Origin of the sequence: Microbacterium aurantiacum, from assembly GCF_031625015.1 — a bacterium.
Classification (GTDB): Bacteria; Actinomycetota; Actinomycetes; order Actinomycetales; family Microbacteriaceae; genus Microbacterium; species Microbacterium aurantiacum.
In genome coordinates this window covers 54629-111381 of the sequence record NZ_JAHWXH010000003.1, presented here as the reverse complement: position 1 = coordinate 111381, position 56753 = coordinate 54629, and the positions used below count along the sequence as shown (strand labels likewise).

56 protein-coding genes (2 of these 56 running past the window's edge) are annotated in these 56753 nt (G+C 71.1%); 25 read left to right on the top strand and 31 right to left on the bottom strand.

The genetic code is table 11. The annotated features are described in order from the left end of the window. Positions 1 to 1016, top strand: partial view of an ATP-dependent RNA helicase HrpA gene (hrpA, locus tag KZC50_RS13325; RefSeq protein WP_310892001.1) — the 3' end only. The gene continues 2932 nt to the left of window position 1, outside the view; the window shows 1016 of its 3948 coding nt (coding positions 2933-3948); its start codon lies beyond the left edge, outside the window; it ends in the stop codon at positions 1014 to 1016. Between the two features lie 6 nt (positions 1017 to 1022). Here the strand turns inward: hrpA and KZC50_RS13320 are convergent, their stop codons facing one another. The 5 genes from KZC50_RS13320 to KZC50_RS13300 form a co-directional block, all read right to left on the bottom strand. Then, positions 1023 to 1877, bottom strand: a complete 855-nt coding sequence (locus KZC50_RS13320; RefSeq protein WP_301133625.1) for a sulfurtransferase — start codon at positions 1875 to 1877, stop codon at positions 1023 to 1025. A 70-nt stretch (positions 1878 to 1947) separates the two neighbouring features. Next, complete coding sequence (locus tag KZC50_RS13315) at positions 1948 to 2607, bottom strand: methionine ABC transporter permease (RefSeq protein WP_053548755.1); 660 nt, start codon at positions 2605 to 2607, stop codon at positions 1948 to 1950. Further along, on the bottom strand, positions 2600 to 3643 hold the full coding sequence (locus KZC50_RS13310; protein WP_310892000.1) for a methionine ABC transporter ATP-binding protein: 1044 nt from the start codon (positions 3641 to 3643) through the stop codon (positions 2600 to 2602). The genes KZC50_RS13315 and KZC50_RS13310 overlap by 8 nt, the downstream gene beginning before the upstream one ends. Then, entirely contained in the window at positions 3640 to 4536 is an 897-nt protein-coding gene (locus KZC50_RS13305; protein WP_310891999.1) for a MetQ/NlpA family ABC transporter substrate-binding protein, read from the bottom strand. The genes KZC50_RS13310 and KZC50_RS13305 overlap by 4 nt, the downstream gene beginning before the upstream one ends. A 189-nt stretch (positions 4537 to 4725) precedes the next feature. Further along, positions 4726 to 6054, bottom strand: a complete 1329-nt coding sequence (locus KZC50_RS13300) for a M20/M25/M40 family metallo-hydrolase (protein WP_310891998.1) — start codon at positions 6052 to 6054, stop codon at positions 4726 to 4728. A gap of 45 nt (positions 6055 to 6099) precedes the next feature. Between KZC50_RS13300 and KZC50_RS13295 the strand changes: the two genes are divergently transcribed. From KZC50_RS13295 to KZC50_RS13255, 9 genes are all read left to right on the top strand, one after another. Beyond that, a complete protein-coding gene (locus KZC50_RS13295; RefSeq protein WP_236968856.1) occupies positions 6100 to 7104 on the top strand; it encodes a Gfo/Idh/MocA family protein in 1005 nt (334 codons plus the stop codon). Continuing rightward, positions 7104 to 7967 (top strand): NYN domain-containing protein, encoded by an 864-nt coding sequence (locus KZC50_RS13290; RefSeq protein WP_053548760.1) that lies wholly within the window; start codon positions 7104 to 7106, stop codon positions 7965 to 7967. Before KZC50_RS13295 ends, KZC50_RS13290 begins: the two co-directional genes overlap by 1 nt. Positions 7968 to 7999: 32 nt before the next feature. After that, positions 8000 to 9187, top strand: coding sequence for an ROK family transcriptional regulator (locus tag KZC50_RS13285; RefSeq protein ID WP_082334778.1), 1188 nt, complete (start codon positions 8000 to 8002; stop codon positions 9185 to 9187). 3 nt (positions 9188 to 9190) lie between these two features. After that, entirely contained in the window at positions 9191 to 10246 is a 1056-nt protein-coding gene (locus KZC50_RS13280; RefSeq protein WP_310891997.1) for a sugar ABC transporter substrate-binding protein, read from the top strand. A gap of 16 nt (positions 10247 to 10262) precedes the next feature. Then, positions 10263 to 11144 (top strand): ATP-binding cassette domain-containing protein, encoded by an 882-nt coding sequence (locus tag KZC50_RS13275; RefSeq protein ID WP_053548803.1) that lies wholly within the window; start codon positions 10263 to 10265, stop codon positions 11142 to 11144. Then, positions 11141 to 12373 (top strand): sugar ABC transporter permease, encoded by a 1233-nt coding sequence (locus KZC50_RS13270; RefSeq protein ID WP_310891996.1) that lies wholly within the window; start codon positions 11141 to 11143, stop codon positions 12371 to 12373. Before KZC50_RS13275 ends, KZC50_RS13270 begins: the two co-directional genes overlap by 4 nt. A 163-nt stretch (positions 12374 to 12536) precedes the next feature. Further along, positions 12537 to 13619: a sugar ABC transporter substrate-binding protein gene (locus KZC50_RS13265; RefSeq protein ID WP_310891995.1), complete on the top strand. Its 1083-nt coding sequence runs from the start codon at positions 12537 to 12539 to the stop codon at positions 13617 to 13619. Positions 13620 to 13713: 94 nt separating this feature from the next. After that, the gene (locus tag KZC50_RS13260) at positions 13714 to 14520 is read left to right on the top strand and encodes an ATP-binding cassette domain-containing protein (protein ID WP_301135073.1); all 807 of its coding nucleotides are present in this window, start codon (positions 13714 to 13716) and stop codon (positions 14518 to 14520) included. Continuing rightward, positions 14520 to 15794: a sugar ABC transporter permease gene (locus KZC50_RS13255; RefSeq protein WP_301135074.1), complete on the top strand. Its 1275-nt coding sequence runs from the start codon at positions 14520 to 14522 to the stop codon at positions 15792 to 15794. The genes KZC50_RS13260 and KZC50_RS13255 overlap by 1 nt, the downstream gene beginning before the upstream one ends. Before the next feature lie 54 nt (positions 15795 to 15848). Here the strand turns inward: KZC50_RS13255 and KZC50_RS13250 are convergent, their stop codons facing one another. The 8 genes from KZC50_RS13250 to KZC50_RS13215 form a co-directional block, all read right to left on the bottom strand. Further along, entirely contained in the window at positions 15849 to 17375 is a 1527-nt protein-coding gene (locus tag KZC50_RS13250; RefSeq protein ID WP_310891994.1) for an ATP-dependent DNA ligase, read from the bottom strand. 72 nt (positions 17376 to 17447) lie between these two features. Then, the gene (locus tag KZC50_RS13245; protein WP_301135079.1) at positions 17448 to 18212 is read right to left on the bottom strand and encodes an ATP-binding cassette domain-containing protein; all 765 of its coding nucleotides are present in this window, start codon (positions 18210 to 18212) and stop codon (positions 17448 to 17450) included. Next, positions 18209 to 19054, bottom strand: coding sequence for an ABC transporter ATP-binding protein (locus KZC50_RS13240; RefSeq protein ID WP_310891993.1), 846 nt, complete (start codon positions 19052 to 19054; stop codon positions 18209 to 18211). The genes KZC50_RS13245 and KZC50_RS13240 overlap by 4 nt, the downstream gene beginning before the upstream one ends. Continuing rightward, the gene (locus KZC50_RS13235) at positions 19051 to 19920 is read right to left on the bottom strand and encodes an ABC transporter permease (protein WP_310891992.1); all 870 of its coding nucleotides are present in this window, start codon (positions 19918 to 19920) and stop codon (positions 19051 to 19053) included. The genes KZC50_RS13240 and KZC50_RS13235 overlap by 4 nt, the downstream gene beginning before the upstream one ends. After that, complete coding sequence (locus KZC50_RS13230) at positions 19917 to 20861, bottom strand: ABC transporter permease (protein ID WP_231718044.1); 945 nt, start codon at positions 20859 to 20861, stop codon at positions 19917 to 19919. Before KZC50_RS13230 ends, KZC50_RS13235 begins: the two co-directional genes overlap by 4 nt. A 29-nt stretch (positions 20862 to 20890) precedes the next feature. Continuing rightward, positions 20891 to 22420: an ABC transporter substrate-binding protein gene (locus KZC50_RS13225; protein ID WP_310891991.1), complete on the bottom strand. Its 1530-nt coding sequence runs from the start codon at positions 22418 to 22420 to the stop codon at positions 20891 to 20893. 54 nt (positions 22421 to 22474) lie between these two features. Continuing rightward, a complete protein-coding gene (locus KZC50_RS13220; protein ID WP_375294607.1) occupies positions 22475 to 23218 on the bottom strand; it encodes a DUF1684 domain-containing protein in 744 nt (247 codons plus the stop codon). A gap of 82 nt (positions 23219 to 23300) precedes the next feature. After that, positions 23301 to 23765, bottom strand: a complete 465-nt coding sequence (locus KZC50_RS13215; RefSeq protein WP_301135088.1) for a DUF3817 domain-containing protein — start codon at positions 23763 to 23765, stop codon at positions 23301 to 23303. A gap of 77 nt (positions 23766 to 23842) precedes the next feature. Here KZC50_RS13215 and KZC50_RS13210 point away from each other — a divergent pair, with 77 nt between their 5' ends. Then, a complete protein-coding gene (locus KZC50_RS13210; protein WP_310891989.1) occupies positions 23843 to 24952 on the top strand; it encodes a class I SAM-dependent methyltransferase in 1110 nt (369 codons plus the stop codon). 49 nt (positions 24953 to 25001) lie between these two features. Here the strand turns inward: KZC50_RS13210 and KZC50_RS13205 are convergent, their stop codons facing one another. The 3 genes from KZC50_RS13205 to KZC50_RS13195 form a co-directional block, all read right to left on the bottom strand. Continuing rightward, positions 25002 to 26381: an HNH endonuclease signature motif containing protein gene (locus KZC50_RS13205; RefSeq protein ID WP_310891988.1), complete on the bottom strand. Its 1380-nt coding sequence runs from the start codon at positions 26379 to 26381 to the stop codon at positions 25002 to 25004. A gap of 110 nt (positions 26382 to 26491) precedes the next feature. Continuing rightward, a complete protein-coding gene (locus tag KZC50_RS13200; protein ID WP_310892082.1) occupies positions 26492 to 26866 on the bottom strand; it encodes a DoxX family protein in 375 nt (124 codons plus the stop codon). After that, positions 26866 to 27114: a DUF4287 domain-containing protein gene (locus KZC50_RS13195; RefSeq protein ID WP_310891987.1), complete on the bottom strand. Its 249-nt coding sequence runs from the start codon at positions 27112 to 27114 to the stop codon at positions 26866 to 26868. Before KZC50_RS13195 ends, KZC50_RS13200 begins: the two co-directional genes overlap by 1 nt. Before the next feature lie 52 nt (positions 27115 to 27166). Here KZC50_RS13195 and KZC50_RS13190 point away from each other — a divergent pair, with 52 nt between their 5' ends. Then, complete coding sequence (locus KZC50_RS13190; protein ID WP_310891986.1) at positions 27167 to 28129, top strand: NAD-dependent epimerase/dehydratase family protein; 963 nt, start codon at positions 27167 to 27169, stop codon at positions 28127 to 28129. A gap of 266 nt (positions 28130 to 28395) precedes the next feature. Here KZC50_RS13190 and KZC50_RS13185 read toward each other — a convergent pair whose 3' ends face one another. Then, positions 28396 to 29721, bottom strand: coding sequence for an MFS transporter (locus KZC50_RS13185; protein ID WP_310891985.1), 1326 nt, complete (start codon positions 29719 to 29721; stop codon positions 28396 to 28398). A gap of 59 nt (positions 29722 to 29780) precedes the next feature. On the opposite strand from KZC50_RS13185, the gene KZC50_RS13180 reads away from it, so the two are divergent. Together KZC50_RS13180 and KZC50_RS13175 are read left to right on the top strand one after the other, a co-directional pair. Continuing rightward, entirely contained in the window at positions 29781 to 30317 is a 537-nt protein-coding gene (locus tag KZC50_RS13180) for a helix-turn-helix domain-containing protein (RefSeq protein ID WP_310891984.1), read from the top strand. Continuing rightward, positions 30314 to 30823: a DUF1990 domain-containing protein gene (locus KZC50_RS13175; RefSeq protein WP_301135096.1), complete on the top strand. Its 510-nt coding sequence runs from the start codon at positions 30314 to 30316 to the stop codon at positions 30821 to 30823. Before KZC50_RS13180 ends, KZC50_RS13175 begins: the two co-directional genes overlap by 4 nt. 10 nt (positions 30824 to 30833) lie before the next feature. Here KZC50_RS13175 and nrdF read toward each other — a convergent pair whose 3' ends face one another. From nrdF to nrdH, 4 genes are read right to left on the bottom strand one after another with little or no spacing between them, the layout of a single operon-like run. Beyond that, positions 30834 to 31808, bottom strand: a complete 975-nt coding sequence (gene nrdF, locus KZC50_RS13170) for a class 1b ribonucleoside-diphosphate reductase subunit beta (RefSeq protein WP_053548779.1) — start codon at positions 31806 to 31808, stop codon at positions 30834 to 30836. Positions 31809 to 31844: 36 nt separating this feature from the next. Continuing rightward, on the bottom strand, positions 31845 to 34004 hold the full coding sequence (nrdE, locus tag KZC50_RS13165) for a class 1b ribonucleoside-diphosphate reductase subunit alpha (protein WP_053548780.1): 2160 nt from the start codon (positions 34002 to 34004) through the stop codon (positions 31845 to 31847). Then, a complete protein-coding gene (gene nrdI / locus KZC50_RS13160) occupies positions 33986 to 34462 on the bottom strand; it encodes a class Ib ribonucleoside-diphosphate reductase assembly flavoprotein NrdI (RefSeq protein WP_310891983.1) in 477 nt (158 codons plus the stop codon). The genes nrdE and nrdI overlap by 19 nt, the downstream gene beginning before the upstream one ends. A 4-nt stretch (positions 34463 to 34466) precedes the next feature. After that, positions 34467 to 34700, bottom strand: coding sequence for a glutaredoxin-like protein NrdH (nrdH, locus tag KZC50_RS13155; RefSeq protein WP_053548782.1), 234 nt, complete (start codon positions 34698 to 34700; stop codon positions 34467 to 34469). A gap of 353 nt (positions 34701 to 35053) precedes the next feature. Here nrdH and KZC50_RS13150 point away from each other — a divergent pair, with 353 nt between their 5' ends. Continuing rightward, a complete protein-coding gene (locus tag KZC50_RS13150; protein ID WP_292683462.1) occupies positions 35054 to 36259 on the top strand; it encodes an MFS transporter in 1206 nt (401 codons plus the stop codon). A 17-nt stretch (positions 36260 to 36276) separates the two neighbouring features. Here the strand turns inward: KZC50_RS13150 and KZC50_RS13145 are convergent, their stop codons facing one another. Further along, on the bottom strand, positions 36277 to 36681 hold the full coding sequence (locus tag KZC50_RS13145; protein ID WP_236968944.1) for a pilus assembly protein CpaE: 405 nt from the start codon (positions 36679 to 36681) through the stop codon (positions 36277 to 36279). Positions 36682 to 36735: 54 nt separating this feature from the next. Between KZC50_RS13145 and KZC50_RS13140 the strand changes: the two genes are divergently transcribed. The 6 genes from KZC50_RS13140 to KZC50_RS13115 all read left to right on the top strand — a co-directional run bounded on the left by KZC50_RS13140 (position 36736) and on the right by KZC50_RS13115 (position 41837). Further along, complete coding sequence (locus KZC50_RS13140) at positions 36736 to 37500, top strand: alpha/beta fold hydrolase (RefSeq protein ID WP_310891982.1); 765 nt, start codon at positions 36736 to 36738, stop codon at positions 37498 to 37500. Further along, positions 37497 to 38693, top strand: coding sequence for an acyl-CoA dehydrogenase family protein (locus KZC50_RS13135; protein ID WP_292683470.1), 1197 nt, complete (start codon positions 37497 to 37499; stop codon positions 38691 to 38693). The genes KZC50_RS13140 and KZC50_RS13135 overlap by 4 nt, the downstream gene beginning before the upstream one ends. A 56-nt stretch (positions 38694 to 38749) precedes the next feature. Beyond that, positions 38750 to 39958, top strand: coding sequence for a DUF445 domain-containing protein (locus KZC50_RS13130; protein WP_310892081.1), 1209 nt, complete (start codon positions 38750 to 38752; stop codon positions 39956 to 39958). A gap of 86 nt (positions 39959 to 40044) precedes the next feature. Then, on the top strand, positions 40045 to 40386 hold the full coding sequence (locus KZC50_RS13125) for a gamma-glutamylcyclotransferase family protein (RefSeq protein ID WP_053548808.1): 342 nt from the start codon (positions 40045 to 40047) through the stop codon (positions 40384 to 40386). 33 nt (positions 40387 to 40419) lie between these two features. Further along, on the top strand, positions 40420 to 41355 hold the full coding sequence (locus tag KZC50_RS13120; RefSeq protein ID WP_310891981.1) for an arginase family protein: 936 nt from the start codon (positions 40420 to 40422) through the stop codon (positions 41353 to 41355). Continuing rightward, a complete protein-coding gene (locus tag KZC50_RS13115; protein ID WP_310891980.1) occupies positions 41352 to 41837 on the top strand; it encodes a SixA phosphatase family protein in 486 nt (161 codons plus the stop codon). Before KZC50_RS13120 ends, KZC50_RS13115 begins: the two co-directional genes overlap by 4 nt. On the opposite strand, the gene hutI is transcribed toward KZC50_RS13115, so the two are convergent. From hutI to KZC50_RS13085, 6 genes are all read right to left on the bottom strand, one after another. Next, the gene (gene hutI, locus KZC50_RS13110; protein WP_310891979.1) at positions 41815 to 43053 is read right to left on the bottom strand and encodes an imidazolonepropionase; all 1239 of its coding nucleotides are present in this window, start codon (positions 43051 to 43053) and stop codon (positions 41815 to 41817) included. The genes KZC50_RS13115 and hutI overlap by 23 nt on opposite strands. Next, on the bottom strand, positions 43050 to 44735 hold the full coding sequence (hutU, locus tag KZC50_RS13105) for a urocanate hydratase (protein WP_310891978.1): 1686 nt from the start codon (positions 44733 to 44735) through the stop codon (positions 43050 to 43052). Before hutU ends, hutI begins: the two co-directional genes overlap by 4 nt. Position 44736: 1 nt before the next feature. Next, positions 44737 to 46305: a histidine ammonia-lyase gene (hutH, locus tag KZC50_RS13100; protein WP_310891977.1), complete on the bottom strand. Its 1569-nt coding sequence runs from the start codon at positions 46303 to 46305 to the stop codon at positions 44737 to 44739. Positions 46306 to 46392: 87 nt separating this feature from the next. Next, positions 46393 to 48408 (bottom strand): ATP-binding protein, encoded by a 2016-nt coding sequence (locus KZC50_RS13095; RefSeq protein ID WP_310891976.1) that lies wholly within the window; start codon positions 48406 to 48408, stop codon positions 46393 to 46395. Beyond that, complete coding sequence (locus tag KZC50_RS13090; RefSeq protein WP_236968954.1) at positions 48405 to 48968, bottom strand: response regulator; 564 nt, start codon at positions 48966 to 48968, stop codon at positions 48405 to 48407. Before KZC50_RS13090 ends, KZC50_RS13095 begins: the two co-directional genes overlap by 4 nt. 34 nt (positions 48969 to 49002) lie before the next feature. Next, on the bottom strand, positions 49003 to 49329 hold the full coding sequence (locus tag KZC50_RS13085; protein ID WP_310891975.1) for an STAS domain-containing protein: 327 nt from the start codon (positions 49327 to 49329) through the stop codon (positions 49003 to 49005). Between the two features lie 83 nt (positions 49330 to 49412). On the opposite strand from KZC50_RS13085, the gene KZC50_RS13080 reads away from it, so the two are divergent. Further along, a complete protein-coding gene (locus KZC50_RS13080) occupies positions 49413 to 50222 on the top strand; it encodes an IclR family transcriptional regulator (protein ID WP_301135114.1) in 810 nt (269 codons plus the stop codon). Between the two features lie 426 nt (positions 50223 to 50648). Beyond that, a complete protein-coding gene (locus KZC50_RS13075; RefSeq protein WP_310891974.1) occupies positions 50649 to 51776 on the top strand; it encodes a baeRF11 domain-containing protein in 1128 nt (375 codons plus the stop codon). Between the two features lie 10 nt (positions 51777 to 51786). Here the strand turns inward: KZC50_RS13075 and KZC50_RS13070 are convergent, their stop codons facing one another. Both KZC50_RS13070 and KZC50_RS13065 read right to left on the bottom strand, forming a co-directional pair. Then, positions 51787 to 52263: a YbaK/EbsC family protein gene (locus KZC50_RS13070; protein ID WP_310891973.1), complete on the bottom strand. Its 477-nt coding sequence runs from the start codon at positions 52261 to 52263 to the stop codon at positions 51787 to 51789. A gap of 5 nt (positions 52264 to 52268) precedes the next feature. After that, positions 52269 to 53099 carry a methyltransferase domain-containing protein gene (locus KZC50_RS13065; RefSeq protein ID WP_310891972.1) on the bottom strand — a complete coding sequence of 277 codons (831 nt, stop codon included), beginning with the start codon at positions 53097 to 53099 and terminating at the stop codon, positions 52269 to 52271. Between the two features lie 113 nt (positions 53100 to 53212). Between KZC50_RS13065 and KZC50_RS13060 the strand changes: the two genes are divergently transcribed. Together KZC50_RS13060 and KZC50_RS13055 are read left to right on the top strand one after the other, a co-directional pair. Next, positions 53213 to 55189, top strand: a complete 1977-nt coding sequence (locus KZC50_RS13060; RefSeq protein ID WP_310891971.1) for a heavy metal translocating P-type ATPase — start codon at positions 53213 to 53215, stop codon at positions 55187 to 55189. Next, positions 55186 to 56259, top strand: coding sequence for a Glu/Leu/Phe/Val dehydrogenase family protein (locus KZC50_RS13055; protein WP_053547989.1), 1074 nt, complete (start codon positions 55186 to 55188; stop codon positions 56257 to 56259). Before KZC50_RS13060 ends, KZC50_RS13055 begins: the two co-directional genes overlap by 4 nt. A 32-nt stretch (positions 56260 to 56291) precedes the next feature. Here the strand turns inward: KZC50_RS13055 and KZC50_RS13050 are convergent, their stop codons facing one another. Continuing rightward, a protein-coding gene (locus KZC50_RS13050) for a glutamyl-tRNA reductase (RefSeq protein ID WP_310891970.1) crosses the window boundary here: on the bottom strand, positions 56292 to 56753 show its 3' end. It continues 852 nt past the right edge of the window; only the last 462 of its 1314 coding nucleotides appear in the window; its start codon lies beyond the right edge, outside the window; the stop codon is at positions 56292 to 56294.

The following is a 56753-nucleotide window of genomic DNA, read 5'->3' as shown; positions in this document are numbered from 1 at the left end:
CGCTCTCCGCCCGCGCCCGCGAGGAGGTGTCCCGCTCGCTCTCCCGCCCCGCCACGGCCACGCCGTCCGCCCGGGGCGGCGCACCCCGCACGGGCACGCGCAAGGATGCCGCGCCGAACGACGCGCCGGCCTTCACGGAGCAGTCCGGCCTCACTTCCTGGCCGTCGGAGACCCTCCCCGAGGTGGTCGACACCCGCGTCGCCGGCGGCGTCGTCCGTGGGTATCCGGCGATCGTCGACGACGGCTCGACGGTGTCGCTGCGCGTGGAGTCCACGCCCGAGCGCGCGCGGGAGGCCACGCACCGCGGCATCCGTCGACTGCTGCTGCTGGCGGTGCCCTCCCCCGCGACGTACGTGCTGGACCACCTCACCTCGACCGAGAAGCTCGCCCTCGCCGCCTCGCCCTACCCCTCGGCGAAGGCCCTCGTGGAGGACGGCCGTGTCGCCGTCGCCGACGCGGTGCTCCGCCAGGCCGCTCCGGACGGCGTGATCCGCACCCGGGCGGAGTTCGAGCGGGTGCGGGATGCCCTGTCGGCGGTCGTCCTCGACGAGACGTTCCGGGTGGTCTCGCTCGCCGCGAAGATCCTCATCGCGGCGCGCGACGTCGAACGCGGCATCCGTGATCGGAACTCCCTCACGCTCCTCTCCGCCCTCGGCGACGTGAAGTCGCAGCTGGCGGGGCTGGTCTTCCCCGGTTTCGTCGCCCGCACCGGAACGGTTCGGCTCGCGCACCTGCCGCGCTACCTGCGCGCTGCACGGGAGCGTCTGGACGGCATGGCCGACAACCCCGGCCGCGACCGGCAGCGCCAGACCGAGTTCGAGCGTGCCGCCGCCCTCTACGCCGATGCCGGCGGCGTGCTCCCCCTCCCCGAGAACGCCGCTCCCGCACTCACGAGCGCGCGGTGGCTGCTCGAGGAGTATCGGGTGAGTCTGTTCGCGCAGGGGCTCGGGACTGCCGAGCCGGTGTCGCTGCCGCGCATCCAGAAGGCGCTGCGCCCGGACGCGGGATCCCGCTGACGCGCGTCACGCCGGTCGCACCACGCCCTCCGGCGTCGGACCGGTCGCCACGAGGCGTCCCGGCGTCCGCGACCAGGCGCTCCACGACCCCGGGAAGAGAGTGACCTCGATTCCGGCGAGTTCACCCGCGAGGACGGCGTGGCTGGCGGCGATCCCCGACCCGCAGGACGCGGCCACCGGCACCGTGCCGTCGGCGCCGGCCGCGGCGAAGAGCGCGCGTAGCCGCGCGGGCTCGGCGAAGCGTCCCCGATCGATCAGGGCCGTCGTGGGCAGATTCACCGCTCCCGGGATGTGACCGGCCACGGGGTCCATCGGCTCGCTCTCCCCGCGGTAGCGCTCGGCGGCGCGCACGTCGAGGAGGACGCCGTGCGATGACCACCGCGCCGCCTCCTCGATGTCGATCGTGCCGCCGTCGATCGCGTCGAGGGCGATGTCCCCCGGCGCCGGCAGCACGTCGCCGGTCTCGAGGGCGTGACCGGCGTCGGTCCAGGCGCGCAGGCCCCCGTCGAGCACGCGCACGTCGGCGACGCCGCTCCGGGTGAGCAGCCACCAGGCGCGCGCCGCCGCCACGGAATCGATGTCGTCGTAGACCACGACCGCATCTCCGCGCGAGATGCCCCAGCGCCGGGCGGCGCGCTGGAGATCGGCCGTCGCGGGAAGCGGATGCCGGCCCTCCTCCGGTTCGCCCCGTCGGGAGAGCTCCCGCTCCAGGTCGACGTACACCGCCCCCGGCAGGTGGCCCGCGACGTAATCGGGCCGACCCTCGGGCCGGTCCAGACGCCACCGCACGTCCAGCAGGCGCACGGGGGTACCCTCCTCGAGGAGCGCGGACAGGTCGGCGGAGTCGATCAACAGGGCCATGGCGTCATCGTCCTCCCCGACCGGCCCCGAGCACAGCACCGGGCGCAACAGTTCGACATCCCCGCGGCGATCACCGGCGCAGCACCTTCCGCGCGAGCGCGTTCCCCAGGAACTGCACCGCCTGGACGATCACGATGATCACGAGGACCGCGGCCCACGTGACGGCGGGATTGAACTGACGGAATCCGTAGACGATCGCGAACTCCCCGAGTCCTCCGGCGGCGACGGCGCCCGCGATCGCGGTCATGTCCACGAGGGCGACGAGGATGAAGGTGTACCCGAGGATGAGCGGGCCGAGCGCCTCACGGGGCACGAGCCGGAAGAGGATCCGCGACCGGCTCGCCCCGGCGGCGCGCGCCGCTTCGATGACGCCACGATCGACCGTCAGCAGGTTCTGCTCGACGATCCGGCTGATGGCGAACATCGAGGCGAGGCTGATCGCGAAGATGCCGAACTCGGGCCCGATCCCGGGGATGCCGATCCCCCGGGCCAGCGGCTGCACGGCGGCGAGGAGGATGACGAACGGGATCGGCCGGAAGAAGTTCACGACCACGTTGAGCACGCCGAACACCGCGCGCTGCGGGAAGAGACTGCCGGGGCGGGTGGCGTACAGCGCGAGGCCGAGCAGGAGCCCGGCGAGACCGCCGAAGAGGAGCGCGATCGACACGACGTACAGCGTCTCGAACGTCGCCGCCCACAGCTCCGGCAGCAGCGTGAGGAGCCTATCCACGGTTCACCTCCTCGGTCAGCGGCGCGAACCTCGACGCGCGCTCGATCGCCCGCTCGACGGACGACGCATCGCCGTCGACGGCCAGGGTGAGGTGTCCGAAGACGCGGCCGCGGATGTCGTTGATCCCCCCGTGGATGAGCTCGAAGCGCACCCCCTCCGCGCTCAGCGCGGCGAACACCTCCGACTGCGTCACATCGCCGTCGCGGACGGTGAAGGTCACGATCCGCCCCGGATGCCGCCGCCGCAGCGTCTCCCACTGCTCCCCGCGCGGAACGTCCTCGATGATGCTCGCCACGAACCGTCGCGTGGCCGACTGCTGCGGGGCCGAGAGGATGTCGAAGACGTCGCCGCTCTCGATGATCCGGCCGTTCTCCATCACGACGACGCGGTCGGCGAGTCTCCGGATGACGTCCATCTCGTGCGTGATCACCAGGATGGTGATGCCCAGCTCGCGGTTGACGCGCTGGAGGAGGTCCAGCACCTCCTGGGTCGTGTCGGGGTCCAGCGCGCTGGTGGCTTCGTCCGCCAGCAGGATGCGGGGGGTCGTCGCCAGCGCCCGGGCGATCCCGACGCGCTGCTTCTGCCCGCCGGAGAGCTGCTCCGGATACGACCCGGACTTCGCCGACAGGCCCACGAAGTCCAGCAGCTCCGCCACGCGCTCGCGGATGACGGCACGCGGACGACCGGCGACCTCCAGCGGGTACGCGACGTTTCCGGCCACCGTCCGGGAGCCGAACAGGTTGAACTGCTGGAAGATCATCCCGATGTCGCCGCGGAGCGCACGGAGGTCCTTCTCGCGAAGTCCCGTGATGTCGCGCCCGTCGACCTCGATCGTCCCGGACGTCGGCTTCTCGAGGGCGTTGACGAGGCGGAGCACCGTGCTCTTGCCCGCCCCCGAGTAGCCGATGATCCCGCAGACCTCGCCCGCGGCGATGGTCAGCGACACGTCATCGACCGCGAGCGTGCGCGAAGCGCCCCTCGCCGTCGGCGGATAGGACTTGGTGACGCCCGCGAGGCGGATCAGGGAGGCGGTCACTGGTTCGCGCGGATGTCGTCCTCGACGTCGGTGAGCGACGCGACGAGTTCCGACGCGGGGGTCGTCACGAACACCGCGGTGCCGCCGGACGCCTCCTGCAGGCCGTCGAGAACCGCCTGGTCGGTCTGGAAGATCTCCACCAGACGCTGATAGGTGGGGTTGTCGGCATCCGCCGCCTTGGCGGCGAAGATGTTGACGTAGGGAACGGCGTTCGGGTCGGACGGGTCGTCGGTGGCGATCGCGTCGTCGAAGCTGAGCCCGGCATCCGCGACGAAGTCGTTGTTGATGATCGCGGCGGCGACATCGGGGAGGGAGGTCGCGGTGAAGGCGGCGTCGAGCGCCTCGACCGTCACCTTCGACTCCGGCAGGACATCGGCGACCGTGGAGAAGATCGACCCGCCGTCCTCGAGCTCGATGAGTCCCGCGGACTGCAGGACGAGGAGTCCGCGGGCCTGGTTGGACTCGTCGTTGGGAACCGCGACGGTCGCGCCCTCGGGGATGTCGGCGACATCGTCGTACTGGCTGGAGTACAGCCCGAGCGGATAGATCGCCGTCGCGCCGATCGGCTGCAGGTCGTCGGCGCTGCTGACGTTGTAGGTGGCGAGGTAGATGATGTGCTGGAACTGGTTGAGGTCCAACTCATCGGCCGACAGCGCCGGGTTCGGCTGCGTGTACTCGGTGAAGTCCACCAGCTCCACCTCGATCCCCTCGGCGGCCGCGGCCTCGACGTACGTCGCCCAGTACGGGTCCCCCGCACCGACCACACCGATACGGACCGGCCCGTCGCTGCCCGCCTCGGTCGCGGAGTCGGACGCGGTCGATGCGCATCCGCTGACGCCCAGGGCGACGGCGAGCGCGAAGGCGGTGACGGACAGCGGCTTGATGACGGACATGGTGCTCCTCGTGGTTGTCGACACCACGCGCGCGGACGGACGACCGCGGTGGCGGGTGGATCACACCCGCTCGCCTCATCGCGGTGCCTCCGGCAGGTTAGGCACGCCGTCTCGCGCGCCGAAACCGCGCCGTAACATGCCGACACCCGCCGGTGTCCGCGGCGGCGGGTGTCGGCGGGCGCAGCCCTCTCAGGACGCGCGGATCAGCGCTCCGTAGAACGCGATGCCGCGCAGCCACACGCCCACGCGGATGCGCTCGTTCGGCGCGTGCAGGGCGTCGCGCTCGGCGCGGGTGAGGTGGAACGGGGTGAAGCGGTAGACGTGCTCGCTGATCCCGGTGAACCAGCGGCTGTCACTGGCTCCGAGCTGCAGGTAGGGCGTGGTGACGACATCCGTCCCGAGGGTGTCGGCGACCGCCGTGGCGATCCGCCGCCACGGCTCGCCGCGCCACGGCGAGACCGGGGAGGGGTCGCTCCCCTGGCGCAGCTCGACCTCCACCGCCGGATCGCCGATCACGCGGCGCACGCGCGCGATCGCCGCCTCCACCGTGTCGCCGGTGAGCAGGCGCACGTTCACGGTCGCCCGCGCGCGCGTGGCGAGGACGTTCTCCCCCACCGCCCCGTCCAGCTCGGTCACGACCGCGGTGGTGCGGACGATCGCGTTCGTCTCGGGGCCCGCGAGCGGGAGGGCGCGGGCGAGCAGCGGTGCGGTGACCGCGAGGTTCGCGAGGAGGGGCCGCAGCGGCCCGCGCGCGTGCGGGGCCAGCGTCGCCAGCATCGCCCGCACCGGCGGGGCCAGGCGCACGGGGAACGGATGCCGGTGCAGTCGCCCGATCGCGCGGGCGAGCCGCGCGGGAGCCGGAAAGGACGGCGGCGTCGAGGCGTGGCCGCCGGCCTCGTGGACGGTGAGGGTCAGCGTCATCACACCGCGCTCGGCCACCCCGACCATGGCCGTGGGCACGCCGACACCGGGGAGGACCCCCTCGACCACCGCGCCGCCCTCATCGAGGACCAGGGCGGGCCTGATGCCGCGCTCCTGGAGCACCGTCGCGATCGCCCGGGCGCCGTCACCGGCGGTCTCCTCGTTGTGTCCGAACGCGAGATAGACGTCGTGGGCGGGGACGACGCCGTCCGCGAGCGCGACCTCCACCGCCTCGAGGATCGCCACGAGGGCGCCCTTGTCGTCGATCGCGCCGCGGGCGTGGATCTCGGCATCCGCCCCTTCGCCCGAGATCTCGGCCGCGAACGGCGGATGCCGCCACTCGGTCGGATCGACCGGGACGACGTCCTGGTGGGCCATGAGCACCAGCGGACGCTCGGGGGTCGTGCCGCGCCAGCGGTACAGGAGTGCGTGCCCGGCGACGACCTCGCGCTCGAGCTCGTCATGCACGCGCGGATAGAGCCGCGCGATCGTGTCGTGCAGGAGATCGAACGCGACGGTGTCGACGAGCGACTCGTCGACGTGCGAGACGGTGGGGATCCGCAGGATCTCTCGGAAGCGCTCGATCGGGGTGCTCACCCTGCGAAGCCTAATTCGCCACGCCCCGCCCGCTACCCTCGGAGGATGACCGCATCCGCATCCCCGAGCCTTCGCTGGGGCATCCTCGGCCCCGGCGGCATCGCGCACGCCTTCATCCGCGACATCCGTCTCGCCGGCCGCGACGTCGTCGCCGTCGGATCGCGCGATCGTGAGAAGGCCGCGGCCTTCGCCGAGCAGTACGCGATCCCCCGCGTGCACGGCAGCTACGAGGACCTCGTGGCCGACCCCGAGGTCGACATCGTCTACATCGCCACGCCGCACCCGTTCCACCACGCCCAGGCCCTCCTCGCCCTGAACGCCGGCAAGCACGTCCTGGTGGAGAAGCCCTTCACCCTCACGGCCGCCGAAGCCGCCGAGGTGCGCGACGTCGCGGCCGAGCGGGGGCTGCTGGCGATGGAGGCGATGTGGACGCGCTACCTCCCGCACATGGCGCGCATCCGCGAGATCATCGCCGCCGGGACCCTCGGCGAAGTGCGCGCGGTCATGGCCGACCACACGCAGCTGCTGCCGTCGGATCCCACCCACCGCCTGAACGCCCTGGAGCTCGGGGGCGGCGCGCTGCTGGACCTCGGGGTGTACCCCGTGTCGTTCGCGTGGGACATCCTGGGTGAACCGATCTCGATCGCCGCCTCCGGACGCCTCGGCGAGACCGGCGCCGACACCGAGGTCGCCACGATCATGGTGCACCCCTCCGGGGCCGTGTCCACATCGCTCTCGGCCTCCCGGGCGTCGGGACCGAACGTCGCCCACATCATCGGCACCGAGGGGCGGATCGACATCGACCGCGTCTGGTACAACGCCACCTCGTTCCGCGTGATCGGCCCCGACGGCACGGTCATCGAGGAGTACCGCTCCGAGATCTCCGGGCGCGGGATGCAGTTCCAGGCGCTCGCGGCGGAGGCGTACATCGCCGACGGCACCCTCGACAGCGCCCTGCTCCCGATCGACGAGACGGTGGCGATCATGGAGACCCTCGACGAGATCCGCGGCCTCATCGGCGTGCGCTACCCGTCGGAGGAGGAGGACTGATGGCTCCCGCTCCCGGCGCCCGCGTGGCGGTGTATCTCGACTTCGACAACATCGTGATGTCCTGGTACGACCGGGTACACGGACGCAACGCCTACTCCCGCGACCGGCAGAAGATCGCCGCCGACGCCACGGATCCCGAGATCGCCGAGCGGTTGACCGCGGCGACCATCGACGTCGGCGCCATCATCGACTACGCCACGTCCTTCGGGACGCTGGTGACCACGCGCGCCTACGCCGACTGGTCCGCTCCCGTCAACGCCGAGTACCGCTCCCAGCTCGTCGCTCGAGCGGTGGACCTCGTCCAGCTCTTCCCGGCCGCCGCCTACGCCAAGAACGGCGCGGACATCCGTCTGGCGGTGGATGCCGTGGAGGACATGTTCCGCCTTCCCGACCTCACCCACGTCGTCATCGTCGCGGGAGACTCGGACTACGTCCCGCTCGCGCAGCGGTGCAAGCGCCTCGGACGCTTCGTCGTCGGGGTCGGGGTCGCCGGCTCCACGGCGAAGTCCCTCGCCGCCGCGTGCGACCAGTTCGACTCGTACGACGCCCTCCCCGGCGTCGCCGTCCCCGCGAGCGCGGAGAAGGAGTCCACCCCCACGCGCCGACGCGGGCGGAAGGCGGCATCCGATCCCACCGCCGATCTCCTGGAGCGCGCGCTGCGGCTGGAGAGCGACAAAGAGGATGCGGAGTGGCAGCACGCCTCGGCGGTGAAGAGCCTGATCAAGCGGCTCGACCCGTCCTTCAGCGAGAAGGCCCTCGGTCACAAGAGCTTCTCGGAGTTCCTCAAGGCCCATCCCGCCGTCGCCGAGACCGACGAGGCCGAGAACATCGTCCTGGTGCGGCTCGCGGCCGACCGCCGCTGACGCCCGCACCGGCGAGCGGTACAGTGTGTCCCGTGGCACGCCGTACTCCTCCGCCGGGCTCGCAGACCTCCCTGCGAGAGGCGAACCGTGCGCGCGTGATCGAGTCGCTGAAGCGCCACGGACGTCTGACGCAGGTGGAATTGGCCGGAAGCACGGGTCTGTCGCCGGCCACGGTGTCGAACATCGTCAAGGAACTCACCGCCTCGGGGCTACTGCACACCTCGTTCACGTCCCGCAGCGGTCGGCGCGCGACACTGGTCTCGCTCGCGCGTCAGGTCGGGCTCGTCGCCGGAGTCCACTTCAGCTCCCGACACCTGCGCATCGCCATCGCCGATGCCACGCGCACCACCGTCACCCAGACCACGCTTCCGCTCCCCCTGGACCACCGCCACGACGCGGAGCTGGACCGGCTGAGCCTCCTACTCGGCGACATGATGGAGTCCCTCGGCGGATCGGTCACGGATCTCCTCGCGGTGGGTCTCGCCCTCCCCGCACCGATCGATCCGCGCACGGGGATGGTCTCCACCCCCGGGCTCCTCCGCGGCTGGGAGGGCGTCGACGTCGCCGAGAGCCTCACCTCCCGCATCGGCCGCCCCGTGCACGTGGACAGCGAAGCAAACCTCGGCGGTCTCGCCGAGGCCCGAGAGGGCGCCGGCCGTGCATCGCGCTCGTCGGTGTTCATCCGCATCGGCCACACCATCAGCGCCGGAATCATCGTCGACGGCGATCTCTTCCGCGGGGTCAACGGCAAGGCCGGGCAGATCGGACACGTCACGCTCGACGAGAACGGCCCCATCTGCCGGTGCAGCAACCGCGGATGCCTCGAGACTTATGCGGCGGGCCCCGCCCTCCTCTCGCTCTTCCCGCCCGGCGAGGGGATGCAGCGCCTGGGCGATCTCCTGCAGGCCGCCGAGTCCGGCGACGGCAGCTCGCGACGCGTCATCGCCGACGCAGGCCGCCACATCGGCGTCGCCGCGGCGAGCCTGTGCAACCTCTTCGACCCCGAGCTCATCATCGTCGGCGGCGAGCTGGGACTCGCGGGCGAACTCCTCATGGCTCCCATGCGCCACTCGCTGGAGCGCACGGCGCTCGCCTCCGCCGACGGTCTCCCCGAGATCGTCGAGGCCTCGTTCGGCGAATGGGCCGAGACCCGCGGGGCGATCGCGACGGCCCTCGACCAGGTCGCCGTCGACGCCCAGACCCTGCCCATCACGGCCTGACCCGTGCGCCCCTCCCGCCTGCATCCGGCGGCCGTCCTCGCGGCGACCGCGCTGACGGCAGCCCTGCTCACCGCGTGCGCACCGGCCGCCGACGACGAGGGCACGATCGCCCTCCTCCTCCCCGACGCCAAGACCGCGCGGTACGAGACGTTCGACCGCCCGGTGTTCGAAGAGCGGGTCGCGGAGCTCGGCGACTTCCGCGTGCTGTACTCCAACGCCGATCAGGATGCCGCCAAGCAGCAGCAGCAGGCGGAGTCCGCCCTCGCGGCGGGGACGGACGTCCTCGTGCTCGACCCGGTCGACGGCAACGCGGCGGTCTCGATCGTCGCCGCCGCCAACGCCCAGGGCGTTCCCGTGATCGCCTACGACCGGATGATCTCCGGCGGGGAGCTGGCCTACCACGTGTCCTTCGACAACGAGAAGGTCGGACAGCTGCAGGCCGAGACCCTCGTGGCGGGGCTCGACGCCGCCGAGCGGGAGGATGCCGGCATCCTGATGATCAACGGCTCCCCGACCGACAGCAACGCGGCCCTCTTCCGGACGGGGGCGCGGGAGGTGCTGGACGCCGCCGGGGTGACCGTGCTGGCCGAGTACAGCACACCGGATTGGAGCCCCGACAAGGCCCAGGAGTGGACCGCGGGCCAGATCTCGCAGTTCGGCGACCGCATCGCCGCGGTGTACGCCGCGAACGACGGCACCGCGTCCGGAGCGGTTTCGGCACTGAAGGCCGCGAACGTCGCGCCGTATCCGCTGGTGACGGGGCAGGATGCCGAGCTCACGGCGCTGCAGCGGATCCTCACCGGGGACCAGTACATGACGGTCTACAAGGCGATCAAGCCGCAGGCGCGACTGGCGGCGGAGGTCGCCGTCACGCTCGTCCGCGGGGATGAGGTCACCGCACCCACGGAGATCGACGGCGTCCCGACGACCCTCCTCGAGCCGGTCGCGGTGACGGTGGACACCATCGCCGACACGGTGATCGCCGACGGATTCTGGAGGGTGGAGGACATCTGCACGCCGGCCTATGCGGCCGCGTGCGCCGCCGCCGGTCTACGGTAGCCAGGTGGCAGCGGACATGGCGACGACGCATCCCCGACCTCGGCGCACCCGGGAGCGGGTCCTGACGATGACGGGCATCCGCAAGCGGTTCGGCGCCGTGAAGGCGCTCTCGGACGTGGATTTCTGGGTCAACGAGGGCGAGGTCGTCGCGCTCGTCGGCGACAACGGCGCGGGCAAGTCGACGCTGGTGAAGGTTCTCGCGGGGGTCCACCCCCCGGATGCCGGTGAGATCGTGTTCGACGGCCGGAGCGTGCAGATCGCCAGCCCCGCCGACGCACAGGACCTCGGGATCGCCACCGTCTTCCAGGACCTCGCGCTGTGCGACAACCTCGACGTCGTGGCGAACCTGTGGCTGGGTCGCGAGCGCCGCGACGGCGTGCTACTGGACGAGGTCGACATGGAGCAGCGCACGTGGAGCCTCCTGCGCGAGCTGTCGGCGAAGATCCCCTCGGTCCGCGTGCCCGTGGCCTCGCTCTCGGGTGGTCAGCGGCAGACCGTCGCGATCGCCCGCTCCCTCGTGGGAGAGCCTCGCGTGGTGATCCTCGACGAGCCGACGGCCGCCCTCGGGGTGGCCCAGACCGCCGAGGTCCTCAACCTCATCGAGCGGCTCCGCGAACGCGGTCACGGGGTGATCCTGATCAGCCACAACATGGCCGATGTGCTCGCGGTCGCCGACCGCGTGGTCGTCCTCCGCCTCGGACGCAACAACGGCGAGTACAACGTCGCCGACGTCACGAGCGAGACGCTGATCGCCGCGATCACGGGAGCGGGCGACTTCGGTGCGCGTGCCCGACCGGCGCCGCCCGAGCCGGTCGAACCGGCCGACCCACCCGTTCCGGTCATCCCCCTCCGCCCGCGCGGATCACACCCGCGCCCCGGGCACGGAGGCGGCGAATGACGGCCGCCGACGACCGCACGGCGGTCGGCGCCCTGCCGCCGGGCGGCGGCATCCGTCAGAGTCTGGACCTGTTCGTCGCGCGGATCCGCGGCGGTGACCTGGGTGCGGCTCCCGTCATCGCCGGCCTCATCGTGATCTGGATCGTCTTCCAGACGCTGAACCCGGTCTTCCTCTCCAGCACGAACCTCGTGAACCTCACGATGCAGAGCGCCGCGATCGGCACGATCGCCCTCGGGATCGTGCTGGTGCTCCTGATCGGCGAGATCGACCTGTCGGTGGGATCGGTGTCGGGGCTCGCCGCCGCGGTGCTGGCCGTCGGGTTCGTCCAGCTCCAGTGGCCGCTGGTCGTGGCGCTCCTCGCTGCCGCGGGGGTCGGGGTGATCATCGGCCTGCTCTACGGGTTCCTCGTCACGACCTTCGGTCTTCCGAGCTTCGTGGTGACCCTCGCGGGGCTCCTTGCCTTCCTCGGCGTGCAGCTGTGGGTCCTCGGCCCGTCGGGATCGATCAACCTTCCGTTCGACTCCTGGATCGTGCAGTTCGCGCAGCAGATGTTCCTTCCCGCATGGGCCTCCTACGTCGCCGTCGCCGCCGCCGTCGCCCTCTACGCGGCGAGCCTCGTCCGGCGGGCACGTCGACGCGCCGGCGCCGATCTCGTCCACCAGCGTCCGATGGAGATCGCCGCGCGCACCACGGTGCTCGCCGTCGTGCTGGCCGTCTCGGCGTGGTACCTCAACCTGTCGCGCGGCGTCGGGGTCATGTTCGTGTTCTTCCTCGTCCTCGTCGTGGGGATGCACATCGCCCTCACCCGCACCCGGTGGGGCCGGGCGGTCTACGCGGTCGGCGGCTCGGTGGAGGGCGCGCGACGTGCCGGCATCCGTGTCGATCGGATCTACCTGTCCGTGTTCGCGATGTGCTCGACCCTCGCCGCCGTCGGCGGACTCCTCGCCGCCGCCCGCCTCGCGGCCGCGAATCAGAGCTCGGGCGCCGGAGACACGAACCTGACCGCCATCGCCGCCGCCGTGATCGGCGGTGCGAGCCTGTTCGGCGGGCGCGGCAGCGCGTTCTCCGCGCTCCTCGGCATCCTCGTGATCGGCTCCATCGCGTCCGGGCTGACGCTGCTGAACCTGGATTCATCCGTTCAGTTCATGATCACCGGCGCCGTGCTCGTCCTCGCCGTCATCGTCGATTCGATCTCCCGGCGCACCCGCGCCGCCACCGGACGCGCCTGACTCCGCGCCCGCATCGCCTCTTGCGTTCAGGGGGCGAAGTCGTCCGTCGCGTTATCGAGGCGTTATCTTCAAGTCTTGACGCCAATGCGTTCACTCGTCAAGATCGGTGCAAGCGATGTGGCTCGGGCTCGGGCCTCGCACCTTCAATGACGAAAGGCGAAAGATGAAGAAGTCTTCACTCCTGACGCTCGCGGCCTTCTCCGGCGCCGTGGCTGTCGCACTCACCGGCTGTGCCGGTGGCAGCACCGACGGCGGCGGCGCGACCGAAGGCGGCGACGCCGCCGGTGACGCCGGGCGCGCGTGCGTCATCCTCCCGGACGCGGCGTCCTCGCCCCGCTGGGAGAACTTCGACCGCAAGTACCTCCAGGAGGGCCTGGAGGGCGCCGGTTTCGACGTCGACATCCAGAACGCCCAGGGCGACGTCAACCAGTACTCCACGATCGCCGACCAGCAGCTCACGCAGGGGTGCGGAGTCATGCTGCTCGTCGACTACCAGGGCGCGGCCGAGGCCGTCGCCGAGAAGGCGACCGCGCAGGGGATCCCGGTCATCGCCTACGACCGCCCCTTCGCCGGCGCGGACTACTACGTGTCCTTCGACAACATGGAGGTCGGACGCCTTCAGGGCCAGACGGTGCTCAACGGTCTCGAGGCCGCGGGCGTCGACCCGGCCGAGGCGACCGTGGTCTACATCGGCGGCGACCCCACCGACGGCAACGCGGCGATGTTCCACGACGGCGCCGACGAGGTGCTCTCCGAGGCGGGCATCACCCCGGCCGCCGAGCCCCCGGGAGCCTGGGACCAGGCGGTCTCGCAGACCAACTTCGAGCAGGCGCTGACCTCGCTCGGCGGACAGGTCGACGGCGTCTGGGCGGCCAACGACACCAACGCCGCCGGCGTCATCCAGGTCCTGCAGACGAACAACCTCGAGGGCGTGGCCGTCTCCGGACAGGACGCCAACATCGCGGGGCTTCAGAACATCCTCCTCGGCTGGCAGACCGCAACGGTCTACAAGCCGGTCGCCGATGAGGCCGCCGCGGCCGTCGAGGTCGCCATCGCGCTCCTCAACGGCGAGTCGGTCTCCACGGATGCCGAGCTCGAGGACGGGACGCCGTACATCCAGGTGACCCCGGTCCTGGTCGGACCCGACGAGGTCAAGGACGTCATCGCCGCCGGCGACGCCGCCTACGACGACGTCTGCACCCCCGAGGTCATGGCCGCGTGCGAGGAGTTCGGCGTCACGCCGTAACCCCGCAGCACGGGGCGCCGCGTCCTCCGGGGCGCGGCGCCCCTTCCCTACCCGCATGCGGGATGCCCGACATCCTGCTGGCAAGGAAGCGATCATGACAGACACCACAACCACCATCGAGCCGATCATCAAACTGGTCGGCGTGAAGAAGTCCTTCGGCCCCGTCAGCGTCCTCAAGGGCGTCGACCTGAGTGTCCGGCCGGGTCGTGTGACCGCGCTCGTCGGCGACAACGGGGCCGGCAAGTCCACCCTCATCAAGGGACTCGCGGGTGTTCAGCCCTACGACGAGGGCGAGGTCCTCATCGACGGCGTGCACCGCGACCTGCACGCCCCCCGCGACGCGTCGGGCCTCGGCATCGAGGTCGTCTACCAGGACCTGGCGCTGTGCGACAACCTCGACATCGTCCAGAACATGTTCCTCGGGCGCGAAGAGACGACCCTCGGCACCTTCGACGAAGGGCGAATGGAGAAGGACGCCTCCGACACGCTGCGCTCCCTCTCAGTCCGCACCGTCAAATCGGTGCGCCAGAAGGTGTCCAGCCTCTCCGGCGGCCAGCGTCAGACGGTCGCCATCGCCCGCGCGGTGCTGAAGAAGGCTCGCGTGGTGATCCTCGACGAGCCCACCGCGGCGCTCGGCGTCGCCCAGACCGAGCAGGTGCTGAACCTCGTGCGGCGTCTGTCGGACCAGGGGGTGGCGGTCGTCCTCATCAGCCACAACCTCGCCGACGTCTTCGCCGTGGCCGACGACATCGCCGTGCTGTACCTCGGGCAGATGGTCGCCCAGATCCCCACCGCCGAGACCACCCGCGACGATGTCGTCGGGTACATCACCGGCACCAAGACACCCACCGGATTCGTCGTGCAGGACACCGCGACCATCCGCACCGAAGGAGACTCGTGATGAGCAGCAGCACCGCCCGCACGGATGCCTCCGTCGACCCGATCGCGGGTGACCTCATCGGCAGCGGCGTCGAGGGCGGACTCGGCGACCAGATCCGCGCCTGGTGGCAGCGCGTCCGCGGCGGAGACATGGGCGCACTTCCCGCCGTCGGCGGCCTCGTCGTCCTCGGCATCCTCTTCACCACGCTGAGCCCCTTCTTCCTCACCGAACGCAACTTCGCCAACCTGCTGAACCAGGCGGCGACCCTGGTCATGCTGGGAATGGCTCTGGTGTTCGTCCTCCTCCTCGGCGAGATCGACCTGTCCGCGGGGGTGACGGGCGGCGTGGCGATGGCGCTCTTCGTCGTGCTCAACGCCCAGTTCGGCCTTCCCTGGCCGCTCGCGCTGCTCGTCGGATTCGGATTCGGTCTCCTCGCCGGCGCGTTCATCGGGTTCTTCGTCGCGAGGGTGGGCATACCGTCGTTCGTGGTGACCCTCGGGTTGTTCCTGGGACTCCAGGGGCTCGCCCTGGTCATCATCGGGCCGGGCGGTCTGTACCGCGTCGAGGTGCCCGAGCTCATCGCCCTCCAGAACGGCAACCTTCCCGTGTGGGGCGGATGGCTGATGCTCGCGATCATGATCGCCGTCTCCGCCGGAACCGCCTTCTGGGACCGCGCCCGTCGCACCCGCGCCGGGGTGCCGAACCGCGCCCTCTCGCTGGTGTGGATCAAGCTCGCCGCGATCGCCGTCATCGGCGGGGTGGTGGTCTACGTCCTCAACGTCGACCGTGGACAGGGCACCGTCGCGGTGCAGGGCGTCCCCAACATCGTGCCGGTCGTGCTGGTGATCCTCTGGGCGGGCACGTTCGTCCTGGACCGCACCAAGTTCGGCCGCTACATCTACGCCGTCGGCGGCAACGCCGAGGCCGCACGCCGCTCCGGCGTCAAGGTGCGGTGGGTGAAGTGGTGGGCGTTCGTGATCTGCTCGAGCCTCGCCGTCGTGTCGGCGCTGTTCAGCGTCACCCGCGTCGGATCGGTGGATGCCGCGGTGGGGCGCGACATCGTCCTCTCCGGTGTCGCCGCCGCCGTCGTGGGCGGGGTGAGCCTCTTCGGTGGTCGTGGACGCCTCGTCCACGCCGCGATCGGCGCCCTCGTGATCGCGGTGATCACCAACGGTCTGGGTCTGCTCGGCCTCCCCGCCGGTGTGAATCTCCTCGTCACCGGCGGCGTGCTGATCCTCGCCGCCACTGTCGACGCCCTGTCGCGCCTGCGCTCAGGCGGCGCGATGAGGCTCTAGCCCCGGCCCTGGAATCGAGCCCCGGCGTCGCAACGACGCCGGGGCTCGCTCTGTTCAGGGGCGGAGGAGGGCGCGGAGAGCGCCTATCGTGTCCGCCTCGCGGGCGTCCTTGTCGGGACGGTACCCCTTCACCCGCGCGAAACGGAGCGCGACTCCGCCGGGGTACCGCGTCGAGCGCTGGACCCCGTCGATCGCGATCTCCACGACCGTCTCCGGCCGAACGTGCACCGCGCCCGCCGTCCGCCGCGTCTCGATCGTCGGGAAATGCGCACTCTGCCAGCGGAGGGTCGCGTCGGTGAGGCCCTTGAAGGTCTTCCCCACCATCACGAACCCGCCCGGCTCCCCGTACTCCCCGTCCGGATCTCGAGCGGCCAGGTGCAGGTTCGACAGCAGCCCGGTCCGCCGCCCCGACCCCCATTCCGCCGCGAGGACGACGAGGTCGAAGGTGAGGACGGGCTTGATCTTCAGCCACGACTTCCCCCGACGGCCCGCGGCATAGGGCGCGTCGAGCGACTTGACCATGACCCCCTCGTGGCCGGCGGCCAGGGCTTCGCGGGCGAACCGCTCCCCCGCGTCGGCATCCGCGGTGTGGAGGGCCGGGATGATCTGCTCACCGACGAGCGCCGCGAGCGCCGCGCGCCGCTCGGCCAGGGGTGCGTCCAGGAGATCCGCCCCGTCGAGGTGCAGCAGATCGAAGAACCAGGGCCGCAGCAGGGTCTGCGCGTCGGCCGCCGAACCGAAGCGCGCCATCGTGTCCTGGAACGGCCGGGGACCGCCGTCCTCGTCGAGCGCGAGGGTCTCACCGTCGAGGATCACGCGCTCTGCGGGGAGCGCTCGGGCCGCCGCCACGATCTCGGGCACCCGGGCGGTGATGTCGGCGAGCGAGCGGGTGAAGACGCGGACGTCGTCCCCGTCGCGGTGCACCTGCACGCGCGCACCGTCGAGCTTGTACTCCACCGCCGCCGGCCCGTCGAACGCCCCGAGGGCGTCGGTGACCGACGAGGCGGTCGCGGCGAGCATCGGCAGGACACCGCGTCCGATGACGAGGCCGACCGCGCCGAGGTCGTCGGCCGTTCCGGTCATCGCCAGTCGCGCGGTCTCCCCCAGGTCGCCGCTCAGCATCGCGGCGCGGCGGACCACGGCACTCGGATGCCCGCTCGCGCGCGCGATCGCATCGAGGACGACGCCCTCCAGCGCACCGGAGCGGAGCTCGCCCAGGACGATACGCCGCAGGAGGTCCCACTCCTCGGCGGTGGTCCGCGCTGCGAGCGCCGCGAGGATCTCCGCCCTCCGGACGCCCACCCCGTCACCGCCCGCCCGGGCGAGGGCGTCGAGCGCTGCGTCGACCTCGGCGATCGTCAGGGTCGGTTCCGAGGCGGCCTCGGCGGAGATGTCCGACAGGGTCCGCCACCCGATGCCGATGCGCCCCTGGCGCGGCCGTGCGAGGAGGAATCCGACGACGACCGGGAGCTCCTCGGGATCCGCGCGCGCGAGGAGGCGCGCGACGGCGTCGATCTTGGCGGTGCGCGACGCCGTGGCCGTCGCTTCGTCGACGCTCTCGCGGACCTCGTGGAACAGCATCCCCGCATTGTCGCATCGGCCGGGGACGCCACGGCCCGTTCGGATCAGCCGGATCAGCCGGATCCGCGCCGCTCAGGCGGGCAGTCGCGGCACGGCCGAGAGCAGCCGCCGTGTGTACGGGTGCTGCGGGGCGGTGAGCACGGATGCCGTCTCCCCCGCCTCGACGATGCGGCCGCCCTCGAGCACGATCATCCGCTGACACAGCGCCGCGATGATGGTGAGGTCGTGCGAGACGAGCAGGAGTCCGATCCCCCGCTCGGCGACGAGGCCGCGCAGCAGCTCGATGACCCGCATCCGCACCGAGGTGTCGAGCGCACTGACCGGCTCGTCGGCCAGGAGCAGACGCGGCTCGGGAGCCAGCGCCCGGGCGATGGCGATGCGTTGCCGCTGCCCACCCGAGAACGCCTCCGGATGCCGCGTCGCGGCATCGGCGGGCAGATCCACCGCCGTCAGCAGCTCGGCGATCCGGGCCGCCCGGGTCTGGGCGTCACCCGGGATGCCGAGCGAGCGCAGCGGTTCGGCGAGGGAGGCGCCGACGGTCATCCGCGGGTCGAGGGACGAGAACGGGTCCTGGTAGACCGGCTGGACGGCACGTCGGAAGCGTCGCATCGTGGCACGGTCCCGCCTCACGAGCGGCTGACCCTCGAACAGCACCTCGCCCTCGCTCGGCGCGTCGAGTCCGAGGAGGAGGCGCAGCAGCGTGGTCTTGCCGGCGCCGGATTCCCCGACGAGTCCGACGGTCTCCCCCGGGGCGAGCGCGACGTCGACGCCGTCGAGGACGGGCGCCCCCTTGCGGTACGAGAACGACACGTCTCGGGCGTGCAGGAGTGCGCTCACGCTTCGTCTCCTCGGGATCGGTGACGTCCGGTCTCCCCGGGGAGGAACGCGTCGAGGTTCCTGGAGGCCGCCACGAGGCTCCGGGTGTACTCTGCGGCCGGCGTCGTCAGCAGCTGCCGCGTGGGCGCGAGCTCGATCTGCCGACCGTGCCGGAGGACGAGCACGCGGTCGGAGATCTCGGACACGACCGGGAGGTCGTGACTGATGAAGACGAGCGACATCCCCCGCTCGGTGACCTCCCGCTGCAGCAGGTCGAGCACTCCGGCCTGCACCGTCACGTCGAGCGCCGTCGTCGGCTCATCGGCGATGAGGAGGGCGGGGTCGCCGGCGAGGGCGATCGCGATCGCGACGCGCTGGCGCTGACCGCCGGAGATCTCGTGGACGTACGACCGCGCGATCTGCTCCGGGTTCAGGAGGGCGACGTCGGCGAGGGCATCGAGGACCGCTCTGCGCAGCCGGTCTCCGCGGAGCCCCCGGTGACGGCGGAGCGGCCACGCGATCTGCGCCCCGACCCGCATGAGGGGGTCGAGGGCGGCGAGCGGCTCCTGGAACACCGCGCTGACGACGCTGCCTCGGACGGCGTCCATCCGCCGGGAACGCGCGGTCACGGCATCCACCGGTCCGTCGGGGGTGTCCAGGACGATCTCGCCCCGCGCCGCAAGGGGGTGCGCGAGGAGGCCGAGGATCGCCAGCGCCGTCAGCGACTTCCCGGACCCCGATTCTCCGATGATGCCGAGGCGCTCTCCGGGGGCCACATCGAACGACACGTCCGTCACGAGGTCGCGCAGCTCCGGCTCGGTGAGCGCGATCCCGAGGTCGCGGACCTGCAGCAGCGCCCTCATCGGATGCTCCGCGTCGTGGGATCGGCGATGTCCCGCAGACCGTCGGCGAGCAGGTTCATACCGATGATCGTGGCCACCAGGAGGATGCCGGGGAGGATGGCCGCGGTGGGAGCGACGAGCACGGTGCTCTGCGCCTCCTGCAGCATCCGACCCCAGGACGCGTTCGGCGGCGGAGAGCCGAGCCCGAGGTAGGACAGCGACGCCTCCGCGACGACCGCGCCGCCGAACTGGAGGGCGAGCGGGACGACGAGGGTCGGCCAGACGTTCGGCAGGACGTGGAGGAACAGAATTCGGATGCTGCCGGTCCCGGAGGTGCGCGACGCGGTGATGAAGTCCTGCGCGAGGACGCGCGTGGCCGTCACCCGGGTGAGTCGGGCGATGACGGCCGACCCCGCCAGACCGATCGCGAGGGTGGCGGATTCGAGCGAGGCGCCTCGCCACGCGACGATCAGCATCGCCAGCAGCAGGGTCGGGAAGGCGATCGCGATGTCGAGGACGCTGGACAGGGCGTCGTCCACCCACCGGCCCGCGGTCGCGGCGACCAGGCCCAGTGTGATGCCGAGGAGCGCGGCGATGAGGACCGACCCGAAGCCGACGAGCATCGCCAGGCGCGCCCCCACCATGAGCTGCGAGAAGAGATCGCGCCCGAGCCGGTCGGTGCCCGCCCAGTTCTGCAGGGAGGGCGGGGACAGGCGTCCGCCGGTGGTGTCCTCCAGCGGGAACGGCGTCCACACGAGCGAGACGAGCGCGATCACCAGGATCGTGCCGAACAGGATCGCGCCCACGAGGAGATTCACCGAGCGACGTCGCGACGAGCGGCGCGCGGCGGGCGCGACGGGGGTCGCCGGAAGGTCGGTCGCGGTCATGCGGCGGCCCTCGCGCGTCGGTTGCCGGAGAGGGTGTCGCGCAGTCGCGGATCGATGAGGCGCTGGAGGATGTCGGCGGCGAAGCCGAACAGCAGCACGAGCGCGGTGGAGAAGAGGAGGATCCCCTGGATGCTCGGGAAGTCCTGCTCGCGGATCGCCACGAGCAGCATGTCGCCGAGGCCGGGAAGGGCGAAGACCCGCTCGATGACGACCGCCCCGACGAAGGTCGTCGAGAGCATGATGGCGAGGATCGAGATCACCGGGACCACGGCGTTGCGCACGCCGTGGCGCCACAGCGCCGTGGCGAAGCTCTGGCCGCTCGCGCGGGCCGCGCGCATGTACTGCTGCCCGAGGATGTCGAGCGTGGCGCTTCGGACGTACCGGGCCAGGTCGCTGCCGGCGACGATCGCGATCGCCAGCACCGGCAGGGTGAGCGAGTACAGTGCGGCCCCCGGATCCTCCCAATCGGTGCGGGGGAAGCCGCCGGCGGGGAAGACGCGCCATCCGAGCGAGAGCACGGAGACGAGGAGGATGCCGACCCAGAACGCCGGGATCGCACCGCCCAGCTGCGACAGCGCCGAGAAGGTCGCGCCGTACCAGGTGCGCGACTTCCAGGCGGCGAAGAACCCCACCGGCACGGCGATCACGACCGCGAGGGCGAAGGAGATGAGCGTCAGCGGCAGGGTCACGTTCAGGCGACGCGCGATCTCGTCGCCGACGTCGAGACGGTTGGTGAAGGACTGCCCGAGATCGAGCGTCGCCAGCTGGGCGAGGTAGTCGCCGAACTGGACGTACAGCGGTCGGTCCACGCCCAGGCGCGCGGCGGCGGCGGCGATGTCGGCTTCGGTGGCGCCGACGGAGATCAGCGCGAACACGGGGTTTCCGAGCACGCGCAGCACGACGAACAGGATCGTCGCGGCCAGCGCGAAGGCCAGCAGCAACAATCCTGTCCGTCGGATCAGATACGCGCCTATGACGCCGCCTTCTCGATGTCGTAGACGTAGAACAGCGAGTTCAGGCCGTTCTCGGGCACTCCGCTCACACCGGGGGCGGCCACGCGCAGCTGCGGGTTGAGGTACAGCCAGATGCTCGCCGCGTCGTCGGAGATCTGCTGGTTCGCCAGCTTCACCAGCTCCGTCTGCTCCTCGACCGTGGACGCGGCCTCCGAGTCGGCGAGCCACGTCTGCACGTCGGCGTTGTCGTAGCCCCAGTAGAAGTCGGGGTTTCCGTAGAAGTTGATGTCGCGGTCGTTGACGTGCCCCTGGAGGGTCGCCTCGAAGTCGGTGTCGGTGTACACCTTCTGGTACCACTCGTCGTCGGTGATGATGTTGATGTCGACCGTGATGCCGACCTTCGCCAGCTCCGTCTTGACGAACTCCGCCACCGTGGAGTGCACACCCGAGTCGGGGGTGTCCAGCGTGAAGGAGAACCCGTCGGCGTAGCCGGCATCCGCGAGCAGCTCCTCGCTCAGCGCCGGGTCGTACGGGTTGTTGTCGGCGAGGTCGAGGTACCACGGCTCCGACGGCGGCACCATCGATCCGATGAGCTGACCGCGGCCGTCCCAGATCGCGTCGAGGAGCTGCTCGCGGTTGATCGCCGAGTAGATCGCCTTCCGGACCTGGATGTCGTCGAACGGCGCGATCCGGTCGTTGAAGGCGAGGAGCTCCTTGGTCGTGGAGGTGCCCTCGATGATCTCGAAGCCCGCGGCTTCGAACTCGGCCAGGCTGTCGGGGTTCGACTGGCTCGTGACGAGGTCGACCGCGTTCGTCAGAAGCGCGTTGTTCAGCGCGGTGGGGTCGGCGTAGTACTGGTAGACGACGCCGCCGTTCGCGGGTGCCTCGCCCCAGTAGTCCTCGTTCACCTCGAGGGCGATCGAGTCGCCCTTGCGGTAGTCGGCGAGTGCGTAGGGGCCGCTGCCGTCGGCGGCGGAGGTGAGGTCTCCGGCCGCGGGGTTGACGATCCAGACGTAGCCGAGGTTGTACGTGAAGCTGATCGAAGGCTGGCTGAGGGTGACGGCGACCGTGCGGTCGTCGATCACCTCGACGCTGTCGATCACGCTCAGCTGCCGCTTGCGCGCGGCGATCGACTCCTCGCTCACGAAACGCTCGAGGCTGTACTTCACCGCCTCGGCGTCCACCGGGTCGCCGGAGTGGAAGGTCGCGTCCGGCTGCAGGGTGAAGGTGTAGACGAGCCCGTCTTCGGACACCTCGGTCTCGGTCGCCAGGAGCGGCTCGACGGCGGCGTCGTCGGTGATCTTGAACAGGCCCTCGTAGACGTTGCCGGTGAAGACCTCGGTGACGCCGGAGCTGCCGCCGAAGATCTGGTCGAGGTTGGTGGGCTCGTTCTGCGAGCCGACGATGACCTCGGCCTGCGGGTCGGCCTCACCGGGGGCGGAGGAAGGAGCGGCCCCGCCACCCGCGCAGCCGGCGAGGACGAGGGCACCGACGGCGAGGCTGGCGGCGGAAGCGAGCAGGCGGGTACGACGATGGCGTGCGGTCACGTCAGGGTCCTTCTGTGGGGGGTGGGGGGGTTGGGGGGAAGTCGGGAGGGAGGGTCAGAGGGTGAAGCCGACGGCGTAGCGCACGCGCAGCTCTCCGGCGCGGACCGCGAACGGAAGGCGGTTCTGCAGCGGCGGGAGCGGACAGTTCATCTGGTTGGAGAATCCGCACGGCGGGACCGTGGTGCGGTTGAAATCGACGGTGATCGGGATGCTGTCGCCGGGGCGGAGCGGCGTCGCCGCGCCGGGGTGATCCAGGAACAGGAAGCGTCCGGCACCGTAGGACTCGGTGCCGTTGGTGGTGTCGCCGAAGACGAGCTGCAGGGTCGCGTGACCGTCGTGGGTGGTGTCGAACGCGGCGAGCCGGTACTCGGTGCCGTCGACGGTGAAGATCAGGTCGCCGGAGACGGGGAGAGTGCGCGTGGCCCCGGCATCCTTGATGTGTTCGAAGGGGACGACGCGGTCCTCATCGACGAGTTCGAAGCGCCCCTCGAGCACCCACGCGGGGTCGTAGGGAGCGGTGATGATCTCCTCGAACGCCTCCTGGGCGGGAGAGTCCTGACGCCAGATGCGGTAGCCCTCCTGCGGGGCGCCGGTGTCGAGGTCGGTGCGGCGCAAACGCGTGAAGACGGCGTCGACGGGGTGTCCGGCGCGCGCGATGCGCTCCTCGACCGGCGGCTCGCCCGCGGGGGACCAGTGGGTGAGCACCAGCGAGAGCGCGCCGGTGGGCCCGGTCACCGTCTGTCGGCGGTCGCGGATCCACTGCGCGTGGGCCGCCTCGGTCGTCGTGTCACTCACCATCACAGGTAATCAAATGCCGCGCGACGCTCGGAAATTCCGTGTCGCCGTGTTTCTCTTCGTCGCAGGGTCCCGACGGGCGGCGTCAGTCCCGGCCACCGGGCGGACCGATGATGAGCAGGGCGACGTAGAGGCCGACGACGGCGACGGCGATGAGCAGGGCGAGCACCCACGGGCGCGCGAGGAACCACCGCATCAGCCCGTCGTGCCACGCGCCGTCGCGCGGGTCGTCGGTGCGCTCGAGGCGCCAGGGGCCGTTCAGGCGGCCGCTGCGGTGCAGCCAGATCTCGGTGGGGATCGTCGCGTAGGGGATGACGGCGCTCGCGACGGCGACGACCGTCGGTCCTGCGCCCCACCGCTGGTTCTTCGCGACGAGGATCGCGGTGGCCCCGTAGGAGAGGAAGACGAAGCCATGGATGCCGCCGCCGATCGTCACCGCGATCGCGAGGTCGGCTGTCGCCCGGAGGATCAGACCGGCGATCAGCAGCGTCCATGAGATCGCTTCGGCGACGGCGAGGACGCGGAACAGGTTCAGGGGCGCGCGGAACACGGGTCTCCTTCACTCGGGTGCCGGTCCAGCCTACGTCCGCCGCGTGCGCCCACCGTTCCGCGCATTACCGTGGAGCGGTGACCTTCTCCTTCGACGCACTGCGTCGCTCACCCGACGTCGAGGGCCCGGGTCTGGTGGCGGTGGATGCCGCGGATCGGCTGATCCTCGACGAGTCCGCCGATGCGCGGGCGGGCGCGCACCCGGAGCGGATCGTCGTGATCGGCGACACCCATGGCGCGTTGACGCTGGGTGCGGCGGACGCCGGGGCCCGCGGCATCCGTGTGCATCAAGACGCGTTGAGCGGCGAACGGGCGCTGGAGCGGAACGCGGAGGGTGTCGGACTGGTCGGGACGTTCACGCGCATGCCGCTGTCACCGGAACTCGTGCGCGACGCCGAGGTCGTCCTGCTGCGCCTCCCCCGGTCGTTGGATGCGCTCGCCGATCAGGCCGGACTCATCGCGCACTATGCCGCGCCCGGCGTGCGGGTATTCGCCGGCGGACGCCTGAAGCACATGTCGAGATCGATGAACGAGGTGCTCGGACGGCGGTTCGGCGTCGTGGAAGCGTCTCTGGCGCGGCAGAAGTCGCGCGTGCTGCGGGCGTCCGCGCCACGCGAGGGCGCTGATCCCGTGCCGGCGCGCGCGGAGATCGACGGGCTCGTGGTCTGCGCATTCGGCGGGGCGTTCGCGGGCGCGACGATCGACATCGGGACGCGGCTGCTGCTCGCGCACCTTCCCGAGCAGATGCCGAACCACGGCGTCGTCATCGATTTCGCCTGCGGCACCGGTGTCGTCGCCGCCGAGCTCGCGCGTCGGCATCCGGAGCTCTCGGTGATCGCCACGGATCAGTCCGCGGTGGCGGTGGCGTCCGCCCGCGCGACGGCGGAGGCGAACGGCGTGAGCGCCCGCGTCCACGTGGTGCGGGACGATCTGCTCTCGGCCCAGCCGGACGGGAGCGCCGAGATGATCGCCCTCAATCCCCCGTTCCACAGCGATGCAGCCGTGACGTCGACCCTCGCGCCGCGCTTCTTCCGCGAGGCGGGACGCGTCCTCCGCCCCGGCGGCGAGCTGTGGACGGTGTGGAACTCGCCGCTGAACTACCGAGGCGCGCTCGAGCGCGCGGTCGGCCCCACGCGCCAGGTCGCGCGCAACGCGAAGTTCACGGTGACCGTGTCGGTCGCACGCTGACCACATCGCCGACGGCACCGCGGCGAAAGCGCGGCGAGACCGTGGATTCTCAGAACGGTGGGGACCCCATCGCTCGCGCCGGCTGGGGCTCCGGCTCGGGCTCGGTGTCAGGTTCGGGGATGAACATCACCCGGGGTGGTGGGTCCTCGATGTAGACCTTCCCCGACGGCGCGGTGAACTTCAGCCTTCCGCCCGGAAGTTGTTCGACAGTCCATCCAGCGGCATGCCGGGTCACATGGTGTCGGGTGCAGCACGGCCCGAGGTTGTCGCCGTCGGTCTTCCCGCCGTTCGCATACTCCCGGTGGTGATCGATCTCGGACCGCATCGCGGGTCGACGGCACCCGGGGAACGCGCACCGCACGTACCGGGCCTGCAGGAACCTCTTGATCCCCGCCGTCGGCGTATACCGATCCGTGGTGAGCACTTCGGCGGTGACGGGGTGGAGGAACACCCGGTCGAACCCGGGAGCGTTCCCCGTGAGGATCCGCACCGTCGCCGGGTCGATCGCGCACTTGCCGTTCAACTCCGCCCCACCCGACGTCGTCCCCGCCAGGGTTGTGGCGGGGATGCTGACCTGCACGCTCGCGCGGATCGCTGCGAGGCCACCGCCGGTGGGATCGATGGTGGGAGCGGCGGTGAGGAGCATGTCCATCACGACATCCGCGCGGATCTGATCCAGGGTGCGGTCGTCGAACCACGGCTCTTCGATGTCCTCACCGCGCGCCCGCCGCTCCGCGTACTCCCGTCGGGCCCGCAGGTCGGCGGCTTTGATCTCCCGCGCTTCCTGGGTCGCACGGTCATACGCCCCGTGGACGTAGGTGGAGGGGGCGATCGTTCCGAGCATCGACATCCCGTCGGGGAGGTCTTCGACGAACACGCGTTGCGTGCACGCCGCGACCTCGTGCCGCTCCTGCACCGTCCGCGGGTTGAGCTTGTCCGCCACCTGCTGCGCATAGGGACGCAACCGTCCGGTCGCGGTCTTCACCGCGTAGTCCAGGACGTCCTTCTCATACGCCGCCCGCGTAGCCGGGTCGGGCAGGTCCGACCCGAACTCCATGATCACCTTCGTGTGCGCCTGCGACACCTTCGCCGCCCGCCACGCCTCGAACGTCGGGGCATACTCCGTCACCAACCGGTGGCACTCGAACAACCGGTTCTGCACCGTGCTGTCATTCACCCGGGTCGCCGCAGCGATCTCCGCCGCCATCGCCCGCAACGGCATCTCCCGCGTCTTCACCGTCGCCGACCCCAGAAGTGCGGTCTGCTCCTGCGTATATGCGTACGCCTCCGCCATCGCCGCGGCCTCACGCGCCTGCCCCTCCGCCACCATCCGCCGCGACTCGACGATCTCGTCCACGAACGCGGCCGTCTTCCGCGCCACCTCATCACGACCGTCGCACTCGTCCACCGGCTCTGGAGTCTCGTCCATGTCTTCCCGTCTCGATCAGTACCAGGTGATCACAGACTAGAACGTACCTCCGACATTGCGCGGCTCACCGCCAGCGTCGTCGCGAACGTGTTCGGTTCCCCGCGCACGCGTCAGCGGCGCGTCGACCAGAGCGCCCACGCCACGAGCACGGGCTGGAAGAACAGGCGGAAGAAGCGCTTGCGGTCGGTGTCCAGGCCGAATCCGTCGCGGCGGCGGAGCCACTGCTCGATGTTGCCGGGGAAGATCGCGATGAAGAACGCTGCCAGGGTCGCTCCCACACGGCGGCGCGATCCGGGCAGGGCGACGAGCGATGCTCCGAGCAACACCTCGACCACCCCGGAGGCAACGACGACACCGTCTTCGTCCATAAGCTCGCGCGCGAAGTCCGGCACCTGCGCACGGAACTCCTTGCGCGCCCAGGTGAGGTGGCTGATGCCGGCGAACACCATGGCCGAAGCCAGCGCCCACCGGGCGGCGGTGCGGATCATGCGAGCTCCGCCTTGACGTAGGCGACGATCGCGTTCGCGTGCCCGTGACCGAGGCCGTGCTCTTCCTTCAGCGCCTGGACAACAGCCATGTGCGACTGGGTGTCGAGCCCGTCGGCCGCGATGTCGAGCCACTCCTGGACCGGACGGCCATAGGTCTTCTCGATGCTCGGGAAGTAGGACGCCGGCCCCTTGACGGTCTCACCGGCGATAGGTGGAGACGGCGCGAGCACACGATGGGTGGTCATGCTGAGAGCGTAAGGGCTGGAGCGTCGAGAGGACACCGTCGAGACTGGGGCCATGCAGCGCGTTCTCGTCCTCGGCGGCACGGGGTGGGCGGGTCGGGAGACCGTCCGCCACCTGATCGACAGCGGCGCGGACGTGACCTGCCTCGCCCGCGGGACCTCCGGCGGCGTCCCGGACGGCGCCCGTCTCATCCGGGCTGACCGCAGCGCCCCCGGCTCATACGACGGACTCCACGGGGACTGGGACGAGGTCATCGAGTTCTCCTACGCTCCCGACCTCGTCGGGCCGGCCCTCGACGCACTCGCCGATCGCGCAGCCCACTGGACGCTCGTCTCGACGATCTCGGTGTACGCACGCAACGACGAACCCGGCGCCGACGAGTCGGCCGCGCTCGTCTCCCCCGCCGACCTGACGCAGTACCCGGACGCGAAGGCCGCCGCCGAGCTCGCCACCCGCCGCCGCCTGGAGGATCGACTGCTCATCGCCCGCCCCGGACTCATCGTCGGCCCCGGTGACCCGAGCGACCGCTTCGGCTACTGGCCTGCACGATTCAGTCGCAGCGGCAGGGCGCTTCTGCCGGTGACGGAAGACCGATTCGTGCAGGTCATCGATGTCGCCGACCTGGCGGCGTGGCTCGCCCGAGCCGCCACGAACGGCATCCGAGGCACGGTGAACGCCGTCGGCGACGTCCATCCGATGGCCACCGCACTCGCGGAGATGGCGGATGCGGCCTCGTCCGCCGGCGACCGCGTCGAGGTGGACGACGACGCGCTCCTCGCCCTCGACGTGCAGTACTGGGCGGGGCCCCGCTCCCTCCCCCTGTGGCTCCCCCGCGCGGACACCGCGCTCGCGCAACGATCCGGGCGTCGCTTTCTCGAGACGGGCGGGCGCATCCGCCCGCTCGTCGAGACGATCGAGCGCACCCTGGCGGACGAACGCCGTCGCGGGATCGACCGGGAGCGCCGCTCGGGTCTCACCGCTGCCGAAGAACGCGCCGTTCTCGACGCGGTGCTCTGAGCGGATGCCGCGACGATGCGACCGAATGCGTGCACGCCGTTCGCCCATACGTCCCACGGAGGCGAAGCGGTGCCCTCCGGGTCTCGACGGTCCTGGGGGGCTGGACCGGCGGAATCCCGGAGGGCACCTGACCCGTCATCTCGGCCCGGAGTCGGGTAGGCCGTCTCGACGGGTGCGCAGGCCTGGCTGCGCTGTCGCGATGCGGATCTATCGGAGAGGGTAGTCGGCGAAACCGGCAGGGTCCATTCCCCCGCATGAGAGTTCCCTCAGTCTTTGATCAAGGCCTCGGCCGTCGCCTCGTCTTCGATCGTGACGCCCGGGAGCTCGCGCAGCGCCCAGAAGGGGCCGATCACGACGAACAGGATCGAGAGCATCCCGCCGATCGCCCCGATCCACATCGTCACCACAGCTCCGTACGCGGTGCCGAGCACGCCGGCGAGCAGCGCGCCGATCGGCATCACTCCCCACACGAAGAAGCGGATCGAGGCGTTCATCCGGCCGAGGAGCGGTTTCGGCGTGATCCTCTGACGGAACGACACCTGCACGATGTTGTAGACGAGCACCGTGAACATCCCGACCGCGGACTGCACCACGAGCACGACGAAGGCGATTTCGGGCACGAGGGCGGCGGCCGGCAGGAAGAGCCCCGCGACGGAGAAGCCGATCGAGCTGATCGGGATGGCGCGGGCTTCGCCGAGCCAGCGGACGATGTGCGGAGTCGCGACGGCCCCGAGGAGTCCGCCCACGGCACCGAACGAGAAGACGACACCCATGCCGGCGGGGCTGAGCCCGAGCTCTCGGAGGAGGAAGATCGGCAGCATCGTGTAGGTGATCACGCTGAAGAAGTTCGACACCGCCGTCGTCCCGACGATACGGCGGAGGTAGGGGTTGGCGAACACCCAGCGCACGCCGACGCCGATCGCGCGGACGATCGGTTCGTGCTCATGGCGGGGCGCGACGACCTCGTCGTCCCTCGTGAAGAGAAGCGCGAGAAGCGAGGCGACGTAGGTCCCCGCCGTGGCGAGGACGGCGAACGGCGCGGTGAGCACACCCACGAGCCAGCCGCCGAGCGCGGGCCCGGCGATGCCGGCGAGCTGGTGCGTGGCCTCGAGCTTGCCATTGGCTTCGGGGATCGCCGTCCCACGCACGAGGGACGGAACGACCGATTGGTAGGAGACGTCGAAGAACACCGTCGCTACGCCGATGACCAGCGCGATGACCACAAGGTGCCAGACCTGCAGGACGCCGATCGCCCACAGGGCCGGGATCGTTGCGAGCGCGACGATGCGGACGGCATCCGCGGCGATCATGACGTGGCGCTTGCGCATCCGGTCGATCCAGGCACCCGCCGGCAGACCGATGACGAGGAAGGCCGCGACCCCGGCCGCGTTCAGCACGCCCACCTCCCACTCGGTCGCGCCGAGCACCAGCACCGCGAGCACGGGAAGCGCCAGCTCGGTGATCTGCGAGCCGAACTGCGCGAGCGACTGACCGCCCCAGAACGTGAGGAAGTTCCGATCCCGCCAGAGTCCACCCCGACGCCGCTCGGCGGTCGTCGGATCGGGCTCGTCGGAGCGGGATGTCTCGGTCACGCTGGTCAGTGTGTGCGAGCGATTGAGATTTGTCAATCGCTCGCCACTAGGCTGGCCCCGTGACGGACGATGCTGCGGATGATCCGGATGCCGAATCCCTCGCGCGCTCGCGCGCGCTGAGTTCGCCGCTGCGCTTGCGCGTGCTTCGCCTGTGTCGCTTCGAAAGCCGGACGAACAAGGAGCTCGCCGCGCTCCTCGACGTGAATCCCGGCACGATGCTCCACCACGTGCGGACCCTCGCTCAGACCGGTTTCCTCGCCGCGGAGGAGCCGCGGGCGGGCACACGCGGCGCCCGGGAGATCCCCTATCGGGCGACGGGGCTGTCGTGGCGGACGCCGGTTCCCGGCGGGAGCCTGGTGCTCGTCGAGACGTTCCTGCAGCAGATCGAGGGGCTCGATCCGGAGGACATCCAGTTCTCCTGGCTCGGACTGAAGCTCAACGCCGCGCACAAAGCCGAACTCGACCAGCGCGTCTACGAGCTCCTGACGGAGTTCGCGGAACGCGGACCGGATGCCGACGGCGACCCCTACTCCCTCGTCGTCGTGACGCACCCCGACCTGAACCCCTCGTCGCAGCGGGACGAGGACGGGGAATGACCCGCGCCGGCGAACTCGGCGCCGACGCGGCCACGCGCCCCGAGACTGCGCGCTGGCCGGCGGAGCCGCTCCCGGGCTTCCGCCGCGCCGCGGCCGCCGCCCGGATCGGAACCGGCGACGACCTGTGGCGCCGGGCATCGCGGGACGTGCTGCGCTGGGCCGTCAAGACGCGGAGCGGCTTCACGGTCGATGACGACTCCCCCGTCCGGGCCGGGATGCGTCGGACGATCACGGCGCGGGTGCTCGGCATCCGCGTCCACGAACCGGTGCGCGTCGTGGCGGTGGTCGACACGCCGACCCGCGTCGGGTTCGCCTATCGCACCCTCCCCGGCCACCCGGTGCACGGAGAGGAGGCATTCATCGTGCACCGCCGCGGCGACGAGGTCGTCTTCACCGTGCGATCGCTGACCGCGCCCGCACCGAGCGGAGGGTGGAGGTGGGTCTTCCCGCTGCTGCGGGTCGCCCAGGTCGTCGCGAGACGCCGCTACCTCCGCGCCCTCCGCTGAGTGACGGGTTTCAGAAGTCCCAGTCCTCGTCTTCGGTGGCCTCGGCCTTGCCGATGACGTAGGACGAACCCGACCCGCTGAAGAAGTCGTGGTTCTCGTCGGCGTTCGGCGACAGGGCCGAGAGGATCGCCGGGTTCACGTTGGTCGTGGTCGCCGGGAACATCGCCTCGTACCCGAGGTTCATCAGGGCCTTGTTGGCGTTGTAGTGCAGGAACTTCTTGACGTCCTCGGTCAGGCCGATGCCGTCGTAGAGGTCCTGCGCGTACTGCACCTCGTTGTCGTAGAGCTCGTACAGGAGCGAGAACGTGTAGTCCTTGATGTCCTGACGGGTGGCCTCGTCGACTTTCTCGAGACCCTTCTGGAACTTGTACCCGACGTAGTAGCCGTGCACGGCCTCGTCACGGATGATGAGGCGGATGAGGTCGGCGGTGTTGGTGAGCTTCGCCCGCGAGGACCAGTGCATCGGGAGGTAGAAGCCCGAGTAGAACAGGAAGCTCTCCAGCAGGGTCGAGGCGACCTTGCGCTTGAGCGGTGAGTCGCCACGGTAGTACTCCATGACGATCTGCGCCTTCTTCTGCAGATTCGGGTTCTCCACCGACCAGCGGAACGCCTCGTCGATCTCCTTCGTCGAGCACAGGGTCGAGAAGATCGAGGAATAGCTCTTGGCGTGCACCGACTCCATGAAGGCGATGTTGGTGTACACCGCCTCCTCGTGCGGCGTGATCGCGTCGGGGATCAGCGAGACGGCGCCGACGGTGCCCTGGATGGTGTCCAGCAGCGTCAGGCCCGTGAAGACCCGCATCGTCACCAGCTGCTCTTCGGGGGTGAGCGTGTTCCACGACTGGATGTCGTTGGACAGCGGCACCTTCTCGGGCAGCCAGAAGTTGTTCACGAGGCGGTTCCAGACCTCGAGGTCCTTGTCGTCCTCGATGCGGTTCCAGTTGATGGCCTGCACGTGGTTCAGCAGTTGCAGCTTCTCAGCCATGGGGTTCTCTCTCGGTGCTCAGCGGATCTCAGCGGGTCACAGCATGCAGGAGACGCACTCGGTCATGTCGGTGCCCTCCAGCGCCAGCTGCCGCAGGCGGATGTAGTAGATCGTCTTGATGCCCTTGCGCCAGGCGTAGATCTGCGCCTTGTTGATGTCGCGCGTGGTGGCGGTGTCCTTGAAGAACAGCGTCAGCGACAGGCCCTGGTCCACGTGCTGGGTGGCGGCGGCGTACGTGTCGATGACCTTCTCGTAGCCGATCTCGTACGCGTCCTGGTAGTACTCCAGGTTGTCGTTCGTCATGAACGGCGCCGGGTAGTAGACGCGGCCGAGCTTGCCTTCCTTGCGAATCTCGATCTTCGACGCGATCGGGTGGATCGAACTCGTGGAGTTGTTGATGTACGAGATCGACCCGGTCGGGGGCACCGCCTGCAGGTTCTGGTTGTAGATCCCGTGCTTCTGGATCGACGCCTTCAGCTGGATCCAGTCGTCCTGCGTGGGGATGTGCTTGCCGGCGAAGAGCTCTTTGACCTTCTCGGTCTCGGGAACCCACGCGCGCTCGATGTACTTGTCGAAGAACTCGCCGCTGGCGTAGGTGGAGTCCTCGAAGCCGTCGAAGGCGCGCCCGCGCTCGATGGCGAGGTTGTTCGATGCCCGCAGCGCGTGGAACAGCACCGTGTAGAAGTAGATGTTCGTGAAGTCGAGACCCTCGACCGAGCCGTAGTGCACGTGCTCGCGGGCGAGGTAGCCGTGCAGGTTCATCTGACCGAGGCCGATCGCGTGGGAGCGGTCGTTGCCGTCCTCGATCGAGCGGACAGAGGTGATGTGGCTCTGATCGCTCACCGCGGTGAGGGCCCGGATGGCGGTCTCGACCGTCTGACCGAGGTCGTCGGCATCCATCGACAGGGCGATGTTCATCGAGCCGAGGTTGCAGGAGATGTCCTTGCCGATCTCGGCGTAGGAGAGGTCTTCGCTGTACGTCGTCGGCGTGTTCACCTGCAGGATCTCGCTGCAGAGGTTCGACATGTTGATCCGGCCCTTGATGGGGTTGGCCCGGTTCACCGTGTCCTCGAACATGATGTACGGGTAGCCCGACTCGAACTGGATCTCGGCGAGGGTCTGGAAGAACTCGCGCGCATTGATCTTGGTCTTCTTGATGCGAGCGTCGTCGACCATCTCGCGGTACTTCTCCGTGACGGAGATGTCACCGAAGGGCACGCCGTACACGCGCTCGACGTCGTACGGGGAGAACAGGTACATGTCCTCGCCGTTCTTTGCGAGCTCGAAGGTGATGTCGGGCACCACGACGCCGAGCGACAGTGTCTTGATGCGGATCTTCTCGTCCGCGTTCTCGCGCTTGGTGTCGAGGAACCGCATGATGTCGGGGTGGTGGGCACTGAGGTACACCGCGCCGGCACCCTGGCGGGCTCCGAGCTGGTTGGCGTAGCTGAAGCTGTCTTCGAGGAGCTTCATGACCGGGATGATGCCGGAGGACTGGTTCTCGATCTGCTTGATCGGAGCCCCCGACTCGCGGATGTTCGACAGCAGGAGCGCCACGCCGCCGCCGCGCTTGGACAGCTGCAGCGAGGAGTTGATGCCGCGCGAGATCGACTCCATGTTGTCTTCGATGCGCAGGAGGAAGCACGACACCAGCTCGCCGCGCTGGGCTTTGCCGGAGTTGAGGAACGTCGGCGTCGCCGGCTGGAAGCGGCCGGAGATGATCTCCTCCACGAGCGCGGTCGCGAGCTTCTGGTCGCCGTCGGCGAGGCCGAGGGCGGTCATCACGACACGGTCCTCGAACCGCTCGAGGTAGCGCTTGCCGTCGAAGGTCTTCAGCGTGTAGCTGGTGTAGTACTTGAACGCCCCGAGGAAGGTCTCGAAGCGGAACTTCTTCGAGTAGGCGAGGTCGTTGAGCTCCTGGATGAACTCGAACGGGTACTTCTCCAGGACGGATCCCTCGTAGTACTCCTTCTCGACCAGGTAGTCGAGGCGCTCCTTGAGGGAGTGGAAGAAGACCGTGTTCTGGTTCACGTGCTGCAGGAAGTACTCCCGCGCCGCGCGCTTGTCGGCGTCGAACTGGATCTTCCCGTCCGCGTCGTACAGGTTCAGCATCGCGTTGAGGGCGTGGTAATCGAGGCCCTCGAACCGCGCGTCCAACTTGAACGGCGCCTGATCCTTCACTGCTGCTTCCACCATCGTTCCAATCCGTCGCTCACGCGATCCACGTCTTCTGGCGTGCCGAAAACTTCGAGCCGGTACAAGTGCGGCACACGGCACTTGCGGCTGATGACTTCACCGGCGAAGCAGAAATGCTCGCCGAAGTTGGTGTTGCCCGCGGAGATGACCCCGCGGATGAGGCTCCGGTTTCGCTCGTCGTTGAGGAAGCGGATGACCTGCTTGGGAACCGCGCCCTTCTCGACGCCCCTCCCCTGACCGCCCCCGTAGGTGGGGGTGATCAGGATGTACGGCTCGTCGACGACGAGTGGCGGTTCGGTCGCATGCAACGGGATCCGGAGCGAGCGGATGCCGCCGGTGGCGACGACCTTCTCGACGAAGCGGGCGGTGTTGCCCGAGATGCTGGAGAAGAACACCAGCAGAGGTCCCGCGGTCGCCGGGTCGGCAACCGCGGGTCGCTGGGCGATCGCGGTTGCCATGGGATCAGGCCAGACGCGAGGCGAGCTCGTCGATTTTGTCGGGACGGAAGCCCGACCAGTGGTCCTCGTCGGTGATGACGACGGGCGCCTGCATGTAGCCGAGCGCCTTCACCTGCTCGAGCGCCGACGGGTCCTCGGAGAGGTCGAGGATCTCGTAGTCGATGCCCTTCGAGTCCAGCGCGCGGTAGGTGGCCGTGCACTGCACGCACGAAGGCTTGGTGTACACCGTGATCGCCATGTCGATCCATTTCTGTCGTTGTCGTCCGGGTGATTCCGGTCAGTTCTCGGGCTGGCCCCCCGCCGGGAGTCCAATACTACATATGGGTACGGACATCGGATAGCACCACAAGGGGTAGTAGTTACATCCGTGTGATTTTCCACCGTTGTCCCCATGTACAACACAGGTTCTCCACCGTTTCATCCACAGCCGGGCACGCGCTCGGACACGGGGAAAACAGCCGGATGACGCGGGTTTCCTCCGACGCCTCCGAGGTTGTCCACAGATCGGACGCTACGCCGGGCCACCGACATCCGATTCCCTGTGGATGGACGCCCACGGCGTGTCGGGGCGTGTCGCGCTAGCGTGTCCTGGTGGCGGGCTATCGGGATCTCCTGCGCACCCCGGGCGTGGGGCGCATCATGGCGGCACAGCTGACCGCACGCTTCCCCAACGGGATGACGAGCCTGGCGCTCCTGCTGTACATCGAACGCGAGACGGGTTCCTACGGAGCGGCCGGCCTCGTCCTCGCCGCGACCTCGATCGGTCAGGCGATCGCCGGCCCCGTCACCAGCCGCTGGATGGGCATCTGGGGCATGCGGAAGGTCCTGACCCTCACCCTGATCGTGTGCGCCACGGCCATCACGACCATCGCCCTGGTCGAGATGGTCCTCCCCGCCTACATGGCGCTCGGTCTCATCGCGGGCCTGTCGACGCCGCCGGTGCAGCCGGCCGTCCGCACGATCTACCCGAAGATGGTCACCGGCCGACAGCTGACCCCGCTGTTCTCGCTCGACGCGTCGCTGCAGGAGATCATCTGGATCCTCGCGCCCGTCGTCATCACGGTCGTGGCCACCCAGGTCGGCACCGTGCCGGCGCTGCTGCTGATCGTGGCGATCCTGATCCTCGGCGGGGCGTGGTTCATCCTCTCCCCCGAGGTCGGACGCGTGCGGATCCCCCGGAGCCGCCGCAGCATCGGCAAGGTCATGACGAAGCCGCCGATCATCCTCGCGACCGTCGTCGGCTTCCTCCTGATCGGCGCGTGCGCGGCCGTCGAAGCCGGGGTCGTCGCCACATTCGGGCACGACGGGCTGGAGGCGGGCCTGGTGCTGGCCGTCTTCGCCGTCGGCAGCCTCGCCGGCGGTCTCGGGTTCGGGCACATCCCGATCGGGCGCTGGGCGATGGCCCGACGCCTCGGCATCGTCACGGTGGGGCTCGCCCTCACCATGGTGTCGCTGAACGTCTGGTGGCTCGGCGGCACGCTCGTCCTCGCGGGTCTCGGCGTCGCGCCGGCGCTGGCGGTGCTGTTCGCGATGACCTCGGCGAGCGTGAAGTTCAGCGACACCGCGGAGGCCTTCGGGTGGGTGGGCACCGGCCAGCTCATCGGTGCGGCCGCGGGGTCTGCCGTGGCCGGGTTCCTCATCGACGGGGTCGGGCCCACCGGCGCCTACCTCGCGGCGACGATCTTCGCCGCGACGGGGCTCGTCGTCTCGGTCGTGTTCGTCCGCGGCTTCCCGGACCTCCGCGGGCGCGACGCCAGCCCCATGCCCGACACCGCGCCCGTGGCGACGATCACCTGACCGCGCGGACGCCGTGCTCAGCCGATGCGGCGGAGCATCTCGCGCACAGCGAGCGCGTACGCGTCGGCAGGTTCGGGGTGCTCGAACACCAGGCGCTCCTCGCCGACGACGATCTCGACCTCGTGGGTGTCGGCCAGGCGCCGAAGCGACCGGAAGGTCCCCCGGAGCATCTCGCGCAGCTGGTGCTCGTGCGGAAGCCACAGCGCGTCCTCGAGCGCGACCGAATCCAGCGCCCACTCCGTCGTGCCGTTGAAGGCGAGGATGCTGCCGGTCGGGTAGTCCCGCGGCTCCACCGTCATCTCGCTGACCGTGAAGACGTCCGCCTCGAATTCGGGTTCGTCCAGCTGGAAGCGGTCGCCCGAGCGCGGGTGCCACACCAGGCCCGCCTGGCGGAGGTCGATCGCCCGTTCTGTCGAGATCATGCGAACCATCTTCCCGTGGATGCCGGGGGCCGGGGCCGCTCGTAGGCTGATCGCATGGTTTTCCCCGTGCTCCTCCCCCGCCGCTCCTGGGGCGCACCGAGCCTGGCCCGCCGCGCGCTCCTCGTGCACGGCCTCGGCTCGAACGGCGCGCTGATGTGGCGCTACGGCGTCGCCCTCGCCGACGCGGGCTGGCGCGCGGACGCCGTCGATCTGCGGGGTCACGGCACGGCGCCGCGGGCGCTGGACTACACCCTCGACGCCTTCGCGGCCGATCTCGCGCACACGCACCCGGAGGACGGCGGGACGTGGGACCTCGTCGTCGCGCACTCGCTGGGCGGGGCGGCCGCCACCCTCGCCGCCGCCGCCGCCGACGATGCGACGTGGGCCCGGCGCCTGGTCCTCATCGACCCGGCGATCGCGCTGACTCCGCGCGACCGCGGCATCGTCCGCGCGAGCCAGGAGGAGTCCTTCGCCGATCCGTCGCCGGCCGCCGTCCGCGCCGCCCACCCGACCTGGCATCCGCACGACGTCGAGCTGAAGGCCCTGTCCGCGCAGCAGGCGAGCCGGTGGGCGGTCGAGCAGACGAGCGCGCAGAACCCGGAGTGGGACGTGACGGATGCCGCGGTCGCGCTCACCGTCCCCACCCACGTCATCGCGTCCGACCCGAAGGTCTACTCGATCTTCGCCGGCAAGCCCGCCGAAGCCGTGGTCGAGGCGAACCCGCAGATCACGATGACGATCGTCTCGGGCGCCGGCCACTCCCCCCATCGCGACAAGCCCGAGGAGACCGTGCGGGCCCTTCTGGAGGTCCTGTCATGACCGTGTCCCCGTCCCCCGCCGCCGCGCCGTTCGATCCCGCCGCGATCCTCCCCGACGACCTGCTGGAGCGCTTCCGCGCGCGGGCCGCCGCGCACGACCGCGAGAACACCTTTCCCGAGGACGATCTCGCCGAGCTCCGCGAGCGCGGGTACCTGGCGATCCTCGTGCCCGCCGACCTCGGCGGGGCGGGGCTCGACCTCGCCGCGGCATCCGTCCTCCAGCAGCGCCTCGCCACGGCGGCGCCCGCCACCGCGCTCGCGATCAACATGCACCTCATCTGGACGGGGGTGGCGAAGCTCCTCGCCGACCGCGGGATCGACGACCTCCGGTTCGTGCAGACCGGCGCCGCCGCGGGCGAGGTGTTCGCGTTCGGCATCAGCGAGGCCGGCAACGACCTCGTCCTCTTCGGCAGCGACACCGAGGCCGCCCCCACGGGCGACGGCGGCTATGCCTTCACCGGGACGAAGATCTTCACCACCCTCTCCCCCGTGTGGACCCAGCTCGGCCTCCACGGGCTCGACACCACCTCGCCCGACGCGCCACGAATGGTCTTCGCGTTCCTCTCGCGGGACGAGACGGATGCCGGACGGGTGCGCATCCGCGACGACTGGGACACCGTCGGCATGCGCGGCACCCAGTCGCGCACGACGGAGCTGCACGGCGCCCGTGCCGCGGCAGACCGCGTCGTCCGCCGCCTGGAGCCCGGCCCTCAGCCCGACCCGCTGGTCTTCGGGATCTTCGCGGTGTTCGAGCTGCTCATCGCCTCGGTCTACACCGGCATCGCCCGCCGCGCGATCGACGTCGCCGTGGCGACCGCGCACCGCCGAACCTCGAAGAAGACCGGAGCGACCTACAGTCAGGATCCCGACATCCGCTGGCGCGTGGCCGAGATGGGGATCGCGTACGACGCCCTCCCGCCGCAGCTGGCCGCGATCGCGCACGACATCGACGCGCGGACGGACCACGGCGCACGCTGGTTCGCGCTGCTGTCAGGGCTGAAGCACCGCGCCGTCACCACCGCCAAGCAGATCGTCGACGAGGCGATCCTCGTCGCGGGCGGTGCGTCCTACTTCTCGGGCAGCGAACTCGGGCGCCTCTACCGCGACGTCCTCGCCGGGATGTTCCACCCGTCCGACCCCGAGTCCGCCCACGCCACCTCGGCGACGGCGTGGCTCGGACCGGTGGAGAAGTGACCGGCTCCGTCGTGCTCAGCCCAGCCGACGAGGAACGCCGCCGGGGCCTTCGCCGCATGAAGGCGGTGGCGCTCGGGGCGCTGCTGTTCATGGCGGTCGTCTTCGTCATCTCCTTCCCGCTCCAGCAGGACGTCCCCGCCCTCGCCTACGTGCGCGCGGCGGCCGAGGGGGGAATGGTGGGAGCCCTCGCGGACTGGTTCGCCGTGACGGCGCTCTTCCGGCATCCGATGGGGATCCCCATCCCGCACACCGCGATCATCCCGAAGCGGAAGGACGAGATCGGGCGCACGCTCGGCGAGTTCGTCGAGACGGAGTTCCTCCGCGGCGACGTGGTCCGGCAGAAGCTGGAGTCCACGGCCATCGCCTCGCGCCTCGGCGAGTGGCTGGCCGCGCCCGCGAACGCGGAACGCGTCGTCGCCGAAGCCTCCACGATGGCCTCCGGCATCCTCCAGGCCCTCAGCGACGACGAGGTCGGCGACGTCATCGAGTCGCTCGCCCGCGAGCATCTGATCTCACCCGAATGGGGCCCGGGCGTCGGCGCGTGGCTCTCCCGCGTGCTCGACGCCGGCGCCCACCACGGCGCGGTCGACATGGGCGTGGACAACATCGGCACGTGGCTGAACGAGAACCACGCCGCCTTCACCGGTCTCGTCTCGCGGCGCCTCCCCTCGTGGGTGCCGAGCATCGCCCAGCGCCTCGTGGACGACACCGTCTACAACGAGGCGCTGAAGTTCGTCGCGGCCGTCCAGGCCGACCCGCAGCATCCGGCGCGTCTCGCCATCGACGGCTACCTCGCCCGCCTCGCGGACAATCTGCAGCACGACCCCGCCACGATCGGCCGCCTCGAGGACGCGAAGGTCACGGTGTTCGACAGCCCGCGCGTCCGCGAACTCGCCGCGCAGGCGTGGGAGACCGCGAAGACCGGCCTCGTCGCCGCGCTCGCCGACCCGGACAGCGGACTGCGCCGGCGCGCGCTGTCGGCCGTGACCGAGATCGGCACGCGGCTGACGACGGATGCCGCGCTCCAGCGCCGCGTCGACACCTGGGTGACCGACGCCGCGGTCTTCCTCGTCGACCGCTACCGTCACGACATCGCCTCGATCATCACCGACACGGTGGAGAAATGGGACGCGAAGGAGACCACCCGCAAGATCGAGCTGATGGTCGGTCGCGATCTCCAGTACATCCGGCTGAACGGCACGATCATCGGCTTCCTCGCGGGCCTGACCATCTACACGATCGCCCACGCCCTCTTCGGCGGCTGAGACGCGCACCCACGGATGCGCGACGCCGTGTGACGCTGCGGCGACGCACCGCTGACAACGGCCGCGCCGCAGGCTACGGTGACCTCGTGGGCGCCGATCACCTCCTCTTCACGTACGGGACGCTGCAGGATCCGCAGGTGCAGCTCGACGTGTTCGGGCGGCGGCTGAACGGCACCGACGATGTCCTCGGGGGCTTCACCGTCGACTACGTCGAGATCGTCGATCCGCGCGTCGGGGAAGCGACGAGACGCTCCGTGCAGCCGGCCCTGCGCGAAACCGGCCAGCACCTCGACAACGTCACCGGCACCGTCCTCCCCGTCGACGACGACGAGCTGGACGCGTGCGACGAGTATCAGGCGCCGCTCTACCGCCGCGTGGCCGTGGTGCTGCGCAGCGGCCGCCGCGCATGGGCGTACGTGTCCCACTGACGCCCGGGTACCCCGGGGGGCTATCGTGGCGGAATGAGCGCGCTCGCCGTCGATCCGCTGTGGCCCCGGGCCGGCGGCTGGCCGGCGTGGTCCGCGCACGAGGATCGCGAGACGGATGCCGCCACCGCGGTGATCGTCGGCGTGCCGACGTGGCGCACGTCGCTCTCCCCGACGGCCGCGCACACGACGCCCGCCGCGGTGCGCGAGGCCCTCCGGCGCTACAGCCCGACGCTCCTCGGACCGCCGCCCGTCGACCTGCCGTCGGTGCTGCGGATCCTCGACGCCGGCGACGTCGCGGACCCCGACGGCGCGGACGGAGAGGAGCGGGCCGAGGCCCGCGTGCGCGAGATCTCCGGTTCGGCCGACCTCGTCATCGCCCTCGGCGGCGACAACGCCGCGACCGTCCCCGTCGCCCGGGGGGCGCAGGCCACGGGTCTCATCACGATCGACGCCCACTTCGACCTCCGCGACGGGATCTCCAACGGCTCCCCCGTCCGCCGCCTCGTCGAGGGCGGGCTCGACCCCACCCGCGTGGTGCAGGTCGGCATCGCCGACTTCGCCAATTCCGCCGCGTACGCGCGGCGCGCCGCCGATCTCGGCATCACCGTCATCACCCTGGACGAGCTGCGCTCCCGGCCCGAGGCGGACGTCGTCACCGAGGCCCTGTCGATCGCCGGCGGCGGGGATGCGGACTCCGATCCCGGGGGCATCCACCTCGACATCGACGTCGACGTGTGCGATCGCTCGGTGGCGCCGGGGTGCCCGGCCTCCGTCCCCGGGGGGCTCTCCGCCGACGCCCTGCGCCGCCTCGCACGGGCGCTCGCGCGCGACCCGCGTCTCCGCTCCGCCGACATCGTCGAGGTCGATGCGGCATCCGACGCCCCCGATGCACGGACGGTGCGGCTGGCCGCGCTCTGCGTGCTCGACCTGCTCGCCGGCCTCGCCCAGCGACCGAGAGGATCCGCATGACCCCCGCACCCGGCATCCAGCTCGCCCTCGTCCGCCACGCCAAGTCGGACTGGGGCGATCCCGACATCGACGACCACGATCGCCCCCTCAACGAGCGCGGCGAGCGCGACGCCCCGCGCATGGCGCGTCAGCTCGTGGAGACCGGCTTCTGGCCCGAGGCGGTCATCTCCAGCACGGCGCTGCGCGCCCGCACCACGGCCGAGGTGTTCGCCCATGCGCTGGATGCCCCGCTCCGCCTCGAAGAACGCCTCTACGCGGCGTCGGCGACGACGCTGTTGACGGTGGCGGCGGAGAGCGGGCTGCAGCGGGTCACCCTCGTCGCCCACGACCCGGGCCTGACGGTGCTCGCCGCGCGCCTGTCCCGCGATCGCATCGACCGGATGCCGACGTGCGCCGTCGCCGTCTTCACGTGGGCCGAGACGTCCTGGGATGTCGTGGACGCCGTCGACCCGGTGTCGTTCAGCTTCGACGCACCGCGCTGAGCGCGCTCCCGGCGACGCCGCGCCCGCCGCTGAAGACGCCCTCGATGAGCGGGACACCGGGGCGGTAGGCGAGGTACGCGCGCGTCGGCGCACGCAGCACCACGAGGTCGGCTCGGGCTCCCGGCCGCAGCACGCCCACGTCCTCGCGCCGCAGCGCCGCCGCACCCCCCGCGGTCGCCGCCCACACCGCCTCGTCGGGGGTGAGCCCCATCTCGCGGACGGCGAGGGCGATCATCAGCGGCATCGAGCTCGTGAAGCTCGAGCCGGGGTTGCAGTCGCTGGCCAGCGCGATCGTCACGCCGGCATCCCACAGCGCCCGCGCATCCGGGTAGGGCTGCCGCGTCGAGAACTCCACCCCCGGGAGGAGCGTCAGCACGGTGTCGCTCCCGGCGAGCGCGGCGATGTCGACGTCGTCGAGATACGTGCCGTGATCGACGGATGCCGCGCCCCGCGCGACGGCGAGACGCACCCCCTCGCCCGGGCCCAGCTGATTGCCGTGCACGCGGATGCCGAGGCCTCGGGCCGCGCCCGCCGCGAGCACCCGGTCCGCCTGCGCGGGGGTGAAGGCGCCCCGCTCGCAGAAGACGTCGATCCATCGGCAGTGCGACGCGACCGCATCGAGCATCGGACCTGCGACGAGGCCGACGTACGCGTCGGGGTCGTCCTGGAACTCCTCGGGGACGACGTGCGCACCGAGGAACGTGACCTCCTCCGTCACCTCCCGCGCGAGGCGGGCGAGGCGCTCCTCGTCGGCGACCGTCAGCCCGTAGCCGGTCTTGATCTCGAACGTCGTCGTCCCCTGCGCGCGGAGCTCGGCGACGAGCGCCCGGAGCCGGGCACGCAGCTCGGCGTCGGTCGCGCTCCGCGTGGCCGCCACGGTGGAGCGTATACCGCCCGCCGCATACGGCCGACCGGCCATCCGGGCGACGAACTCCGCGCTGCGGTCGCCGCCGAACACGAGGTGGGTGTGGCTGTCGACGAACCCGGGGATGACTGCGGCGCCGTCGACGTCGAGCACGGGTGTCTCGACGGCGGCATCCGGCACCTCCGCCGCGGGTCCGGTCCACGCGACGATGCCCGCGCGGACGAGGACGGCGGCGTCGTGGATCGTTCCGCAGACGTCGTCGGGTGTCGAGACGTTCGTCGTCAGCTCGCCGATCCCGGTGACGAGGAGGTCGGCGACCTCCGGCGCGACGCTCACCACATCGGCACTCACCACATCGGCACCTGCAGGCCGCGTTCGCGGGCGACCTCCGCGGCGCGCGGGTATCCGGCGTCCACGTGGCGCATGACCCCGGTACCGGGATCGTTCACGAGCACGCGGGCGAGCTTCTCCGCCGCCTCCGGGGTACCGTCGGCGACGATGACCTGCCCCGCGTGGATGCTCCGACCGATGCCGACCCCGCCGCCGTGGTGGATCGAGACCCACGACGCACCGGACGCGGTGTTCAGCAGCGCGTTGAGCAGCGGCCAGTCGGCGATGGCGTCGGAGCCGTCGGCCATCGCCTCCGTCTCGCGGTATGGAGAGGCGACCGACCCCGCGTCGAGGTGGTCGCGTCCGATGACGATCGGTGCCGACAGCTCGCCCGAGGCCACCATCTCGTTGAACCTCAGCCCCGCCAGGTGCCGTTCCTGGTAGCCGAGCCAGCAGATCCGCGCGGGAAGGCCCTCGAAGTGCACGGTGTCGCCCGCCTTCTCCAACCAGCGCACGAGGGCGGCGTTCTCGGGGAACAGCGCCTTCACGGCCTCATCGGTCTTGCGGATGTCGTCGGGATCACCCGAGAGCGCCACCCAGCGGAACGGACCCCGCCCCTCGGCGAACTGCGGTCGGATGTAGGCCGGCACGAATCCGGGGAAGGCGAACGCGCGGTCGAACCCGCCGAGTTCGGCCTCCGCGCGGATCGAGTTGCCGTAGTCGAACACGGCGGCCCCGGCATCCTGGAACCCGACCATCGCCGCCACCTGCGCCGCCATCGACCGGCGGGAACGAGCGGTGAAGTCCGCCGGATCGGCCTCGGCCCGCGCGCGCCACTCGTCCACGGAGACGCCGACCGGAAGGTAGGCCAGCGGATCGTGCGCGCTCGTCTGGTCGGTGACGATGTCGATCGGGACGCCGCGGGCGAGAAGGGCCGGGAACACCTCGGCGGCGTTGCCCACCACCCCCACCGAGAGTGCTTCACCGGCGTCCTTCGCCGCGATCACCCGGGCGACGGCGGCATCGAGATCGGTGGTGTGCACGTCGAGGTAGCCGTGGGCGACCCGGCGCTCCAGGCGGGATTCGTCGACGTCGACGATGAGCACCGCACCGCCGTTGAGCGTCACCGCGAGCGGCTGCGCACCGCCCATACCGCCGCATCCGCCGGTGAGGGTGAGGGTGCCCGAGAGGTCGTCGCGTCCGAGGCTGCGCGCCACGGCGGCGAAGGTCTCGTAGGTTCCCTGGAGGATGCCCTGGGTGCCGATGTAGATCCAGGAGCCGGCGGTCATCTGCCCGTACATCGTCAGCCCCAGCTGCTCGAGCCGGCGGAACTCCGGCCACGTCGCCCAATCGCCCACGAGGTTCGAGTTCGCGATCAGCACGCGCGGCGCCCACGTGTGGGTGCGGAAGACCCCGACCGGCTTCCCGGACTGCACGAGGAGCGTCTCGTCGGGCTCGAGCTCGTCGAGCGTGCGGACGATCGCGTCGTACGCCGCCCACGAGCGTGCGGCGCGTCCGGTGCCGCCGTAGACGACGAGGTCTTCGGGGTGCTCGGCGACCTCGGGATCGAGGTTGTTCATGAGCATGCGCTTGGCGGCCTCGGCCCCCCAGCTCTTCGCGGTGCGCGCGGGGCCGCGCGGGGCGCGGATCGCGCGGGCGGCCGGCTCGGGGGCGGCGGTCGTGGTGTCGGATGCGGTGGTCATCTCACTCCTTCGTGGATTCGGGGATGCCGGCGCGGGCGACCGCCCCGGAGCTGACGAGCGCGGCCACCCGCTCGAGGTCGGGCGAGAGGAAGCGGTCCGTGCCGGGGCCGTCGATGCCGGCATCCCGCAGCAGAGCGCGGACCCGGGCGGTGCGCGGCGCCGGAGCGAGCGGGGCGCGGAGGTCCAGGGCGCGGGCCGCGGTGAGCACCTCGATGCCGAGCACCCGGGCGAGCCCGTCGACGCCGCGGCGGAGCTTCCGACCCGCCGCCCATCCCATCGACACGTGATCCTCCTGCATCGCCGAGGACGGGATGGAGTCCACGGATGCCGGGACCGCGAGGCGCTTGAGCTCGGAGACGATCCCGGCGGCGGCGTACTGCGCGATCATCAGGCCCGAGTCCACCCCGACCTCGTGGGCGAGGAAGGGCGGGAGTCCGTGACTGCGGGCAGGATCCAGCGCACGGTCGGTCCGCCGCTCCGAGATCGAGGCGAGGTCAGCGACGGCGATCGCGAGGAAGTCCAGAACGTAGGCCACGGGGGCGCCGTGGAAGTTGCCGTTGGAGCGCACCTGTCCGTCGGCGGTGAGCACCGGGTTGTCCACGGCGGACAGGAGTTCCCGGTCGGCGACGCGCCGTGCGTGGTCGACGGTGTCGCGCGCGGCGCCGTGCACCTGCGGAGAGCAGCGGAGCGAGTACGCGTCCTGCACCCGGGTGCACGCGGCGGGATCGCGGTGCGAGCGGACGATCTCGGAGTCGGCGAGGAGGGCGCGGAGGTTCGCGGCCGACCGCGCCTGACCGTCCTGAGGGCGCAGCGCCATGAGGTCGGCGGCGAACACCGCGTCGGTGCCGAGCTGGCTCTCCACCGACATCGCCGCCGCGACATCGGCGGTCTCCAGCAGCGTCTCCAGGTCGGCGAGAGCGAGGAGGAGCATCCCGAGCATGCCGTCGGTGCCGTTGATGAGGGCGAGGCCCTCCTTCTCCGCCAGGATCAGCGGACGGATGCCGGCCTCGGCGAGCGCGGCCGCGGCATCCGTCATCACACCGTCGGCGTCGCGCACCTCTCCCTCCCCCGTCGCGGCGAGCGCGACGTGCGACAGCGGAGCGAGGTCGCCCGAGCAGCCGAGCGAGCCGTACTCGCGGACGACCGGGGTGATGCCGGCGTTGAGCATCGCGGCGTAGGTCTCCGCGACGACCGGACGCACACCCGTGCGACCGGTGGCGAGGGTCTGCAGGCGCAGGAGCTGCAGCGCGCGGACGACCTCGCGCTCGACCTCCGCTCCGGTGCCCGCCGCGTGGGAACGGATGAGGCTCGCCTGCAGCGCGACCCGGCGCTCGGCGGGGATGAAGGTCGTCGCGAGCGCACCGAATCCCGTCGAGATGCCGTAGTGCGGGCGGGTGTCCTCGGCGAGGGCGTCGATCACCGCGCGCGAGGCGGCCATGCGCGACCGGGCAGCCGCGCTCACGACCACCGGAGCACCGTGACGCGCGACGGCGACGACGTCCGCGGGCCGCAGCGTGGCGTCGCCGATCTCGACGGTGCGCGCGGACGGTGAGGTGACGGCGGTGCTCATGGGTCGATCTCACCGCAGCGCCGCCGCCGAGCGAAGGCCTGCACGGCATCCTGTGTCTGAGATCACAGACTCCGCCGCGCGGGCGGGTCAGCGAGGGAGGACGATCTCGAACGCGGACCCGCGCCCCACCTCGCTGGTGACGGTGAGCGTGCCGCCCATCGTCTCGATGAGGCGCCGGCTGAGGGTCAGGCCCAGACCTGTGCCCTCGAACGGACGGGAGAGGGACGAGTCCCCCTGCTCGAAGGGCTCGAAGATGCGCTCGAGATCGTCGGCGGCGATCCCGACGCCGGTGTCCCACACGGTGACCCGCACCTCATCGTCCGCATGGCGGGCGCGCACGCCGATCGTGCCGCCGGCGGGGGTGAACTTGACGGCGTTGGCGAGCAGATTGATCAGCGCCGCACGGAACCGCACCGCGTCGACCCGGATGCGCGGCAGCTCCGCCGGGACGTCGACGACCACCGAGAGCCCCCGGCGGACCGCGAGATCATCGACGACACCCCGCGCCTCGGCGACGATCGGGGCCACGTCGCACGCGGACAGCACAGGGTCCCCCCGCCCCGACTCCTCCTTCGCGAAGTCGAGGATCGTGGTGATCACCTCGAGCAGGTGGCGTCCGCTGTCGCCGATCTGGGTCACGAACGCCCGCTGGCGATCGGTCAGAGGGCCGTAGATCTCGCGGTCGAGGACGGAGCTGAGTCCGATGACCGCGGTGAGGGGCGACCGGAGCTCGTGGCTGACGCCCGCGAGCAGCTCGTCCTTCGCCCGTGCGGCGTTCTCCGCGGTGTCGCGCGCGTCGCGGAGCGCCGACTCGATCTCCTTGTGCGCGGCGATGTCGCGCACGATGACGGTCGTGACGTCGTCGTCGTCGTAGTGCCCCCGGACGAAGGTGCCCTCCACCGGGCGGACGACGCCGTCGAGTCCGCGCAGCTGCATCTCCATGCTCGTCCCGGTGTCGACCGCGTGCGCGGCGCGCCGCACGTACGACCGGGCGTGGCCCGGCGGCAGGAACGCCCAGACTCGGGCGCCGATGAGATTCGCTCGGCGAGCCCCGACGAGTTCCCGGGACGCGCGGTTGGCCAGCACGATCCGGCCGTCGGCGCGGAAGGTGACGATGGCGTCCGCGGCCTCTTCCACGATCAGGCGGTGCAGTTCCTTGTGATGCGCCTGGCGCCGTTCGGCTTCCATCCGTTCGCGGTCGACCGTCGCAGCTTCCATCAGGCTGCCGACCGTCGCGGCGAGCGGCGCGAGGAAGTGCACCAGCTCCTCGTCGAATCCGCCGTCGCGGTTGGCCAGCGCGACCACCCCCGCCACGGCGTCTCCGCGACGGATCGGCACCCCGAGGAACGAATCCAAGGGCGGATGCCCGTCGGGGCGCCCCGCCGCGCGCGGGTCGGTGAGCGGTGCGTTGGAGATCACGGGAACGCCGTCTGTGACGACGCGGCCGAAGAGCGTGTCGAGATTGTGGAACTCCATGCCACGCGGACCGCATCGCGCGTACAGCTCGCGGGTGGTGTCGTTCCAGGAGATGTCGGTCATCGCCCAGGTCCGCAGGAACGGACCGTCGGCGTCGTGGAGGACCTGGGCGATGAACCCGTACGCACTGCCGGTGACGCGCAGGAGGTCTTCGAGCAGCCCGTCGAACAGTTCGCCGGCGTCGACGCCCGCCATGTACTGCCCCTGCATGCGGGTCAGGGTGTCCAGCAGCTCGTTCGAGCGCCGCAGCTGGGAGTCCACGGCGTGGAGTGTCGTGACGTCCTCCATCACCCCCTCGAAGTACGCGATGTCGCCGTCCTCTCCGCGCACCGAGTGGGAACTGATCCGGACCCAGCGCAGTCCTCCGTCGAAACGTCGGATCTGCAGGTCTTCCACGGGGATGGGCTCTCCGGCCTGAGCGCGTCGGATCAGCCACTCGCGACGCGCGGGATCGGCGTAGATCTCGCGCGCGTGGATCGCGGCGAGGTCGCCGAACGTCTCGGCGCCGAGGAGACGCACCAGTGCGTCGTTGCCGGCGACGAAGCGGCCGTCGATCGTCGTGCGGTACACCGCCAGCGGAAGGCGCAGGACGATGTCGCCGAGGATCTCGGACCGCTGTCCGCTCATCGGCGGGACGGTTCCATCGTGTTCCGTATCACCTCGGCCAACGTATCCAATTCCACGGGCTTGGAGATCACCGCGTTGCCGAGCGCCGCGGCCCGGGCGAGGATGTCAGGACTTTGCGATGCCGTGACGAAGACCACGCGCAGATCGGCGAGATCGGGGATGGCGGGCAGCCGTCGGGCGACGTCCAGCCCGTCGATCCCCGGCATCATGATGTCGAGGAAGAGCAGCCGCGGCTTCACCGCGCCGCAGGTCACCAGACCCTCCCAGCCGTTCACCGCCGAATGCACCGAGACGGCACCGCCGAACTCGGTGGCGGCGGCTTCGACGAGAGCAGCTGTGACGGGATCGTCGTCGATCACCATGACGGCGAATTCGTGCACGATGTCCAGTTCCGCCGCGAGGGCCTCCAGCGCCGATCGATGCTTCGCGCTCGGTTCGCTCCGACCCCGCTCCCACGCGTTGATCGTGGGGAACGACACCGCCAGGCGGCGGGCGAGGCCCTCTTGGGTGTCGCCGGTGGCGCGCCGGATGCGGGCGACGAGGTCCGCGCTGGCGATCATGCTCTCGGCCCGCCAGGAGTCATGACGCCCCCGCTCACGCGCGCATCCGCTGCGGCGAACGGGAGACGCGGAAGTCGCCCTCGTGGCGCGTCTGCGCGAGGACGGTCCGCACGGCGTCGGAGACCTCGACGATCGTCATCGTCCCGGAGTGGGCGAGCGCCGCCTCGCGGGTGCGGACGAGCACCTTCACGGCCGCGGCGTCCATCGACTCGACCTCGGACAGATCGACGTAGACATGAGGGCGCGTGTCGTCGACGAGGGCGACCACACTCCGTTCGAACTCGTCGACACGGTGCGCGTCGAAGCGCCCGCTGACGGTCACGGCGATGAGCTCCGGCTCCCGGCTGACGGTGAGATGCATGACGACTCCTTCCCCCGGTACTTTATACGCCTTTATACGCTTTACCACGCGCGAGGGTGTGCCCTCTGGCAAGCTGTGACGCGATGAGCATCCCCGACCGGCGGGATCGCACGCCGGACAAGCCGCAGGTTCCCGCCGCCGATCAGACACTGCGGATCCTGTCGCTCCTCGCGCGTCAGCGGGGCCCGATCGCCGCGCAGACCATCACCGCGCACCTCGGCATCCCCCGCTCGAGCGTCTATCACCTGCTGAGGGTGCTGGAGGCTCACGGCTTCGTCGTGCACCTCGCGGACGAACGCCGCTGGGGGCTCGGGACCGCCGCCTTCGAACTCGCCGGTGGGTTCGCGCGGCAGGAGCCCCTCGCCCATCTCGGTCGCCCACTGGTCGCAGCCCTCGCCGACCGGACGGGCGAGAGCGCGCACCTCGCCGTCATGACCGGGCGCGACGTGCTCTACCTCGTCGAGGAGCGGGCGCCGCGCCGGCCCGCGCTCGTGACCGACGTCGGCGTCCGTCTTCCCGCGCACCTCACCGCGAGCGGTCGCGCGATGCTCGCGGCCCTTCCGCGCGAGCAGGTGCGGGCGCTCTTCCCGGATGCGGCCTCGTTCGCCGACCGCACCGGTCGCGGCCCGTCGCGACCCACCGAGCTGCGCGAGGTGCTGCGCGAGGTGCGGGCCCGCGGGTTCGCGACCGAGGACGGAGAGGTCACGCTCGGGCTCCGGTCGGTGGGCGTCGCCGTGCTCGACCACACCGGATGGCCGGCGGCCGCGGTCGCCGTGACGTGGCCGGAGGAGCTGCCGCGAGACCCGGAGCACCTCGCCGCCGAAGCCGGCCACGCCGCGCGCGAGCTCTCCCGATGCCTCTACGGCACGCCCTCATCCGGGGGCCCCGTCTAGCCCTGAGCCCCGTCTTTCCCGTCAAACCCCGGGGCGATTTCGACATGTCATCCCCCGCCGGGCCCCAGGCAGCCGGAATCTCCCCGTCGTTTCACGCGCTGACCGCTCAGCCCGCGGGCGCGCGCACCACTACCCCGCCGCCTGCCGGCCCCGGGCGTGGTCGGCCGCCGCCGCCGTCACCGCGATCGAGGTGCTCCGCGCGACGGCATGACCCCTGGCGCGCGAAGAACGCGGGAGATCCCGGCACATCGCCCCCTGCCGAGCCCCTGATGCTCCGGAATCTCCCGCGTTCTCGACGCGTCGACCCCGCTCCGGCGTGCTGCTCCCCGCCACACCGCCGACCGTCGGCACCGCGCGCGGATAGACGATCCGGCGGCGGTCGGCAACCCCCTGCAGAGCCCCCGGCGACCGGCCTACCGTGGGGGCATGCTCACCGCCGACATCCCGACCCCTGCCGACCTCCTCGAGCTGATCGACCACCGTCACCCCGTGAGTGTGACGCTGACGATCGCGTCCTCTCCCCTGCCGAGCGACCACGAACGCGTCGCCCTGGGCCTGCGGAACGCGATCGACGAGGCCGAACGCCAGATCGCGACGCTGGAGCTGTCCCGCTCCGAGGCGATCGAAGCCGCACGGGTCGTCGAGGAGCTCCGCGGCCTGCTGGATGACCCGGAGTTCTGGGAGCAGCAGTCCCGCTCGCTCGTCGTGCTCGCCGCGCCCGGGCGCGTGCAGGCCCACCGACTCGCGAACACCGTCACCGACCACGTCGCCGTCGGCGATCGCTTCGACACGGGCGCACTCCTGCGCTCGGTCGCGTTCCCGAACCGCGCCTTCGTCGTCCTGCTGTCGCAGGGCTCGGCGCGCCTCGTCGAGATCGGCCCGGATCACCGGCCGCGGGAGCACGCCCTCGACCTCCCCGACGACCACGCGATGATGCTCGAGAAGACGGCCACCGACGGACAGGCCGACATCCCCCGCGCCGACGGCGCGACCGGCGACCGCATCGAACGCGAGCGCTATGCCCGTGCCGTCGAAGTGCTCGTGCGCCCGATTGTGCCCGACGAGGTTCCCGTGATCCTCGCGGCGGCGACCGACCTCGTCCCCGCCTATCGCGCGGTGAACACCCATCCCCTGCTTCTCGAGGACGGCATCTCGGCCCACCCCGAATCGCTCGACGACGAGACACTGTCGGCGGCCGTCCGGGAGATCCTCGACGCCCAGCACGCGCAAGAGCTCGCCGAATGGCGGGAGCATCTCGGCACGCAGCAGGCCGAGGGCCTCGGCTCCTCCGACCTCGCCGAGGTCGCTCGCGCGGCGACGGCGGCGGCGGTCGCCGAGCTGCTGTTCGACATGGACGACACCGCCGAAGGCCACATCGACGAGTTCGGCACGATCACGCCGGCACCGGATGCCGGAGCGGCGACCTACGCGCTCGCTGACGAGATCGCGGCCCGGGTGCTCCGCACCGGTGGGCGCGTCCGCGCCGTGCGCCGCGAGGACCTCGTGGGCGACGCGCCGGTGGCGGCGACGTTCCGTTTCCCCCTCGGCACCTGAGCCGCGCGGGTCAGTCGACCTGGACGACCGTTCCTTCGGTGAGGGCGACGAGCTGGTCGAAGGTGAGCGGGAACACCGTGTGCGGCGTACCGCCCGCGGCCCAGATCTCGTCGTAGTCCGCCAGGTCGCGGTCGACGAGCGTCTCCAGCGGCGCGGGGTGCCCGGTGGGGGCGACTCCGCCGATCGCTTGACCGGTCGCGGCGCGGACATCGTCGGCGCTCGCGCGGGTGATCCGCGTCCGTCCGATCCGCTCCGCCAGGGCTGCGGTGTCCACGCGGTGCGCGCCGCTCGTCATGACGAGGAGCGGTTCGCCGTCGGCGAGGAACACCAGGCTGTTGGCGATCGCGCCGACCTCGATCCCGAGGGCGGCGGCGGCGAGGGCGGCGGTGGAGGCGGCATCCGGGAGCACGACGATCTTCCCGGGGATGCCGGCTTCGGCGAGGCGGTCGGCGACGATCCGGCTGCGCGGGTGGAGGTTGTCGGTCACGGTGTTCAGCCTACGATTCCGACCGACCCGGCGCCGCGGGCGAGGAGCGTCCCGTGGGGCATGAGGAGCCATCCGTCCGGGTGCGTGCTCCACTCGTGCCACCCGTCGGCGATCCGCTGGAGCGCCGCGTCGTCGGCGGCTCCGAGCCGGCGCGCGTGGTCGGCGAAATCGGAGTGCACGGCCCGCTCGGCCCATGCGCCGCCCCACCACGCGCGGTCCCCGGGCGACTCGAAGAGCCACAGCTCGGCCGAGGAGCGGATGTCGGTGAACCCGGCCTCGCGCGCCCAGGCCTTCAGGCGCCGCCCGGCATCCGGGGCCCCGCTGACGGCGCGGTGCACGGCGAGGTACACGGTGAACCATTCGTCGAGCGCGGGAAGCCGCGGGAACCACGACGTCCCCTCGTAGTCGACGTCGCGCGCGGCGACGAGACCGTCGGGTCCCGCCACGCGTCCGAACTCGCGGAGCGCCTCGACCGGGCGCGACAGGTGCTGGAGGACCTGGTGCGCGTGGACGACGTCGACGCTCCCGTCCGGGGCGTCGATGTCGTAGGCGTTGCCGACCGCGAAGGTGAGGTTCGACAGCCCACGGGCGGTGGCGAGCTGCTCGGCGCGCGCGACGACCTCGGCGGAGACGTCGAGGCCGCGAACGGCGCCGGGTGCGACGATCTCGGCGAGGTCGGCGGTGATCGTCCCGGGTCCGGAGCCGATGTCCAGCAGCGACATTCCGGGACGGAGCTCGGGCAGGAGGTACGCGGCGGAGTTCTCTGCGGTCCGCCATTCATGCACGCGCAGCACGCTGCCGTGATGCCCGTGGGTGTAGGGGTCGACGACGCTCATGGAGAAAACCGTAACCTCCCGCGCCGCCGCCGCCGCACCGTGTGACGACGGAGCAGCAGAGCGCGGGCCCAACGACCCTGGCACCCGCCCACGCGCCGGCGGAGACTGGCCCCGTGCCCCGGTTCCTGCGTCCCCTCACCCGGTATCCGATCATCACCGCGACCGTCGTCGTCGGCATCCTCGCGCTCGTCCTCGCCCTGGCGGATCTGACGGATGCCGCACGGTGGGTGAGCGTCCTCTCCGTGTCGGGGTTCATCGTGTTCACGCTGGTCGGGATGATCCGTGACGTCCTCCGCGGGCACGTGGGTCTGGACATCCTCGCGGTCGTGGCGATGGTGGCCACCCTCGCCGTCGGCGAGTACGCCGCCTCCCTCATCATCGTGCTGATGCTCTCGGGCGGCCAGGCGCTGGAGGACATCGCCGGCCGCCGCGCGAACCGCGAGCTCACGGCGCTCCTCGAGCGCGCGCCCCGCACCGCGCACCGGGTCCGCACCGGACCGGACGGCACGGATGCCGTGGCCGACGTCCCCGCCGACGAGGTCGCGGTCGGTGATGTGCTGCTGATCCGTCCGGCCGAGATCGTCCCCGTCGACGGAGTCCTCCTCTCCCCCGCCGCGAACATGGACGAATCCTCGCTCACGGGTGAGAGCATGCCGGTGCCGCGTACCGCGGGCGAGGAAGTGCTGTCGGGTTCGGTCAACGGCTCGGCGGCGATCCGCGTGCGGGCCCTGCGGCGTAGCGCCGACAGCCAGTACCAGCAGATCGTCGCGCTCGTGCGGGAGGCACAGGAGTCGAGGGCGCCGGTCGTGCGCCTCGCCGACCGGTTCGCGATCCCCTTCACCGCGGTGTCGCTGGTGATCGCCGGTGCTGCGTGGGGCATTTCCGGCGACCCGACGCGGTTCGCCGAGGTGCTCGTGCTCGCCACGCCCTGTCCGCTCCTGATCGCCGCCCCCGTGGCGTTCCTCGGCGGGCTTTCCCGCGCGGCCCGGGCGGGCGTGATCATCAAGGGCGGCGCGGTGATCGAGCAGCTCGCGCGGGTGCGCACCGCCGCGTTCGACAAGACCGGGACGCTCACGCGGGGTCACCCGACCGTGGTGGAGGTGCGCGCCGCCGACGGGTGGACCCCCGACGACGTCCTGCGTCTCGCCGCCTCGGCAGAGCAGTACTCCACGCACGTCCTGGCGGACGGCATCCGTCGCGCGGCCGAGGAGCGCGGGCTGCCCCTCTCGGCGGCGACGGCGGCCGAGGAGACGGCCACCAACGGCGTGCGCGCCGCGATCGAGGGCCGCAGCGTGGTCGTCGGCAAGCCCCGGTACGTCCGTTCGCTGGCCCCCGACACCCGGACCGTCGAGATCGCGAGCGGACAGGCCGCCGCCTACGTCGCCGTCGACGGCGTGTTCGCCGGGGCGTTGATCCTCGCCGACGACCCCCGCGCCGAATCGGCGGGCGTGATCGCGTGGCTCCGCGCGCACGGCGTGGAGCGCGCCGTCATGCTGACCGGGGATGCCGAACCCACCGCCCGGGCGATCGCCGCCGCCGTGGGCATAGACGAGGTGCGCGCCGAGCTCCTCCCCGCCGACAAGGTGCAGCTGGCCGCCGGGCTCCAGCCTCGCCGGGTCCTCATGGTCGGTGACGGCGTGAACGACGCCCCGGTGCTCGCCGCAGCGGACGTGGGCATCGCGATGGGCGCGAAAGGCGCGACGGCGGCGGGCGAGGCGGCATCGGTGGTGATCCTGAAGGATTCGCTCGCCGGCGTGGTGGACGCCGTGGCGATCGGTCGCGACACCCTGCGGGTCGCACTCTCCGCGATCGGCATCGGGATCGCCCTCAGCATCGGGCTCATGCTCGTCGCCACGACCGGAATCATCCCGGCCGTCGCCGGAGCCCTCGTGCAGGAGCTCGTCGACCTCGCCACGATCCTCTACGCCCTCCGCGCGCTCACGGGTCGGGATCCGCAGCAGGACCTCTCGACGACGCCGCACCCCCGTGACGGTGCTGCCCTCGTCGGGCACAATGGAGAGCGGATGCCGCACAGCCGCAGCATCCGCAGCGCAGCGCCCACAAGGCCGGCCGAAAGAGGAACGCGATGACGCACACCCTGCCCCTTCCCGACTTCACCCACGAACGCGTGGAGGTGATCACGGGGCGGCGGAGCGGTCTTTTCCTCGCGGTCGCCCTGCACTCCTCCGTGCTCGGTTCCGCCCTCGGCGGCGCACGCCTGTGGACGTACCCGCACTGGAGCGACGCCCTCGGCGACGCGCTGCGACTGTCGGCGGCGATGACGCTGAAGAACGCCGCGGCGGGCCTCGACGCCGGCGGCGGCAAGTCCGTCATCGCGCTGCCGGAGGGCGCTGTCCTGGATGCCGATCGTCGACGTGCGGCGTTCCTCGACCTGGGCGACGCCGTCGAGTCGCTGCACGGTCTGTACCGGACGGCGGAGGACGTCGGTTCGACGACCGAGGACATGCTCGTCGTCAGCGAGCGGACCGACCATGTCGTGGGCCTTCCCGATGCCGTGGGCGGGTCCGGAGAACCGGCGGGGCCCACGAGCCTCGGTGTCTACGAGTCGCTGCGGGCGACGCTGGAGCGGGTCACCGGATCCGACGACGTCGCGGGTCGGCGCATCACGATCTCGGGGCTCGGCCAGGTGGGCTCGCGCCTCGCCGTGCGCCTCGCCGCCGAGGGCGCGGTCCTCACGGTCACCGACGTCAACCCGGCCAAGCAGCACCTCGCGGCCGAGCTCGGCGCACGCTGGTGCCCGCCCGGCGAGGAGCACCTGGCCGCCGCCGATGTCTTCGTCCCCGCCGGGATCGGCGGGGTGCTCACCGACGAGGTCATCGACGCCCTCGATGCCCGCGCGGTGTGCGGGCCGGCCAACAACCCGCTCGCGGCGCGGACGGGGGCCGAGCGGCTCGCGGGGCGCGGCGTCCTGTACGCCCCGGATTTCGTCGTCAACGCCGGCGGCGTCATCTACCTCGACCTGGAGGCGAAGAAGCTCGGCACCCGGCCCGCGATCATGGAGCGGGTGAGCGCCATCGGCGACACGCTCCGGCGCATCTACGACGAGGCCGAGACGCGCGGGGTCACCCCGCTCGCCGCGGCCGAGGGGCTCGCCGCCGAGCGTCTCGCCGGCGGACGAGCGCCCGCCCTGGCGGGCTGAGACGCGCACGCCCCGGGGCGCGCGGCCGGGCGTCAGGCGCTCGCCGCGCCCCGGGGGCAGCCGCCGCCGGCGTCGCCGCAGACCGCAGCGTCGACGATCGCGGCGTCGACGATCGCATCCCCGGCGAGGACCGGGAGCGACGGCTCGACCGCGAGGCCGTGCAGGGTCTCGAGCGCCTGGTGGGCCTCGTCGAGGCGTCCCTCCACGGCGAGCTCACGGATGCGGACCGACGGCTTGTGCAGGAGGACCCCGGCGAGGTGGCGGAGCGCCTCCTCGACCTCGGGCCCGGCGCCGCGGGCGCGTGCACGCGACACCTCGGCCTCGACGAGCCCGAGCACCTCGCCGCGGAGCTTCGTGATCGCCGGCCCCGCCGCGCGGTCGGCCGCGAACTCCGCCGCGGCGTCGCCGACGAGCGCGCGCGCGTCGGCGTGGGCGCTGAACTCCTCCAGGGGCGCGTGCAGGCGGATGGTCTCCAGATCCAGCAGCTCGACCCC

Coding starts and splice junctions, on each gene's coding strand:
- KZC50_RS13205 (WP_310891988.1), bottom strand. CDS start 26,381: ATGGACGAGACTCCAGAGCCGGTGGACGAGTGCGACGGTCGTGATGAG.
- KZC50_RS13190 (WP_310891986.1), top strand. CDS start 27,167: ATGCAGCGCGTTCTCGTCCTCGGCGGCACGGGGTGGGCGGGTCGGGAG.
- KZC50_RS13255 (WP_301135074.1), top strand. CDS start 14,520: ATGAGCAGCAGCACCGCCCGCACGGATGCCTCCGTCGACCCGATCGCG.
- hutU (WP_310891978.1), bottom strand. CDS start 44,735: ATGACCACCGCATCCGACACCACGACCGCCGCCCCCGAGCCGGCCGCC.
- nrdE (WP_053548780.1), bottom strand. CDS start 34,004: ATGGTGGAAGCAGCAGTGAAGGATCAGGCGCCGTTCAAGTTGGACGCG.
- KZC50_RS13290 (WP_053548760.1), top strand. CDS start 7,104: ATGGCTCCCGCTCCCGGCGCCCGCGTGGCGGTGTATCTCGACTTCGAC.
- KZC50_RS13305 (WP_310891999.1), bottom strand. CDS start 4,536: ATGTCCGTCATCAAGCCGCTGTCCGTCACCGCCTTCGCGCTCGCCGTC.
- KZC50_RS13295 (WP_236968856.1), top strand. CDS start 6,100: ATGACCGCATCCGCATCCCCGAGCCTTCGCTGGGGCATCCTCGGCCCC.
- KZC50_RS13120 (WP_310891981.1), top strand. CDS start 40,420: ATGAGCGCGCTCGCCGTCGATCCGCTGTGGCCCCGGGCCGGCGGCTGG.
- KZC50_RS13240 (WP_310891993.1), bottom strand. CDS start 19,054: ATGAGGGCGCTGCTGCAGGTCCGCGACCTCGGGATCGCGCTCACCGAG.
- KZC50_RS13080 (WP_301135114.1), top strand. CDS start 49,413: ATGAGCATCCCCGACCGGCGGGATCGCACGCCGGACAAGCCGCAGGTT.
- KZC50_RS13265 (WP_310891995.1), top strand. CDS start 12,537: ATGAAGAAGTCTTCACTCCTGACGCTCGCGGCCTTCTCCGGCGCCGTG.
- KZC50_RS13055 (WP_053547989.1), top strand. CDS start 55,186: ATGACGCACACCCTGCCCCTTCCCGACTTCACCCACGAACGCGTGGAG.
- KZC50_RS13260 (WP_301135073.1), top strand. CDS start 13,714: ATGACAGACACCACAACCACCATCGAGCCGATCATCAAACTGGTCGGC.
- KZC50_RS13320 (WP_301133625.1), bottom strand. CDS start 1,877: ATGGCCCTGTTGATCGACTCCGCCGACCTGTCCGCGCTCCTCGAGGAG.
- KZC50_RS13130 (WP_310892081.1), top strand. CDS start 38,750: ATGAAGGCGGTGGCGCTCGGGGCGCTGCTGTTCATGGCGGTCGTCTTC.
- KZC50_RS13220 (WP_375294607.1), bottom strand. CDS start 23,218: ATGGTGAGTGACACGACGACCGAGGCGGCCCACGCGCAGTGGATCCGC.
- KZC50_RS13095 (WP_310891976.1), bottom strand. CDS start 48,408: ATGAGCGGACAGCGGTCCGAGATCCTCGGCGACATCGTCCTGCGCCTT.
- KZC50_RS13140 (WP_310891982.1), top strand. CDS start 36,736: ATGGTTTTCCCCGTGCTCCTCCCCCGCCGCTCCTGGGGCGCACCGAGC.
- KZC50_RS13090 (WP_236968954.1), bottom strand. CDS start 48,968: ATGATCGCCAGCGCGGACCTCGTCGCCCGCATCCGGCGCGCCACCGGC.
- KZC50_RS13085 (WP_310891975.1), bottom strand. CDS start 49,329: ATGCATCTCACCGTCAGCCGGGAGCCGGAGCTCATCGCCGTGACCGTC.
- KZC50_RS13270 (WP_310891996.1), top strand. CDS start 11,141: ATGACGGCCGCCGACGACCGCACGGCGGTCGGCGCCCTGCCGCCGGGC.
- KZC50_RS13195 (WP_310891987.1), bottom strand. CDS start 27,114: ATGACCACCCATCGTGTGCTCGCGCCGTCTCCACCTATCGCCGGTGAG.
- KZC50_RS13065 (WP_310891972.1), bottom strand. CDS start 53,099: ATGAGCGTCGTCGACCCCTACACCCACGGGCATCACGGCAGCGTGCTG.
- KZC50_RS13275 (WP_053548803.1), top strand. CDS start 10,263: ATGGCGACGACGCATCCCCGACCTCGGCGCACCCGGGAGCGGGTCCTG.
- KZC50_RS13235 (WP_310891992.1), bottom strand. CDS start 19,920: ATGACCGCGACCGACCTTCCGGCGACCCCCGTCGCGCCCGCCGCGCGC.
- KZC50_RS13175 (WP_301135096.1), top strand. CDS start 30,314: ATGACCCGCGCCGGCGAACTCGGCGCCGACGCGGCCACGCGCCCCGAG.
- nrdF (WP_053548779.1), bottom strand. CDS start 31,808: ATGGCTGAGAAGCTGCAACTGCTGAACCACGTGCAGGCCATCAACTGG.
- KZC50_RS13075 (WP_310891974.1), top strand. CDS start 50,649: ATGCTCACCGCCGACATCCCGACCCCTGCCGACCTCCTCGAGCTGATC.
- nrdH (WP_053548782.1), bottom strand. CDS start 34,700: ATGGCGATCACGGTGTACACCAAGCCTTCGTGCGTGCAGTGCACGGCC.
- KZC50_RS13115 (WP_310891980.1), top strand. CDS start 41,352: ATGACCCCCGCACCCGGCATCCAGCTCGCCCTCGTCCGCCACGCCAAG.
- nrdI (WP_310891983.1), bottom strand. CDS start 34,462: ATGGCAACCGCGATCGCCCAGCGACCCGCGGTTGCCGACCCGGCGACC.
- KZC50_RS13135 (WP_292683470.1), top strand. CDS start 37,497: ATGACCGTGTCCCCGTCCCCCGCCGCCGCGCCGTTCGATCCCGCCGCG.
- KZC50_RS13145 (WP_236968944.1), bottom strand. CDS start 36,681: ATGATCTCGACAGAACGGGCGATCGACCTCCGCCAGGCGGGCCTGGTG.
- hutH (WP_310891977.1), bottom strand. CDS start 46,305: ATGAGCACCGCCGTCACCTCACCGTCCGCGCGCACCGTCGAGATCGGC.
- KZC50_RS13250 (WP_310891994.1), bottom strand. CDS start 17,375: ATGCTGTTCCACGAGGTCCGCGAGAGCGTCGACGAAGCGACGGCCACG.